The organism is Streptosporangium sp. NPDC001681, from assembly GCF_040298085.1.
Classification (GTDB): Bacteria; Actinomycetota; Actinomycetes; order Streptosporangiales; family Streptosporangiaceae; genus Streptosporangium.
This window is the reverse complement of sequence record NZ_JBEOZN010000065.1, coordinates 1-52,982: the sequence shown is the minus strand read 5'-3', so window position 1 is coordinate 52,982 and position 52,982 is coordinate 1. Positions and strand designations below refer to the sequence as shown.

Annotated in this window: 59 protein-coding genes, 2 tRNA genes and 1 pseudogene; 29 read left to right on the top strand and 33 right to left on the bottom strand. The window is 67.6% G+C overall.

What is annotated here, in order from left to right; translation table 11 throughout:
* Both ABT130_RS27150 and ABT130_RS27145 read right to left on the bottom strand, forming a co-directional pair.
* Nucleotides 1-89 (bottom strand) — tRNA-Ser (locus tag ABT130_RS27150).
* A gap of 271 nt (nt 90-360) precedes the next feature.
* Entirely contained in the window at nt 361-924 is a 564-nt protein-coding gene (locus ABT130_RS27145) for a YceI family protein (RefSeq protein WP_350914098.1), read from the bottom strand.
* Nucleotides 925-1,026: 102 nt separating this feature from the next.
* Between ABT130_RS27145 and ABT130_RS27140 the strand changes: the two genes are divergently transcribed.
* The gene (locus tag ABT130_RS27140) at nt 1,027-1,518 is read left to right on the top strand and encodes a MarR family winged helix-turn-helix transcriptional regulator (protein ID WP_350959833.1); all 492 of its coding nucleotides are present in this window, start codon (nt 1,027-1,029) and stop codon (nt 1,516-1,518) included.
* A 174-nt stretch (nt 1,519-1,692) separates the two neighbouring features.
* On the opposite strand, the gene ABT130_RS27135 is transcribed toward ABT130_RS27140, so the two are convergent.
* The gene (locus ABT130_RS27135) at nt 1,693-2,208 is read right to left on the bottom strand and encodes a SigE family RNA polymerase sigma factor (protein WP_451935712.1); all 516 of its coding nucleotides are present in this window, start codon (nt 2,206-2,208) and stop codon (nt 1,693-1,695) included.
* 297 nt (nt 2,209-2,505) lie between these two features.
* On the opposite strand from ABT130_RS27135, the gene ABT130_RS27130 reads away from it, so the two are divergent.
* Nucleotides 2,506-3,456, top strand: coding sequence for a hypothetical protein (locus tag ABT130_RS27130; protein WP_350914093.1), 951 nt, complete (start codon nt 2,506-2,508; stop codon nt 3,454-3,456).
* A 5-nt stretch (nt 3,457-3,461) separates the two neighbouring features.
* On the top strand, nt 3,462-4,301 hold the full coding sequence (locus ABT130_RS27125; RefSeq protein ID WP_350914091.1) for a MauE/DoxX family redox-associated membrane protein: 840 nt from the start codon (nt 3,462-3,464) through the stop codon (nt 4,299-4,301).
* A 213-nt stretch (nt 4,302-4,514) separates the two neighbouring features.
* On the opposite strand, the gene ABT130_RS27120 is transcribed toward ABT130_RS27125, so the two are convergent.
* The gene (locus ABT130_RS27120; protein ID WP_245651820.1) at nt 4,515-5,687 is read right to left on the bottom strand and encodes a DUF8462 domain-containing protein; all 1,173 of its coding nucleotides are present in this window, start codon (nt 5,685-5,687) and stop codon (nt 4,515-4,517) included.
* Between the two features lie 384 nt (nt 5,688-6,071).
* The gene (rplK, locus tag ABT130_RS27115; protein WP_350914089.1) at nt 6,072-6,497 is read right to left on the bottom strand and encodes a 50S ribosomal protein L11; all 426 of its coding nucleotides are present in this window, start codon (nt 6,495-6,497) and stop codon (nt 6,072-6,074) included.
* Between the two features lie 53 nt (nt 6,498-6,550).
* Between rplK and ABT130_RS27110 the strand changes: the two genes are divergently transcribed.
* The 3 genes from ABT130_RS27110 to ABT130_RS27100 all read left to right on the top strand — a co-directional run bounded on the left by ABT130_RS27110 (nt 6,551) and on the right by ABT130_RS27100 (nt 9,671).
* Nucleotides 6,551-7,453, top strand: a complete 903-nt coding sequence (locus ABT130_RS27110) for a MerR family transcriptional regulator (protein WP_350959831.1) — start codon at nt 6,551-6,553, stop codon at nt 7,451-7,453.
* Nucleotides 7,454-7,509: 56 nt separating this feature from the next.
* Entirely contained in the window at nt 7,510-8,298 is a 789-nt protein-coding gene (locus tag ABT130_RS27105; protein WP_350959828.1) for a M15 family metallopeptidase, read from the top strand.
* 356 nt (nt 8,299-8,654) lie between these two features.
* Nucleotides 8,655-9,671, top strand: coding sequence for a TerC/Alx family metal homeostasis membrane protein (locus ABT130_RS27100; protein WP_350959825.1), 1,017 nt, complete (start codon nt 8,655-8,657; stop codon nt 9,669-9,671).
* Nucleotides 9,672-9,772: 101 nt separating this feature from the next.
* Here ABT130_RS27100 and ABT130_RS47820 read toward each other — a convergent pair whose 3' ends face one another.
* Entirely contained in the window at nt 9,773-10,894 is a 1,122-nt protein-coding gene (locus ABT130_RS47820) for a DUF4328 domain-containing protein (RefSeq protein ID WP_451935475.1), read from the bottom strand.
* Nucleotides 10,895-11,115: 221 nt separating this feature from the next.
* Here ABT130_RS47820 and ABT130_RS27085 point away from each other — a divergent pair, with 221 nt between their 5' ends.
* Complete coding sequence (locus tag ABT130_RS27085; RefSeq protein ID WP_350959823.1) at nt 11,116-11,979, top strand: NUDIX hydrolase; 864 nt, start codon at nt 11,116-11,118, stop codon at nt 11,977-11,979.
* A 19-nt stretch (nt 11,980-11,998) separates the two neighbouring features.
* Here the strand turns inward: ABT130_RS27085 and ABT130_RS27080 are convergent, their stop codons facing one another.
* The 3 genes from ABT130_RS27080 to ABT130_RS27070 are packed head-to-tail and all read right to left on the bottom strand — an operon-like array spanning nt 11,999 to nt 13,430.
* Nucleotides 11,999-12,802: a PrsW family glutamic-type intramembrane protease gene (locus tag ABT130_RS27080; RefSeq protein WP_350914077.1), complete on the bottom strand. Its 804-nt coding sequence runs from the start codon at nt 12,800-12,802 to the stop codon at nt 11,999-12,001.
* Nucleotides 12,803-12,854: 52 nt separating this feature from the next.
* Nucleotides 12,855-13,277 carry a cadmium resistance transporter gene (locus tag ABT130_RS27075; RefSeq protein WP_350959844.1) on the bottom strand — a complete coding sequence of 141 codons (423 nt, stop codon included), beginning with the start codon at nt 13,275-13,277 and terminating at the stop codon, nt 12,855-12,857.
* A 15-nt stretch (nt 13,278-13,292) separates the two neighbouring features.
* A complete protein-coding gene (locus tag ABT130_RS27070) occupies nt 13,293-13,430 on the bottom strand; it encodes a hypothetical protein (protein ID WP_350959820.1) in 138 nt (45 codons plus the stop codon).
* A gap of 111 nt (nt 13,431-13,541) precedes the next feature.
* On the opposite strand from ABT130_RS27070, the gene ABT130_RS27065 reads away from it, so the two are divergent.
* The 5 genes from ABT130_RS27065 (at nt 13,542) to ABT130_RS27045 (ending at nt 16,685) form a co-directional block, all read left to right on the top strand.
* Nucleotides 13,542-14,228, top strand: coding sequence for a hypothetical protein (locus tag ABT130_RS27065; RefSeq protein ID WP_350959817.1), 687 nt, complete (start codon nt 13,542-13,544; stop codon nt 14,226-14,228).
* 144 nt (nt 14,229-14,372) lie between these two features.
* Complete coding sequence (locus ABT130_RS27060) at nt 14,373-14,894, top strand: hypothetical protein (protein ID WP_350959815.1); 522 nt, start codon at nt 14,373-14,375, stop codon at nt 14,892-14,894.
* Between the two features lie 3 nt (nt 14,895-14,897).
* The gene (locus tag ABT130_RS27055; protein WP_326646349.1) at nt 14,898-15,284 is read left to right on the top strand and encodes a hypothetical protein; all 387 of its coding nucleotides are present in this window, start codon (nt 14,898-14,900) and stop codon (nt 15,282-15,284) included.
* 117 nt (nt 15,285-15,401) lie between these two features.
* Entirely contained in the window at nt 15,402-15,638 is a 237-nt protein-coding gene (locus ABT130_RS27050; RefSeq protein WP_030921016.1) for a hypothetical protein, read from the top strand.
* 498 nt (nt 15,639-16,136) lie between these two features.
* The gene (locus ABT130_RS27045; protein ID WP_350914070.1) at nt 16,137-16,685 is read left to right on the top strand and encodes a hypothetical protein; all 549 of its coding nucleotides are present in this window, start codon (nt 16,137-16,139) and stop codon (nt 16,683-16,685) included.
* Nucleotides 16,686-16,795: 110 nt separating this feature from the next.
* On the opposite strand, the gene ABT130_RS27040 is transcribed toward ABT130_RS27045, so the two are convergent.
* Nucleotides 16,796-17,485 carry a hypothetical protein gene (locus ABT130_RS27040; RefSeq protein ID WP_350914068.1) on the bottom strand — a complete coding sequence of 230 codons (690 nt, stop codon included), beginning with the start codon at nt 17,483-17,485 and terminating at the stop codon, nt 16,796-16,798.
* 488 nt (nt 17,486-17,973) lie between these two features.
* The gene (locus tag ABT130_RS27035; RefSeq protein WP_350959812.1) at nt 17,974-18,636 is read right to left on the bottom strand and encodes a flavoprotein; all 663 of its coding nucleotides are present in this window, start codon (nt 18,634-18,636) and stop codon (nt 17,974-17,976) included.
* Nucleotides 18,637-18,820: 184 nt separating this feature from the next.
* On the opposite strand from ABT130_RS27035, the gene ABT130_RS27030 reads away from it, so the two are divergent.
* The 3 genes from ABT130_RS27030 to ABT130_RS27020 all read left to right on the top strand — a co-directional run bounded on the left by ABT130_RS27030 (nt 18,821) and on the right by ABT130_RS27020 (nt 20,661).
* Nucleotides 18,821-19,420: a hypothetical protein gene (locus ABT130_RS27030; RefSeq protein WP_350959810.1), complete on the top strand. Its 600-nt coding sequence runs from the start codon at nt 18,821-18,823 to the stop codon at nt 19,418-19,420.
* 169 nt (nt 19,421-19,589) lie between these two features.
* Nucleotides 19,590-20,009 (top strand): protein-tyrosine phosphatase family protein, encoded by a 420-nt coding sequence (locus ABT130_RS27025; RefSeq protein ID WP_350959841.1) that lies wholly within the window; start codon nt 19,590-19,592, stop codon nt 20,007-20,009.
* A gap of 250 nt (nt 20,010-20,259) precedes the next feature.
* Nucleotides 20,260-20,661, top strand: coding sequence for a VOC family protein (locus ABT130_RS27020; protein ID WP_350959807.1), 402 nt, complete (start codon nt 20,260-20,262; stop codon nt 20,659-20,661).
* A 127-nt stretch (nt 20,662-20,788) separates the two neighbouring features.
* Here ABT130_RS27020 and ABT130_RS27015 read toward each other — a convergent pair whose 3' ends face one another.
* Nucleotides 20,789-21,268 carry an OsmC family protein gene (locus ABT130_RS27015; RefSeq protein WP_350959805.1) on the bottom strand — a complete coding sequence of 160 codons (480 nt, stop codon included), beginning with the start codon at nt 21,266-21,268 and terminating at the stop codon, nt 20,789-20,791.
* Between the two features lie 303 nt (nt 21,269-21,571).
* Here ABT130_RS27015 and ABT130_RS27010 point away from each other — a divergent pair, with 303 nt between their 5' ends.
* Together ABT130_RS27010 and ABT130_RS27005 are read left to right on the top strand one after the other, a co-directional pair.
* Nucleotides 21,572-22,093, top strand: a complete 522-nt coding sequence (locus ABT130_RS27010) for a DUF302 domain-containing protein (protein ID WP_350959802.1) — start codon at nt 21,572-21,574, stop codon at nt 22,091-22,093.
* A gap of 142 nt (nt 22,094-22,235) precedes the next feature.
* Nucleotides 22,236-22,400 (top strand): hypothetical protein, encoded by a 165-nt coding sequence (locus tag ABT130_RS27005; protein ID WP_350959800.1) that lies wholly within the window; start codon nt 22,236-22,238, stop codon nt 22,398-22,400.
* Between the two features lie 4 nt (nt 22,401-22,404).
* Here ABT130_RS27005 and ABT130_RS27000 read toward each other — a convergent pair whose 3' ends face one another.
* Nucleotides 22,405-23,523 (bottom strand): DUF5685 family protein, encoded by a 1,119-nt coding sequence (locus ABT130_RS27000; RefSeq protein ID WP_350959797.1) that lies wholly within the window; start codon nt 23,521-23,523, stop codon nt 22,405-22,407.
* A 240-nt stretch (nt 23,524-23,763) separates the two neighbouring features.
* Between ABT130_RS27000 and ABT130_RS26995 the strand changes: the two genes are divergently transcribed.
* Both ABT130_RS26995 and cutA read left to right on the top strand, forming a co-directional pair.
* The gene (locus ABT130_RS26995; RefSeq protein WP_350959795.1) at nt 23,764-24,834 is read left to right on the top strand and encodes a hypothetical protein; all 1,071 of its coding nucleotides are present in this window, start codon (nt 23,764-23,766) and stop codon (nt 24,832-24,834) included.
* A gap of 264 nt (nt 24,835-25,098) precedes the next feature.
* Entirely contained in the window at nt 25,099-25,443 is a 345-nt protein-coding gene (gene cutA, locus ABT130_RS26990; RefSeq protein ID WP_350914052.1) for a divalent-cation tolerance protein CutA, read from the top strand.
* Between the two features lie 76 nt (nt 25,444-25,519).
* Here cutA and ABT130_RS26985 read toward each other — a convergent pair whose 3' ends face one another.
* Together ABT130_RS26985 and ABT130_RS26980 are read right to left on the bottom strand one after the other, a co-directional pair.
* Nucleotides 25,520-26,185, bottom strand: coding sequence for a DUF6882 domain-containing protein (locus ABT130_RS26985; RefSeq protein ID WP_350959793.1), 666 nt, complete (start codon nt 26,183-26,185; stop codon nt 25,520-25,522).
* 301 nt (nt 26,186-26,486) lie between these two features.
* Nucleotides 26,487-26,657 carry a hypothetical protein gene (locus tag ABT130_RS26980; protein ID WP_350959790.1) on the bottom strand — a complete coding sequence of 57 codons (171 nt, stop codon included), beginning with the start codon at nt 26,655-26,657 and terminating at the stop codon, nt 26,487-26,489.
* 677 nt (nt 26,658-27,334) lie between these two features.
* On the opposite strand from ABT130_RS26980, the gene ABT130_RS26975 reads away from it, so the two are divergent.
* Nucleotides 27,335-28,309 (top strand): leucine-rich repeat domain-containing protein, encoded by a 975-nt coding sequence (locus ABT130_RS26975; protein ID WP_350959787.1) that lies wholly within the window; start codon nt 27,335-27,337, stop codon nt 28,307-28,309.
* Nucleotides 28,310-28,580: 271 nt separating this feature from the next.
* A complete protein-coding gene (locus ABT130_RS26970; protein WP_350959784.1) occupies nt 28,581-29,180 on the top strand; it encodes a hypothetical protein in 600 nt (199 codons plus the stop codon).
* Between the two features lie 110 nt (nt 29,181-29,290).
* Here ABT130_RS26970 and ABT130_RS26965 read toward each other — a convergent pair whose 3' ends face one another.
* The gene (locus tag ABT130_RS26965) at nt 29,291-29,695 is read right to left on the bottom strand and encodes a hypothetical protein (protein WP_350959782.1); all 405 of its coding nucleotides are present in this window, start codon (nt 29,693-29,695) and stop codon (nt 29,291-29,293) included.
* Between ABT130_RS26965 and ABT130_RS26960 the strand changes: the two genes are divergently transcribed.
* Both ABT130_RS26960 and ABT130_RS26955 read left to right on the top strand, forming a co-directional pair.
* Nucleotides 29,694-30,203: a transposase gene (locus ABT130_RS26960; RefSeq protein WP_350959779.1), complete on the top strand. Its 510-nt coding sequence runs from the start codon at nt 29,694-29,696 to the stop codon at nt 30,201-30,203. The two genes, ABT130_RS26965 and ABT130_RS26960, sit on opposite strands and share 2 nt — an antisense overlap.
* 15 nt (nt 30,204-30,218) lie before the next feature.
* On the top strand, nt 30,219-31,013 hold the full coding sequence (locus tag ABT130_RS26955; protein WP_350959777.1) for a phosphatase PAP2 family protein: 795 nt from the start codon (nt 30,219-30,221) through the stop codon (nt 31,011-31,013).
* A gap of 143 nt (nt 31,014-31,156) precedes the next feature.
* Here ABT130_RS26955 and ABT130_RS26950 read toward each other — a convergent pair whose 3' ends face one another.
* Entirely contained in the window at nt 31,157-31,432 is a 276-nt protein-coding gene (locus ABT130_RS26950) for a nucleoside/nucleotide kinase family protein (protein WP_350959775.1), read from the bottom strand.
* 41 nt (nt 31,433-31,473) lie between these two features.
* Between ABT130_RS26950 and ABT130_RS26945 the strand changes: the two genes are divergently transcribed.
* The gene (locus tag ABT130_RS26945; protein WP_350959772.1) at nt 31,474-31,857 is read left to right on the top strand and encodes a DUF1801 domain-containing protein; all 384 of its coding nucleotides are present in this window, start codon (nt 31,474-31,476) and stop codon (nt 31,855-31,857) included.
* Nucleotides 31,858-32,190: 333 nt separating this feature from the next.
* Here ABT130_RS26945 and ABT130_RS26940 read toward each other — a convergent pair whose 3' ends face one another.
* The 9 genes from ABT130_RS26940 to ABT130_RS26900 all read right to left on the bottom strand — a co-directional run bounded on the left by ABT130_RS26940 (nt 32,191) and on the right by ABT130_RS26900 (nt 40,815).
* Nucleotides 32,191-32,637 (bottom strand): cytidine deaminase, encoded by a 447-nt coding sequence (locus ABT130_RS26940; RefSeq protein ID WP_350959769.1) that lies wholly within the window; start codon nt 32,635-32,637, stop codon nt 32,191-32,193.
* Nucleotides 32,638-32,951: 314 nt separating this feature from the next.
* Nucleotides 32,952-33,332, bottom strand: a complete 381-nt coding sequence (locus ABT130_RS26935; RefSeq protein WP_350959767.1) for a hypothetical protein — start codon at nt 33,330-33,332, stop codon at nt 32,952-32,954.
* Nucleotides 33,333-33,652: 320 nt separating this feature from the next.
* Entirely contained in the window at nt 33,653-34,222 is a 570-nt protein-coding gene (locus ABT130_RS26930) for a hypothetical protein (protein ID WP_350959764.1), read from the bottom strand.
* 23 nt (nt 34,223-34,245) lie between these two features.
* Nucleotides 34,246-34,713: an SRPBCC family protein gene (locus tag ABT130_RS26925; RefSeq protein WP_350959762.1), complete on the bottom strand. Its 468-nt coding sequence runs from the start codon at nt 34,711-34,713 to the stop codon at nt 34,246-34,248.
* Between the two features lie 310 nt (nt 34,714-35,023).
* Nucleotides 35,024-35,950: a hypothetical protein gene (locus ABT130_RS26920; protein WP_350959759.1), complete on the bottom strand. Its 927-nt coding sequence runs from the start codon at nt 35,948-35,950 to the stop codon at nt 35,024-35,026.
* A gap of 449 nt (nt 35,951-36,399) precedes the next feature.
* A complete protein-coding gene (locus ABT130_RS26915) occupies nt 36,400-37,230 on the bottom strand; it encodes an alpha/beta fold hydrolase (RefSeq protein ID WP_350959757.1) in 831 nt (276 codons plus the stop codon).
* A gap of 368 nt (nt 37,231-37,598) precedes the next feature.
* Nucleotides 37,599-38,078, bottom strand: a complete 480-nt coding sequence (locus ABT130_RS26910) for a hypothetical protein (RefSeq protein ID WP_350959754.1) — start codon at nt 38,076-38,078, stop codon at nt 37,599-37,601.
* 195 nt (nt 38,079-38,273) lie between these two features.
* Nucleotides 38,274-38,362 (bottom strand) — tRNA-Ser (locus ABT130_RS26905).
* 119 nt (nt 38,363-38,481) lie between these two features.
* On the bottom strand, nt 38,482-40,815 hold the full coding sequence (locus ABT130_RS26900) for a nucleotide-binding protein (RefSeq protein WP_350959751.1): 2,334 nt from the start codon (nt 40,813-40,815) through the stop codon (nt 38,482-38,484).
* A 115-nt stretch (nt 40,816-40,930) separates the two neighbouring features.
* Between ABT130_RS26900 and ABT130_RS26895 the strand changes: the two genes are divergently transcribed.
* Complete coding sequence (locus ABT130_RS26895; RefSeq protein WP_350959748.1) at nt 40,931-41,887, top strand: NAD(P)H-quinone oxidoreductase; 957 nt, start codon at nt 40,931-40,933, stop codon at nt 41,885-41,887.
* 5 nt (nt 41,888-41,892) lie between these two features.
* On the top strand, nt 41,893-42,411 hold the full coding sequence (locus tag ABT130_RS26890; RefSeq protein ID WP_350914018.1) for a bacterial proteasome activator family protein: 519 nt from the start codon (nt 41,893-41,895) through the stop codon (nt 42,409-42,411).
* A 4-nt stretch (nt 42,412-42,415) separates the two neighbouring features.
* Here ABT130_RS26890 and ABT130_RS26885 read toward each other — a convergent pair whose 3' ends face one another.
* Nucleotides 42,416-43,216 (bottom strand): HAD family hydrolase, encoded by an 801-nt coding sequence (locus ABT130_RS26885; protein WP_350914016.1) that lies wholly within the window; start codon nt 43,214-43,216, stop codon nt 42,416-42,418.
* Between the two features lie 237 nt (nt 43,217-43,453).
* On the opposite strand from ABT130_RS26885, the gene ABT130_RS26880 reads away from it, so the two are divergent.
* Nucleotides 43,454-43,657 (top strand): cold-shock protein, encoded by a 204-nt coding sequence (locus ABT130_RS26880; RefSeq protein WP_012886943.1) that lies wholly within the window; start codon nt 43,454-43,456, stop codon nt 43,655-43,657.
* A 210-nt stretch (nt 43,658-43,867) separates the two neighbouring features.
* On the opposite strand, the gene ABT130_RS26875 is transcribed toward ABT130_RS26880, so the two are convergent.
* Entirely contained in the window at nt 43,868-44,551 is a 684-nt protein-coding gene (locus tag ABT130_RS26875; RefSeq protein ID WP_350959838.1) for an FAD-dependent monooxygenase, read from the bottom strand.
* On the opposite strand from ABT130_RS26875, the gene ABT130_RS26870 reads away from it, so the two are divergent.
* A complete protein-coding gene (locus ABT130_RS26870; RefSeq protein ID WP_350959836.1) occupies nt 44,517-44,597 on the top strand; it encodes a TetR/AcrR family transcriptional regulator in 81 nt (26 codons plus the stop codon). The two genes, ABT130_RS26875 and ABT130_RS26870, sit on opposite strands and share 35 nt — an antisense overlap.
* A 90-nt stretch (nt 44,598-44,687) precedes the next feature.
* Here the strand turns inward: ABT130_RS26870 and serS are convergent, their stop codons facing one another.
* From serS to ABT130_RS26855, 3 genes are all read right to left on the bottom strand, one after another.
* Nucleotides 44,688-45,950 (bottom strand): serine--tRNA ligase, encoded by a 1,263-nt coding sequence (gene serS / locus ABT130_RS26865; RefSeq protein ID WP_350914010.1) that lies wholly within the window; start codon nt 45,948-45,950, stop codon nt 44,688-44,690.
* 62 nt (nt 45,951-46,012) lie between these two features.
* On the bottom strand, nt 46,013-46,933 hold the full coding sequence (pheA, locus tag ABT130_RS26860; RefSeq protein ID WP_350959745.1) for a prephenate dehydratase: 921 nt from the start codon (nt 46,931-46,933) through the stop codon (nt 46,013-46,015).
* Between the two features lie 159 nt (nt 46,934-47,092).
* Nucleotides 47,093-48,493, bottom strand: a complete 1,401-nt coding sequence (locus tag ABT130_RS26855) for a glycosyltransferase 87 family protein (RefSeq protein ID WP_350959742.1) — start codon at nt 48,491-48,493, stop codon at nt 47,093-47,095.
* 264 nt (nt 48,494-48,757) lie between these two features.
* Here ABT130_RS26855 and ABT130_RS26850 point away from each other — a divergent pair, with 264 nt between their 5' ends.
* Nucleotides 48,758-51,055 (top strand): hypothetical protein, encoded by a 2,298-nt coding sequence (locus tag ABT130_RS26850; RefSeq protein ID WP_350959739.1) that lies wholly within the window; start codon nt 48,758-48,760, stop codon nt 51,053-51,055.
* On the opposite strand, the gene mptB is transcribed toward ABT130_RS26850, so the two are convergent.
* Nucleotides 50,937-52,412, bottom strand: a complete 1,476-nt coding sequence (mptB, locus tag ABT130_RS26845) for a polyprenol phosphomannose-dependent alpha 1,6 mannosyltransferase MptB (RefSeq protein ID WP_350959736.1) — start codon at nt 52,410-52,412, stop codon at nt 50,937-50,939. The genes ABT130_RS26850 and mptB overlap by 119 nt on opposite strands.
* A gap of 257 nt (nt 52,413-52,669) precedes the next feature.
* Nucleotides 52,670-52,982: pseudogene (locus tag ABT130_RS26840) on the bottom strand (glycosyltransferase family 2 protein); the annotation flags it as partial.

The window sequence follows — 52,982 nt, the reverse complement described above, 5'->3', positions numbered from 1 at the left end:
GGAGGCTCGGGGATTTGAACCCCGGATGGGCGGTAAACCCAAACCGCATTAGCAGTGCGGCGCCATAGACCTGACTAGGCGAAGCCTCCTGGTAACCGTTCGGCTCAGGACAGAGTACCGGCCATCCGGCGAGGCGGCAAAGCGGTTGGTGATCACGTCGCGGGCAAGGGTTGGGCGAGAGTTGTCCACAGGCGGTGGATAACTTTCGCCGCCCCTGTGGACAAACCAGGGAGTCCCCAGCTGGGCTCGGCGGGAATCCTGTGGATTCCCGCTTTATGAGACGCTATATCTCAACAGGCGGACGCACTGAGGCCCCTCGCCGCCCGAAGGGACGGGAGGGGTCCCGAGTGGTGACGGAGATCAGGCGGCCGGGTTGGCCTCGCCCTCGATCTCAATCTTGATCTTCTTGCCGACCAGGACGCCGCCGGTCTCCAGCGCCTGGTTCCAGGTCAGGCCGAACTCCTCGCGGTCGATCTCGGTCGTGATCGAGAAGCCCCAGACGTCCTGGCCCCACGGGTTGGTACCGGCGCCGCCGTACTCGACGGTGAGCTCGACCGGCTTGGTGACATCGCGGATGGTGAGGTCGCCGACGAGGGTGAACTCGTCACCGGAGTGGCCGACGACACGGGTGCTGCGGAAGGTCAGCGTGGGGAACTTCTCGACGGAGAGGAAGTCGTCGCTGCGCAGGTGGCCGTCGCGGTCCGCGACGCCGGTGTTGATGCTTTCGGTCTTGATCGAGAGCTCCGCGGAGGAGTCCAGGGGGTTCTCGGCGATGGTGACGGTGCCGGAGAAGTCGCCGAAGTGACCGCGGACCTTGCTCACCATCATGTGCTTGACGACGAAGCCGATCCGGGTGTGGGCGACGTCCAGAGCGAAGGTTCCGGCGGCCGGGATCTGAAGGTTCTCCCAGGTCCGAGTGGTCATGCTGTGCTCCCGATGAGAAGGTTGCTGAGTAGATGATTGCAGCAACAGATTTCTACACGAGGAATATTCCTCTCGTCAACTACCTTCGGATAGAGTGTGAACGTGATCCCCTTTGATGACTCCCGGCTGACGGCGATGGGCCTCCTGGCAGAGGTCTACACCGGCATCTCGGCCAAGGCGCATGAGTCCTTTGCGGCCGCGGGGCTCTCAGAGATCGACTTTGAGACGTTGATCAGGTTGGCGCGCTCACCGGGGCGACGGCTGCGGATGAGCGACCTGGCGGCGCAGACGAGCCTGTCCACCAGCGGGATGACCCGGGTCGTCGACCGGCTGGAGCGCGAGGGACTGGCCATGAGGCAGGCGTGCGCCACCGACAGGCGGGCCTCCTACGCGGTCATCACCGAGGCCGGCGCCGACCGGCTCAGCGGCATCCTCCCCCGGCACCTGATCGACATCGACACCTGGTTCACCGGCCTGCTCTCTCCCGAGCAGCTCAGCGCCTTCCTCGACACCCTCAGAATCATTCGCGACGCCGTACGGCCGTGTGCCACCGCGGGAGCGGAAGCCGAGTCCGTCCCGTCTTGCCATGACTAGAACCGCGGGATTCTGCCCCTCACCGGGCAGGTTGCCCGAATCGGATGTCCCGGGAAAGGCTCCGGTCGACGTGCGGGAATACCGGTTCAGGAGCCGTTCCGCAGAACCTGCTGCAGCGAGGACTCGCAAGGAGAACGTGGCGAGACCCGCCTGACCGCGGTGGGCAAAAAGAGGCTAGACCCGATGCTCCAACTTCCGCGGTTCGGAGAGCGTGAGATCGCCGCGGAGCTTGGCCATCCCCCGGGAGACCGTGCTCTTGACGGTCCCGACGCTGATGCCCAAGGTCTTGGCGATCTCCGACTCGGTCATGTCCTCGTAGTAGCGCAGGACGACGGCGGTCCGCATCCGGGTGGGCAGCCGGTCGAGGGCCTGCTCGACCCGCTCGGGCAGGTGGGGGCCACCCGCGAGCATCGGCTCGGGAAGTTCCTCGGACGGATACTCCTCCAGCTTGCGCCGCCGCCACCAGGAGATGTTGATGTTGACCATCGTCCGGCGCACGTAGCGGTCCAGGGCGGCGTGGTCCTGGATGCGATCCCAGGCGAGGTAGGTCTTGACCAGTGCCACCTGCAGCAGGTCCTCGGCGTCGCTCGGATTCCCGGTGAGCTGGTAGGCGGCACGCAGTAACGCCTGGCCGCGAGCAACGACATACTCGCGGAACTCCTCGTCGGTCCCGCCGGCCACCGTGATCACCAGCCTGTGCTCCAGGTGCGTATGGTGGTCAGAATCGCAGCCCGAACCCATACTGCGGCTGAACCGAAATCTATGTTTCATCCCATCAACGGTAAAGATCGGCTTCGATGGGCGACGGAGCACGCAAGAGATACTAGATAGCGGTTTGTCATCGAGTGGACACCAATGCGTTCTACCGAGGAGGGGAACTGTAGTACCTGGTTGGAGACCTGCCGTGATTATTGGTGGAGCGGACAGCGGGATTCCGCGAAGCGTGTGACGCTGACTGCGACACCTCGCAGAACCTGGGGAGCGACGATGCCCTATCTCAGCGCCGATCGCCGCCGCGCGCTGGCGGCAGCCGCGCTTGGCCGGGCGGCGCAGGAGCCTGGCCCACTCCCCGTCGAAGGCGAGTCCTTCCACTCGGTCAGCGGTGCGATCCTCGACGTCAGCCCGCACCTGATCGTCATCGACACCCCGGACGGCCACGAGGAGCGGCTCGTCATCGCGCCGTGGGCGACCGCCTGGCGGGGCGAGGCCGTCACTCCGGCCGACCTTCCCGTGGGCTCCAATGTGATCATCAGAGCGCTGCGGGCCGGCCGGGTCGTGGACCGGATCTGGGCGGACATCACCAGGATCACCGGTGTGATCCAGTCGATCGACTCGGAGGGCAAGGACCACTCCGTGGAGCTGTACTGCGGACCGCACCGTGGGCGGCGCACGATCGTCATCCCCTACCGCGCCTCGGGGCGCCTGCGGGTCAGGCATCCGCAGTTCGAACCCGGCTACCTGTTCGACGCCATCGGGGTCCGCGAGGACGGCGTGGCACAGGCTCGACTGCCCGCGACCTCGCAGCCGCCCTACCGGTGGAGGGCCGTGCCGACGCCTCCGCCCGGCTACAGCGGCATGCAGTCGCGGATCTCGGGCACGGCCACCTGGTCGGACACCTTCGACTGCGGGGAGCAGGGGGTGGCCTACCCCATGTTGGAGCGGTCCGATACGGCGTGCGACGACGCCGGGGTGTCCTGCACCGGGCTGCCGTACCTGTCGCTGGGTTCGATGCTCAACGTACGCAACGTGTGCGCCGGGCGGACCTCGGTCCTGCCGATCGTGGCGTGCGGCTGTCTGGCCGGCCGGTTCTGCGACCGGTGCCTGGAGTGCGGCACCTCGCCTCGCGGCCGGATTCTGGAGCTGTCACCGAGTTCCTTCGTGGAGCTCGGTGGAGACCTGACCGCCGGATGCTTCAACGCCAGACTTGGAATGGGGTGACACGGATGCTGACGACGATCGCCGCCGAACAACTGCCGGTCCTGCTCCTGCTGCTGGTCGCAGGTACGGTCGCGAAGGTCTGGACCGTCGCGCGCGAGGCCGAGCCCGGCATGCTGAGCAGGCTGGGGCCTGCCGTGCTGGTGCCCGAACGCTGGCGTAAGCACATGATGCTGATCTGCGCGCTCGGCGAGCTGTTCCTGGCGTGCGGCCTGCTGGTGAGTGGCCAACCGTTCTTCCGGTGGGCGGTCGTCGCGTTCTTCGCGGTGTCCACCTATGTCCTGTGGGAACTGCGGCGCCGACGTCCGGACGCGGGGTGTGGATGCTTCGGCGAGGTCAGCGCGGTACCGGTGGGACGGCGATCGCTGGGCCGCACCATGGTGCTGACGGCAATGTCCGCGGGGCTGCTCCTGACTCCGGAGGTCTCCGGCTGGGAGGCGATCGCCGGCATGACGTGGACGCACCTGCCCTACATGATCGCCGGTCTGCTGGTGCTCGCCGCACTCTCGCCGGAGATCGAGGAGGCGGTCGCCAGGCTCCGCTACCGGGCCCCCTGTGAGCAGCGCCGCTTCGACCCGGCCACCGCGCTCGGCCGACTGCGGTCGAGCACGGTCTGGCGCTCGCACACCGGCCGGCTGACCAGCACGGAGCCGGTCGACAGCTGGCGGGAACTGTGCTGGCGGTTCTTCGTCTATCCGGGACAGAGCCACACGGGCGAGCCCGTCGACGTGGTCTTCGCGGTCTACCTGAGTGGACGCCATCCGGCGGTGCGGGTCGCCATGGTCGGCTCCGACGGGCGTCCGGTGGAGACCACGCCTCTTCCGGAATCTCTGCCGGTATCGGCCTGATGCTAGAGGGCACTAGATTCCTCTAGCCCTGTCCCCGGGGTCCGTTGCCCATCGTGGTCAGGCGGCCCCCGTGAGACACCACCTGACCGGACCTCGGCACAGCAAGATCCGCAGGGCAGCACGATTGAGCTCTATATGGCTATCTAGCTTCCCCACTAGAGAGCCATATAGAGAGCTAGGAGCTCCCTCACACTATATCGAACAAATGTTCGCTCAGACCGGTTGGGATCGCAGGAACTTTCCGAAGTGCGGCACGGTGAACGCGATCAGCCCTCGCTCCGCGCTGTAGATCAGGCCTTTCTTGATGAGGCTGTCGCGGGCCGGAGAGAGGCTCGACGGTTTACGGCCGAGCCCTTCGGCCACCTCGGCGGTGGCGACGGGCTCGTCACCGATGGCGGCCATGGCGTGCATGTAGTCGCGCTCGGCGGGAGTGGCCCGCTCGTAGCGGCTGCCGAAGAAGCCGACCGCGAGCTCCTCCTCGGCCTCCGGCGCGGAGACCCTGATGTCGTCGGCGGTGATCGGGCTGCGCAGCGCCAGGTCCCAGGCGACCTTGCCGTACGCCTGGACGAAGTAGGGGTAGCCGTCTGCCGCCACGTAGAGGGCGTCGAGGGCGTCCTGGGTGAACTCCACGCCCTCACTCTCCGCCGGGGCGATGAGCGCCAGGTCGGCCGCGTCGCGGTCAAGACGGTCGATCCTGGCATAGCGGAAGAGCCGCTCGGAGTAGCTCTTGCTGGCCGACAGCACGCTGGGTAGATGTGGCAGCCCCGCGCCCACCACGATCAGCGGGCCGCCGCTCTGGGAGAGCTCGTGACAGGCCGCACAGAGCGCCGAGACGTCGGGAGCCTGCACATCCTGCATCTCGTCGATGAACAGCGCGATGCCGACGCCCAGATCGGTGGCGACCCCGGCGGCGTCGACGAACAGCTCGGTGAGGTCGATCTCCAGATCCCCGGAGTCGGCGCGCCCCCGCCCCGCGGGCACGTCGATCGCGGGCGACCAGTGCGAGGTGCCCTTGGCCGCGGACGGGTCGCGCATCGCGAACGCCTTGAGCACGCCGAGGAACTCCTCGATGCGCTCGGGCGCCCGGTGCCTGGGGGCCAGCTCGCGGACCGCCATGTGCAGGGCGGCGGCCACCGGACGCCGGATCGACTGGTCGGGTCTGGCCTCGATCTTCCCGGTGCCCCACAGCCGCTGCATGGCCATCGACTTGAAGGTGTTGAGCAGGACGGTCTTACCGACACCGCGCAGCCCGGTGACCACCATGCTGCGCTCGGGGCGCCCTCGGGCCACCCGCTCAAGGACGATCTCGAACTGCTGTAGCTCACGGTCGCGACCGGCGAGCTCTGGGGGGCGCTGTCCGGCACCTGGAGCGTAGGGATTGCGCACGGGGTCCACGCTCTCGGACTTTATGACGGGATATAGCGGTCGGCTTAGATTTCCGTAGAAAGAGCTACGGCGTGTCGCACCGCGCTCCACCGGCACCCGAGGAAACGGAGCGTGTGTCGCGAGCATCGCCATGGCACACCCCTTCACCTGGGCGGACATCAGCCCGAACCCGTGTTCGATCCAGTGCCCATGACTGTAGCGCGGGTTCGAACACAGGCGCGATACGTTTCGATGAAAAGCCTTCCCAAGGAACCCGGGTTCCCGTACCAAGCCGCCACAAATCCGGGTGTAAGCCACGCGAGCGCCCCCGTCACGGGTATCCGGTCTCAGCGAACGGCCGACGGGCCCGACTCCCGCCAGGAGGCGCTCACCGCCCATGAGCGTTCAGTCGCGAACGGTCAGGCCCATCGAGCGCGCGGTGCCGGCGACGATCTTCTCGGCCTGGTCCAGGTCCGCGGTGTTGAGATCGGGCATCTTGCTCCTGGCGACCTCCCGCAGCTGCGCGCGGGTGATCGTGCCCGCCGCCTGATGCCCCGGGCGGGGGCTGCCGCCGTCCAGGCCGATCGTCCGGCGAATCAGCGAGGCCGTGGTGGGCATCTTGATCGCCAGTTCGAACGAGCGGTCCTCGAACACGGTGACGACGACGGGGATCACGAATCCCCGCCGATCCTGCGTGGCGGCGTTGTACCGGCGGCAGAACTCCATGAGGTTCAGCCCCAGCGGGCCGAGGTCCTTGCCCACCGCGGCGGGGCCGGCCTCACCGGCCGGAAGTTGGAGCTTGGCGATCCTGTTGACCTTCTTCTTCGACATGTCCGGCAAGCTAAAGTCTCCTGTAACTGGAGACTCAACGGAATAACGACCACATGAGCTACACGATCGGACAGCTCGCCAGACTCTCCGGTCTGCCGGTGAAAACGATCCGCTTCTACTCCGACATCGGGGTGCTTCCCGAACGCGGCCGCACCCGGAGCGGCTACCGCCTCTACAACGACGAGGACCGTGGCCGGCTGGAGCTCGTCAGGGCGCTACGCGAGATCGGCGTCGACCTGGCGACCATCAGGTCACTCGGCGACCGCGACCTGGGCGAGGTGCTCTCCCTGCATCTCCGTACGGTCGAGGCGCAGATCAGGTCACTGCAGCGGACCCGTGCGGTACTCAGGGCCACGCTGGAGCGGGACGAGGTGTCCGACGACGATCTGCGCCGGCTCAACGCCCTCGGGCGGCTCGGTGCGGCGGAAACGGCCGCACTGGTGAACGAGTTCGTCGACGAGGTCTCCGGTGAGAACCCCGCCAGGCAGAAGTGGCTCGCCGGCCTGCGCCCGGCCATGGTGCCCGACCTGCCCGACGACCCGGGTATCGAACAGCTCGACGCCTGGCTGGAGCTGACCGAACTGCTCTCCGACGACGACTTCCGCGCCTCCCTCCGCGAGATGGGCGGCGAGTTCTGGGAGAAGGCCGGCGAGCTCGATCCGACCACCTGGCACGAGGCCAACACCCTGATCGTGGAGAGAGCGCTGGCCGCGGTGCGCGACGGCGTGGCCCCCGAGTCGGAGGCCGCCGCACCCGTCGTGGCCGGGATCCTCGCGCTCATGGCCGACGCGCAGGGGCGCACCCCGGAGTCGGTCGTCCGGGACTACACCGAGCACGACCCGCGCGCCGAGCGATACTGGGAGCTGGTGTCCGTGGTCAACGGCACCCCCTGGCCGCCGGAGTCCGTGATCGCCCATGACTGGATCGCCGTCGCACTCGCCCGTCACCTCGGGTAATTGATCAATTACAATGAACTATTGTCGCTTTTGTCCGTTTCGATGGGAGGCAGCACGTGGCAAGTTCCAAATTCACGATCCGCACCCGGGCGGCGCTCGCGATGACCGTCGGCTGCCTGGCGGTCGCCTCCTGCGGCACGGCCATCTCCCAGCCCACATCGGCCCAGTCCACGTCGGCCTCGCGACCGACGTCGTCGGCTCCCGAGCCGACCGCCGCGACGACGACACCGACGACGACACCGGAGCCCGGCACCGCGACACCGACCCCGACAGGCCCGCCGAAGTTCTCCGCGAAGATCTCCCCTGTCACCCGCCGTCTGCTCGAACACTCCTGGCGGCCGGGCTGCCCGGTCCAGCTCAGCGACCTGCGGCTGATCACGATGACCTACTGGGGCTTCGACGACAAGCCGCACACCGGCGAGCTGGTGGTGAACAAGAGCGTGGCCGACGACATCGTCTCGATCTTCCGGCGCCTGTACGACTGGCGCTGGCCGATCAACAAGATGGAGCTCGTCGACGTCTACAAGGGCGACGACTTCGACTCGATCGAGGCCAACAACACCTCGGCCTTCAACTGCCGCCCGGCGACGGGATCGAGTAGCTGGTCCAAGCACGCCTACGGTCTGGCCATCGACATCAACCCGCGCGAGAACCCGTACGTTTCGTCGAACGGCTCGGTGGCGCACAGCAACGCCCGCAGGTTCGCCAAGCGCCCGGTGCAGGCCCCCGGCGTGATCAACCCGGGCGACCGGGTGGTCAAGGCCTTCCAGGCGAAGGGCTGGGAGTGGGGCGGCTACTGGTCAGGCATCAAGGACTACCAGCACTTCAGCAAGGGCGGCGGCTGAGGCCCGGGCCCTGGTTCGACGTCTCGTCCCCCCGTTCCCGCCGCCGTGATCGCCCGGCCGGTGCAGGTGGGGCCGCTCCGCCGGGTCTCCCCACGCTCGGGGGCCGTGTTGCCGATCGGGGTGTCGGACGGCGGGTGCTCCCCTCCCCGTTGATTCCACCATCCGTGCGGATCAGGCCCCGACGGCAACCCGGGGTAGAAGCCTGTCCAACAACTGCCCTACTCTGGGACGACGAGGGGAGTACTTCCCAAGAGCCGACCCGGTCAGTACGGACGTTTCATAATGTCCCCGGGCGGCCACCTGCTGCGTGCGGGTGAAGGAGACCTCGAACGGCCAAGCACGTTCGAGGAGGCTTCATGCCCACCGAGGCATTCCTGTCAGCAGTCAGTCTTGAAACGATCGGTTCGCCACAACTGTGGATCGTCACCGTGGCCGCCCTGCTGCTGCTGCTCGCCGTGGACTTCATGCTGACGCGGCGACCGCACGAGGTACGGATGCGCGAGGCGGTGGGCTGGTCGGTCTTCTACCTGGCACTGCCCCTGGCCTTCGGCGTCTACCTGTGGGGGGTCTTCGGGTCCGGTGTGGCGGTGGAGTTCTTCACCGGCTACGTGGTGGAGAAGTCCCTGTCGGTGGACAACCTGTTCGTGTTCATGCTGCTGCTGTCCGCCTTCGCGGTCCCGGTCGCCTTGGCCCAGCGGGTCCTGCTGTACGGCATCATCGGGGCGCTGGTACTGCGGGCGATCTTCATCGCCCTGGGGGCGGCCGTCCTGCAGAGCGGTACCTGGGCGTTCCTGCTGTTCGGCGGGATACTGATCGTCACCGCCGTGAAGATCATGAAGGACGCGCTGAGCGGGAAGGAGCAGCAGGTCGACATCTCCTCCATGCGCACGGTCCGGCTGCTACGGCGCTTCATGCCGGTCACCGACGACTATCGCGGTTCCCACCTGGTCGTTCGTGAGGGCGGCCGCCGCGCCCTGACCCCGCTGGCGCTGGCCATCGTGGCCGTCTTCGCCACCGACATCGTCTTCGCCGTCGACTCGGTGCCCGCGGTGTACGGCGTGACCGAGGACCCCTACCTCGTCTTCGCCACCAACGCCTTCGCCCTCCTGGGCCTTCGCGCGCTCTACTTCGTCCTCCTGGGCGTCCTGGCGAAACTGCGGCATCTGAACCACGGACTCGGCATCATCCTGGCCTTCATCGGGATCAAGCTCGTCCTGCACTGGGCGCACGGCGTCTGGACATGGGTCCCGGAAATCCCCACTCCGGTCTCGCTGGGGGTCATCGTCGCGGTCCTGGCCACCGTCACGGCCACAAGCCTGTACGCCAACCGCCTCGACGCGAGGGTCGCCTCCGCACCCGCCGAACGCGGGTAGCCGGGCGAAACAGGCTCGGGCGCGACGACACCCGGGCGAGGAGACGACCACGGGGCCGCGCGGCGGACGTCCGGGCCTGACCGGTCATCGGCCGGCCAGGCTCAGCCGTACGCGGGCGAGACGCGGGGCTGGAGCAGATCCCAGCGGTTGCCGTACAGGTCCCGAAAGGCGGCGACCGTGCCGTAGGGCTCGTGCCGTGGGGCCTCCTCGAAGGTGACGCCCGCCGACAGCATCCGCTCGTGGTCGCGGGCGAAGTCGTCCGTGTGGAGGAACAGGCCGACCCTGCCGCCGGTCTGGTCGCCGACGCGGGCCTCCTGCTCGGGGCCGTCGGCGCGCGCGAGCAGGAGCGCCGTCTCCCGCGCGCCTCGCGGGCGGACGGTCACCCAGCGTCCGCCCTCACCCCGGGGCGTGTCCTCCAGGAGCTCGAAGCCGAGGACATCGACGTAGAAGGCGATGGCCTCGTCATAGTCACGCACGACGAGCGTGGTGAGCCCGAGGTGCGGCTTCCCGAGCGGTCCTGCCCTTTCCTGGAGCCATACCGGCCCTCCTGTGCGGGCGGTCTCCTGAAGATCGGTGATCGTCAGGACGACCCGGATGGCCAGGAGGCCCGCGGCGATCGGCAGCGCGATGCCGACGATCAGGGCGAGGTCTGCCAGACCGCTTTCCAGGCCGCTTTCCACGCCCTCCATGTCCGTCCCCGCCAGCCCCACGGACGCCAGCGTCGCGTACGGCCACAGCACCCACGTCAGCCACCATGCCCAGACCAGACCCGAGCGGCGGACCCTGAAGAGGTCGCTCCCCGGTCGCAGGCCACCTGGCCGGGAAGTGGCCAGAATGTCGTCGACGATCCCCTTGGGAGCGAACAGGTTGACGATGGGGAGGATCCAGCCGAGCACCAGGTACGGCGCGGCGTACACGTGAAAGACCCCTGGAGAGATCGCGTACGAGTTGGCGCGAGCACGGAACAGCCAGCATACGAAGGCGATTCCCGCCAGCAGGCAGAGCATCGGAAAAAGAAGGACGACCGGGGAGAGGAGGAGCGTGTACAGGGCCTCCCACTCGTAGACCAGTCGCCAGAGCCGGTCCCCCTCGTAGAGGATCCGCAGCCCCGACAGGCCCACGGACACGATGGAGACCAGCGCGATCAGGGTGATGGCAACGGTCGCGAACGTACGAATCGGGCGCAACGGGCGAATGTGCACGGAGAACGCGCTCGACTTCATGCGGGTCCTTTAACGAGGGGAAAGATACGCGCAAGTATGGCTGATCTGATATAGCCGATATAGAGGTATTTCTGGCCGTCAGCGGAAGGCTTCTCCGCTTCCCCGAGGTGCGCCGCGGTCTCTCACCCGCGAGCGTTGGTCCGCGACAGGTCGCCGGGAGCATGGGCGGGAAGGTCGACCCGGTCCGGTGCCGCCGGACCGGGCTGATGCATCATTGGTCCATGGCGGCCAGGGATGGGGACGGTTGGGCCCAGTGTGAGCGCGGGCACCGGCACTGGGGCGTGTACGGGGCGGCCGGGCTGCTCGCCGTCCACCACGACGCCACCGGGAAGCCGTACATCCTGATGCAGAAGCGCTCCGTCTGGAGCCACCACGGTGGCACCTGGGGACTGCCGGGCGGTGCCCGCGACAGTCACGAGGACACCGTCACGACCGCCCTGCGCGAGGCGTTCGAGGAGGCCACGCTGGACGGCACCGGCCTGCGGATCCAGGGTGTCTACCTCGACGACCACGGCGGCTGGTCCTTCGAGACGGTGATCACCGAGGCCGCGGAGCTGCTGAGGGCGGTTCCGGGCAACAGTGAGAGCGCCGACCTGCGCTGGCTTCCCGCCGAGGAGGTCACCGCCAAGAAACTTCACCCCGGCTTCGCCGAGACCTGGCCGGTGATCGGTCTCGCGCTCGCCCCCTCCCTCGTCGTCCTCGACATCGCCAACATCGTGGGCGCCCGCGCCGAGCACGGCTGGTGGAGGGACCGCGCCGGTGCGGCGGCCAGGCTGCTCACCGAGGTCGGCACGCACGCCGCCGGTGGACTGTGGACCGCGCCCGGCCAGATCCCGACCCTGGCGCGCTGGTTCCCCCGGGTGACCGCGGTCGTCGAGGGAGCCGCCCGCGACGCCCCTCCGGTGTCCGGCGTCTCCGTGATCGCCGCCCCCGGAAGTGGGGACGACGCCGTCGTCCAGGCCGTAAGGGACGCCCGCCCGTGGGAGCGCGTCCTGGTCGTCACCGCCGACCGGGGACTGCGCGAGCGGGTCACGGAACTGGGCGCCGAGGTCGTCGGCCCCCGGTGGTTGCTCTCCCAGTTGTGACGTTTCACGTGGAACATCCTCAAGGCTCGGGGTCTGGGGCGGCCTGTGGTTTCAGGTCGCGGGTGGCCCGGTGGAACAGCCAGTAGCTCGCCGCGGCGACGACGAGGAAGAACAGGCGGGCGGGCTGGGGTATGTCCAGAATGAGCAGGCCGTCGCTGAGCGAGTGGAGCAGGGCCGCCGTCATGAAGGCGGCGATGATGGGGATGGTGACGACGGCACGGCCTCTGACCTGCCAGGCCCCGAAGGCCACCGCGCACACCAGGCCGGTCCAGACGAGGTGGCTGAAGGGGGTGCTGAGGCCGCGTAGCAGGAGAATCGTGCCCGCGCCGACGGCACCGCCGTGGTTGGCGACGCTCTTCCAGGCGTAGGCCATCGACTCCATGATCGTGAATCCGGTCGCACAGGACAGGCCGAGCGCGACTCCCGCGGCCTTGGTGAGGTGGCGCCCGGTTAGGGCGACCGCGAGAGGTGGGACGAGCTTCGCGGGTTCCTCGATCCAGCCGACCCGCAGGATCGAGGTGCTGTTCTTCTGGGAGATGAAAAGCGAGTCGAAATAACCGCCGAGCAGCAGGGCGACGCCCCCGCCGAACAGGAACATCCCCATCAGCGTCATGGCCGGCACGCTGGTGGCGATGTGGATACGGTCGTGGATGGCGAGCAGGAGCGCGATGGGCCCGGCTGCGGCCCCGTAGAAGAAGGCTGCGGGCATGACCGCCTGATTGCCGGCCGTCTGCATCATGGCGATGAGCGAGAAGGACAGAACAATCATGGCGATCCACGCCTTGAACCATCGATGCCGGTAGAAGCGCAAACGGTCTCGCATAATGATTAATTCCCCGATACACCTGCCCCAAATTCGGGCGAATTGTCCATATTTATCTAAATATCGACTCCGCCACAATGACCACACCCACAATCATGAACACCACGGGCACCAGCCACCTGCCCGACCGCTCCACCAGCTTGATGATCTTCCTGTGCGACCCGAGCCAGGAGGCCACCACGCACCAGACCGCGACAAGCAGTGCGAACACAGCCACCGTGACGGCGCTGGATGCCGGACCGATCGTGCGGAACAGCGGGGTGTAGACGGAGATGTTGTCGGCCCCGTTGGCGACGGTCACCCCCGCGATCGAGAGCAGGCCGGAGGCGACCCGCGACGCCTCACCATCACCACCCCTTCCTGCTCTGACCAGCCCCCACACCCCCATGCCGAACGGCACCAGGCCGAGCAGCCCCACCCAGCGGTCCGGCAGCACCGCGAGCCCGAGGGCCACCGCGGCCGAGACGGCCACCAGGGCGGCGATGCCCGCCTACTGACCGGCGACGATCTGCCATGGGCGCGGAACGCCACCCGCCCGGGATGCCAGGAACAGCACGGTCAACAGGATGATGTCGTCCACATTGGTGCCGGCGAAGACGGCGACGGCCGTACCGATCGCTTGAATCACGGGCGCGTTATGTCCCCTTCTTCGCAATGCGCGCGGCGACCGTGGCCAGCCGCGAGCTACGGGCATTATGATCACGTTCATCCACTCTTGTCGGCCCTCCGGAGACCGCACGTGGGCTATCCGCCTCCGCCGCAGTACGGCCAGCCGCCGCGGGGCGAGACGGGGCGCGGGCTGACCGTGCTGGTCGTCATGGCCCTCGGTGTGGTCATCGGGGCCGTCATCACCGTGTTCATGGTGCTCAATCCGCCCTCCTCGCCACCGGTCGCGGCTCCGACGCCCGATGCCGAGCACTCGGAGGCCTCGGTCCGCCAGGCCGCCCAGCCGGCGCTCGACGCGTACAGCAGCGGCTCCTACGGTGATTTCTGGGACCTGTGGACCACCGGGGCGCAGGGGTTGATCACCCGGGAGGAGTACGTGAGGCTGTTCGGCCTCTGCCCGCCGCTCGTGGCGAACTCTCCGTTCACCGTCGCCGAGGTCGCGATCACCGGCGACACCGCCATGGTTCAGGCCAGCCGGCTCGGCGACACGACGGAGTTCGGCTTCGTCTTCGAGAGCGACTCGTGGCGGTACGAGCCGTCGCCCGAGGAGCGGTCGGAGTACCAGAAGCCGGTCGACCAGATAGCCGAGCAACGGCGGGCCGCGGGATTCTGCGGCACCGTCACCCCCACCTCAGGCCCGTCCGATCCCGCCACCGGCCCCTCCGACCCGGCTTCCGCCCCCTCCGATCCCGTTCCCGGCTCGTCCGATCCCGCGCCAAGTTCGTCCGCTTCCCCCCGGCTATCAGGTTTCCTTGAATAATGAATTTTGGACCTGCACATATGCGCATGTGTGGATACGCTCGGTTGTGTAGGGATACGCGTGGCCCTGGGGATGCCCGAGGCCGGTGATCTCCCCACCAGGGCTGAGACGCGACCTCGGGGGGCGGAAAGGCAGGTGACGCGGATGACAACCGGCACCCGACCGGGAATCCCGCTCGTACCCGCCATCGAAGTCATCCAGAAGTGCTGCCATAATCCGCAATTCACAGCTACTGTCGAACTTATGGCCCACTCCATGCCGGCAAGGCAAGACGGCACAGGATCGGAAAAACCATCAGCGAATGATCACGATGGCGCCAGACATGAATCGGATTCGGTTCCGCTCTGGCTGGCACATCTTCAGCTTAGAGAAGGACAGAAGACCATCAGCGCATCAGCTCCCGAAACCTCTATCACTATAGAGCTGGATAAAGCGGATTATGAGGCACTCTCTCGTAAGGCGCGGCTGACCGGAAACCGCGTCGTCGACGTGATCCACACGGCGGTCCAGCGAGAGATCGGCAACAAACCCCACGTGATCACCCTGATGCACCGCTGGAACCTGCACCGAGAAGACCTCAACATGGCGGCCGAATCCCTCGGGGTCGACCAGCTCTCCGAGGCGGAGTGGGGCCAGATCGGCATTCGCCCGTTCAGGAGGCGTTGAGCCGTGCTTCCCGGTCGAGTGCTCGACGTGAGCGCACTGGTCGACATCGCGGTGGCGAAGACCGAATACTCCAGAAGCATCGCCGCCATGTGCCTTTTCCGTGGCGGTGGGATATGCGTCCCGGCGACCAGCCTCGCGGCGGTCCTGTCCATCTCCCCGATCTCGACCCAGGTGGAGCTGTTCGAACTCGTCACGACCCCCGGCGTGAAGATCGATGACTTCACACACGGGAAGGTCGGAGACATCGCGGAGATCCTCGACGGATCGCGCGACATCACGGCCGGACACGTCATCTGGTGTGCCCGCGCCACCCGATGGCCCATCCTCACGGACCGCGGGGCCGAGCTCGTCCAGTACGACCAGAACCTCGAAATCGATCCGCTGCCGTAGCCCCCGGAGCGGGAGCGCCGTCCCGGGCAGGCCGCCATAACCATCCGGTTGAAACCGATGCCAAATATCATTGTGCGCGCGATCGATTTTCGGAGCCGGGGCTTTCACACTGGGAGGGTGACGTTCCAGACGAGGCGCATCAAGCTCGACATTCCCGACGGACCGGAATACGACCAGGTACGCGATATGCACGGTCACTCGGTCACGGTGTTCGCGTCCACGGAGATCAACGGTGAACGCTCCCTGAAAATCGGCAGCCGAACGTTGCGGCTGAGGAAGGTGGGCGTGGACGAGGACGGCGAGGAGCCGATGGACATCTACCGGGCCGAGTCCATTTCGGACCCCTCGTACTGAGGACCCCTCGCGCCGAGCATCCGTCGCGCCGAGCGCACCCGCTCGCGCTCGGCGCGGGCGCCCATGCGCCCGCCCGTCGATCACACCCCGGACCCACGGATCCGTAACGGGGATGCCGGCGATTCGGCTGGGACCTCACCCGTCCCGGCCCGCCGACCTGTTCGGGTCGGCCACCTGACCCGAGGCCCTCGACGCCCTCGAAAGGTCCAGGCTCGGCGAACCACCTGTCCGCCAGGTCCGCGGGACCGAGCGCACCGGCCCGGTGGCTCCCAACCAATCCACGAGGACACGGACGCCTTCCCGGGCCGACCTGGAAGATCTCCGGCGCCGGAGGATTAGGAAATCATCACGTTTTCAGGATTCTGCCCTGATCCTCCCTTGCTCGGTTGCGTGAATATCCGCCTTGCGGTGCTTCCTAAGGGAGTACTTTTCGACAGAGACGTTGCCACAACTGCCCGGTATGGCAGGCCGGATATCAAACCCCCAAGTGAGGTAGCGATGCTGTCTTCCTTTGACCCGGAATATGCCCCCGTTGGTGATGTAGGGACCGCGCTGCTCTACGTCGACTCGCTTCTCACCCGTATCCGCGAGGGCGTCTCTCAGGCCGATCCCAAGCAGCGAGAGCTGATCGACGAGTTCTTCGGATCCTTCTCCAGCAAAGACGCCAGTGACGTGCTCGACGGTGCCTGCACGCTCGTCTACCTGTACATGGAGTGGCTGCGCCAGGCCCACGAGGAGCAGGACCGTGACGTGGTCGAATCCGTGGTTCCCTACGTCATCGGCAGCATGCGCAAGATGACGGTAAGCGTCAGACCCGAGGCCATCCCCGCCATGGCGGGCATGCTGACCGCCAGCGCCATCGGCCTGAGCCCGACGCTCTGGCGCAAGCAGTACGGGCCCTGGACCGAAGCCGAGATGAACGCTCTGGAAGCGACCCTCGTCCTGCTGGCCGACTACATCAACCATCTAACCAATGACGAAACCACGGCAATTCGCATGATCGCCGACATTATGGAATCCATGGAGCAAGCGGACGATATGGGATAAATCTTTTATGTGTGGTTCCACTGAACGCGGATCGGCGCCGATGGCCGTCAGATGAGCCGACCAGGGGCGCCCTTCTCACGCCCGTTCATGGCAGGACCCGCAGGTGACCTTCATCCGGACTGTTCCGGACCGTCCAGATGGAGAAAGAGCTCGTGCGCCGAATCGATGCTCGCACGCAACGCCTGCTCCAGTTCGTCGGCCTCCCCCGTGAGATGTCCGATCTCCGGCATGCTCAGAGCGTCGGCACCGGACTCGGCGAGCAGTTCCTCATAACGGGGCAGCCGCTCCACCAGCGCCTCGATCTGGTCGCGGGCCCGGTAGGCACGTTCGGCGTCGGCGACGTGAGCCGCGTACCGTTCGAGCGCCTCCACCTTCGCGATGACGGCGCCCTCGCTGCCGGCGAGCGCTCGCTCCAGCGGTTTCACAGCGGCTGCCACCTCCCGGGTGACCCCGCCACGCATGAGATCGCGATGCTCTCCACGGAGGGAGGAGAGCTTGGCCAGTAGGCGCGCGATCTCCCATTCCTGCGGCGGCAGCATGACGGCGTTCCGCGCGACGTCGAGCAGTCCCTCGGTGTTGACCCGCGATCGCAGGACGGAACCGACCGCCGCCCGTGTCCGGGCGAGCAGGCGCCTCGCGTCGGCGTCGAAGTCGTCGAAGAGGAAATAGGAATCCCGGTGGCGGTGCGCGAGACCGTACAGTTCCCGCTCCGGAGTAACGCTCTCCTCGGCCTCCCCCGCGGCCCTGATCGCGGCGGAAAGAAACCACACGAGCACGATGAACAGCGGGATTCCGGCCATGGCTCCCCATCCAAAGGAAAGCGCCACCAAAAGGCCGACCGCGGCAAGCATGCCGCCAACGGCCAGGGGGGCCGCGGATTTTTTCTGTGGTTCTTCCGGTGGCCTCCAACCTGCTCGTATGCGCGCCAGCAGCGATGGATTCGCACGGAGCAGACCCGCGATCTCCGGGGACAGGCCGGGATCGACCACCACACCGAACCGCTCTCTTCCCAAACCCTCCAGATCATCACCTCTTTTTGATGATCATTCTAGGGGAAGCCCCGTCGTATATGAGTGGACCGCTCGAAGAATGCCTGAAGCGGACCGGGGATCACAAAAATCAATGGCGGTTCGCACCGCGCATACCGCGGCCCGCGACGATCGCGGGTACGTGATGGCCCAGGAATCGACGCGGCACACGGCGCCGGATCCCCGGGCGTGATCGTTCTCAGGCGGCGATCCACGGTCGGCCGCCCTCCGGAACCGCCGCTTCCGTGGTCTCGCACACTTCACTCGCGACGGCGCCGCCCGGCTTCTTCGAGGGCTACGAGGGCTTCGAGGGCAAGTGCCCAGGGATGGCTCTCCGCTTCCCCGCCTCCGGCGGCGGCCATGTCCGGCTCGGACCTACCGGAGCCGAGCAGGACCGGGACGCCCTCGGCCCGAAGGCTTTCGACGCTCCGGCGGAACGGCTCGCGGGAGGCGAGGCCGCCGTTGACGAAGGGCAGTACGACCACGGGGATACCGAGCCCGGGGGCTTCGGCGAGGAGGCCGAGGGCGTAGGTGTCGGCGATCCCCTGGGCGAACTTGTTGATCGTGTTGTACGTCGCGGGAGCGACGATGATCGCATCGGCCCTCGGCGGCTTGGGCTCGTCCGGCTTGCGGTAGCGGCTACGGACGGGGCGGCCGGTCTGCCGTTCCAGGGCGGGGACGTCGATGAAGTCCAGTGCGGACGGGGTGGCGACGATCTGGACGGCCCAGCCCGCGTCCTGGGCTAGGGCGACGAGACGTCCCACGTCACCGGCGCCGCCCGCGGCACACACGATGACGTAGAGGACCTTGCCGGACTGGCTCACTGGTGCACCATCCTCTTGCCGGTAGCCGAAAAACCACTGACGCACCCGAGGTGCCGCCGGGTCACCGCCCAGCTCGCTCGACCAGATGAGGTCCAGCATGAGTTCTCATGCGCCGACTCCAAATATGGAAACCTGCATCAGCTTCTCGGCCCAGTAGGGACCGAGCCCGCAGCCCCGCTCAGGCCGCGTCGCCGGCAGCATGGCACACCGCCCGGCGACCGACATGAAATGATTCCAGCCCTTGATCTCGTATTGGGCTTTTGCTCGGCTCCTGGAGAGACAGATGCGGATATGGCCCTGGTGGTCGGCGGCTGCGCTGGCGGCCTTCTTCCCCTCTGTCATGGCGCGGATCGGCAGCGATCTCATCGCGAGCACCGGCCTCTTCTACTACGACATGCACGTCGGGGACGGGATCGGAATCTACCCGCTGGCCCAGGGCCTCGGCATCGGGCACTTCGGCTCCGCGGGCATCGACGTCATGCGGGTGCTGTGGGACATCGAAGTGGTCATGCTGGCCTTCGCCCTGCCCGTCCTGATGGTGGCGGTCGCGGCCCTGCTCCGGCGACGCCTGCACGGCCGGACCACCCGGGTCGTGGTCGTTGTGCTGAGCGTCCTCGCAGTGATCAACATCGCCGCCAACATCGTCGGCCCCTGGTCAGACCTGACCCAGTGCCCACCGACCGACCTCACCGACCTCACCGAGAGCTACTCCTGCCACCGGAACGGCACGGGAGTCGGCATCCCGCCGTTCATCTACGGCCCCGCGTACGCCTTCGCCGCGTACTTCCTGGCCGTCACCCGTCATCACGCGCGCACTGAGGCGCCGGGACTCGGGCGGGTGAGCCGCCCCAGCGTTCCAGACGGCGACCTTCCCCGCTCATGAGCTCGGGATCCTGCGTGACATTCCCGATGCCGCGGCTCGGCGGGGCGTACATGCCGCTGGGACACGACCGAACTGCGACCTGCCTGGCCGAGGAAGTGCGCCGGTACGGCGAGCGCTTCCGGTCAGCACACTGACCGGGCGAGAAAGCTAGGCTCGTGCCGTGATCGCTATGTGGGAGCCCACGATGGCGGGCGTGCTGCGACTGCCCTCCGGTCGGCTCGTCCGCGGCCGGGGGTTGCGCCGGCCGCTCCCCGAAGGTCCCGCGCCCACCTTCGCGCTCTACCTGCTGGGCCATGAGCCGCCCCCCGTCACCTGGGAGACCCGGTGGCTCCGCTGGCCCGACTTCTGGTTGCCGTCCGACCGTACGGCGGCCGGCGACGCGTTACGCGAGGCATGGGTACGTGCCGAAGCCGAGCGCGTCGAGATCGCCTGCGGTGGTGGATACGGCCGGACCGGCACCGCACTGGCCTGCCTCGCCGTACTGGACGGGGTACCGGGCCACGAAGCGGTCGCCTACGTCCGGCAGCATTACGCCCGCCGCGCCGTCGAGACACCATGGCAACGCCGCTTCGTCTCCCGCTTCCGATAGGCGGCCCACCCACCCGGCATCTCGCCGGAGAGGTTCTCGGCCGCCCCTGACCAGCCCGGTACCACGTGCACATGAGGCTCAACGGGAACCGGGCCACCCGCGGTCGGGTCACCTCGCCATGGAGGACGAACTACTGCCGGGAGCCGCCGACAGTCCGCCCCACGAGCAGCGAACCGACCCGAGTTGCTCGTCTCCGGACGCCCAGCAACGATCAAACGGAGCAGGAGGCAACATTCCGAAAGGGGAGAACATGATCGGCAACCTGCAGTGCGTGGTGTTGGACTGCCCCGACGCCCTTGCTCTGGCGCGCTTCTACCAGTCACTCCTCGGCGGCACACTCAACCGGCCCGATCCCCGATGGAGGCTCGACGACGCCTGGGCGACCCTGCACACCGGCTCAGGTCTCGTCCTCGCGTTCCAGGGCGTGGACGAGTACCGGCCACCGCGCTGGCCGGACCCGGCCCACCCGCAGCAGTTCCATCTGGACATCGACGTCGCGGACCTCGACCAAGCCCAGCAGCAGGTCCTTCAACTCGGCGCCACATTGCTGGACACCGGCGACGGCACCCGCGGCTGGCGCATCTACGCCGACCCGGCCGGCCACCCCTTCTGCCTGCTCCGTGGCCGGCCTGGCAGCGTGCATCCAGCTTGATCTTCCTGTCCGCCCGCTCCCTGAGCCTGATGAAGCCGCCTGAGCAGCCCCGCTCCCGAATCCTGGTGCTGCTCCGCGTAAGTTCGCGGAGAGGTGCCGGTCGGCCCGTCAAGGTCCAGAACCACGCTTATCCCTCCTGGACCCGAATTACCGGCATGGGGGTGATGGGGAAGTTCACCGAGCGGGCGATGAAGCACACCGCGTGTACGTCGTCGTGCAGCGAGCGGGCCTTCTCCACCATCGACACGTCGGCGACCGTCACCTCGGGACGCAGGACAACCTCGGTGATCCGGCCTCCGCCACCGCTCTCGTCCATCGTCATAACCCCATGGGCATGGTCCTCGTATTCGGTGACGATGACCCCGCCGACGGTACAGAGGTGGAGGTACCACAGCATGTGGCACTGAGCGACGGAGGCCACGAGCAACTCCTCGGGGTTCCAGCGCGCGGGGTCGCCGCGGAAGGCGGGATCCGAGGAGGCGGCGATCGCGGCCTTATTGTCCGCCGACACTTCGTGATCACGACTGAAGGACCGGTAACCGCCCGTGCCTGCTCCGAGGTTGCCCGTCCACTCGACCTTGACGTCGTAGGTATGCGTGGTCGCCATAGGTTCAGAGCTTAGAAGACTCGGAAAGCACGCTCTCTGCTCATGGGCATGCGCAAAGGCGCTCGGCGTCATGATCCGGTGTACGGTCTCGCCCGAATCGGGGGAGAAGCGCGGTCGCAGTGGCGGTTCGTGTCACTTCAAAACGGCACGGTCGGGTTGGTTTTGATGGTTTGTCCTGGACAGCCGATTCTTGTTGTCGCTGATACGACATCCGGCGAGCCTGCTGGTCTCAGAACGCTCGACATGGACAACCTGTTACTCGGGTCCGCAGGTAGCGGGCAGAGCCCGAGGAGATGATCCGCTGTGACCTCGATAGACACTCGCGTCGTCATCCACCAGGTGCGCCGGCTCGACGTCCCGCTCCCGCAACGCTACGACGAAGCCGTACGCCGCTACGAAGAGCTGACACCGGTCGCCGACATCGCCCGGTTCGAGCAACTCCCCAACTGGGAGGCTGCCCTTGAACTCGCCGCGACCAACGCGCCACACGGCTTCATGATCTACTGGAAATCTGACGTTACCGCCATGATGGCCGGATCGCCGTCCGGCTGGAAATGCACCGAGTACCTGATGGGCAACCACACCATCGCCGAGCGCATGTTCCACCACGACCCGTCGGTCATGCTCCATGCCCCCCTGCGCACCGTCATCTACGCCGACGCCGAGGAACGCACCCGGCTGGCCGTCGACCAGCCCAGCACGCTGTTCTCCACCTACGACAATCCCGCCATCGCCGAAGTCGGCCGGCACCTCGACCGACTGCTCGCCGAACTCTTCACGGCCATGGGGGCGACGCCGCCCGCTGAGCTGAAGCCGACGCGGTGAGCAGGCTGCGCCAGGACCAGGGGCACGACGACCGGCACGCAGCGACGGACTCGTAACGCGTAGGTCGACAGGCCCGATGAGATCGGACAGTCAGCTCAGTATCCGGCGCAGCTCTTGGGCCGAGTCCGCGAGTGTTGACGTCGTGTTCGACGCGGAGCAGCAGGTTGGCCGTATGCGCCGAGCCGATCTCGGTTGCCTGTGCCACGATCCCGGTGAACGGCGTGTTCTGGCGGATGCGGTCACAGGCGATGACCTGTCGATCGACCGACAGCACGCCGGCATGAGCCGACCACCCAAAAATGAATGAAGCACTAGCAGTTACAGTCGCAGTTGCAGTTGCAGCAGTCGGAACAGCCGGAGCAACAGTCGGAGCAACCCGAGCACGCATCGCAGCACTGCCCGCAGGCGTCGCAGCCGCCGGCGTCGCAGCGCTCACCGCACGATTTGTAGCGGTCCTCGTCCCACGGCGGCCGGTACAACCCGCAGGTGCAGCAGGCCGCCGACAGGCACAGCAGCGACAACAGCCCGCCGGGATCCGGCTTCAGCCGCGGATCACGCGGGGGCGCCTCGGGACTCTCCTGCTCGGCCTCGCCGAAGATCCGGCCGGTGGCGCGGCCGGTCTCCCTGACCAGTAGCGCGTTGACCAGAGGGCGTCGCTCCAGGTCCAGCTCGGCCACCGCGAGGCGCAATCCGTGCACGGCGTCGTCGCAGTGCCGCCGCGCGACGGCCAGGTCGGTACCCGAGGCGACGAGCGGGTTGTAGGCACCGCGGTCGCGGTCGCGGGCCAGGTCCTCGACGGCGTCCAGCAGGTGCGCCAGACGGCCGAAGTAGCGCCCGGCCTCCTCCAGCGTCTCCCGGTTGTGCGGCTTGCCGGCCAGTACGGCGGTGTGCCCGAAGGCGGCGGCGACCGCGGCCTCGGTGGGGGCGGTGAGCTGGAGCAGGCTCGGGTTCGGCAGGCGCTCCAGCCGGGTCTGCTCCTCGACCGCGGCGAGGAGCGGGGCGGGATCGAATCCGAGGGCGGAGGCCGTACCCGATCCGGCGGCCGACCAGCGGGCGGCCACCCGCCCCGCGCCGGCCGCCACCAACCGGCGGGCGTAGATGCCGTCGCCGTCCTCGACGTGGTCCCTGACCTTGCCCGCGGCCAGGATCAGCGAGACCGAGGCCGCCAGCCGTACCCCCTCGGCCTCGACGACGTCGGCGCCCTTGAACCCGCGCAGAGCGCAGGCCGCCGCACGCCGGTGCGGGGAGGAGGCCGGTGCCTGCGCCTCGGTGAGCACGGACACCAGCAGACCGTCGTAGTTGGTCACCAGCCGGGAGGCGTGCCCGTGCTCATCCCTGAGGGCCAGGCAGAGCCCGCACAGGTGCGCCATCCACTCCTTGAACAGCCCACCGCACATCCCGTGCCGGCATGGGCGAACAATCCCAAACATAGGCCCCTTCCCTGAATGTCCATCATCCAGCCTGCCAGCCGCCACTTGCCACACACTTGCAACGCGGCGGTTGCAGCGATCTCTCACCCAAATACCAGCGGCTCCCCGGATGATGATCTCGTTCACAAACCCGAAGGAACGAGATCATGAGAAGAGCACCGACCCTCCTGCTCACGGTGGCGGCCGGGGCAGTCAATGGCTAAGGTTCCGAATGTGCGTGGGCTCGGGTTGCTTCTTGCGATGTCAGGCATGGTCATGGCGGGTTGCGGCGGAACGGATGACCCGGCCCCGGCCACCCCGGGTGCCAGGCCCCCAGCCTCCCCGGCCACCGGCATCGAGGAGTCCGGTGGACTGCGCGAGATGATGAAAGCGTTGTCAGCCGGCGGACCGGCCGCCGAATACCTGGAGTACGGGGAGATGACGCACTGGCGCGAGCTGGGCGTGGTCACCGCGAGCGGCCCGGAGAAGAAGGAGGGACGCTGGTTGCCGGCGATCGGCTTCGGCTTCGGCGCGCTCGGCAGCAGCGCACGGCTGCTCCCCGAGAAGACCGGAATCGACGTCTACGGAGCCGTCCGGGCCGTCTCCTTGGGTAACCCGCCGAATACCGCGATCCGTATCGAAGGCAGGCAGGACGCAGCGACCATCCGTACCAAGCTGACCGCCCTGGGGGCGAAGCCGCGCACGATCGGTGGACAGCAGGGGCTGACGCTGGCCGCCGACGGCGCGATCGACCCGGACAGCGTGCTGACCAGCGAGCTCGGCCTGCTCAACCGGCTCAACCAGGTGGTGGTGACCGATTCGGTGCTGGTGTCCGGAGCCTCGGCCGATCCGGTGGCAAGTGCCCTGGGCGGCGGCCCCTCCCTGGCAGCCGACCCCGATCACGCCGCGATCGCCGGGTGTCTGGGCGACGTGGTCGCCGCCGTGGTCACGGCACCGCCTGCGCCGACGGCCGTGGCGCTGTACGGCGTGGGCCTGCGCCGCCCCGCGGCCACGACCGACCAGGCGGTCAACGTCGTGTGCGTGCTGCCCCGTGGGACCAAGGTGAAGGAGACCTTCACCGGGAAGTTCACCACGAAGGCCGTGACGCAGTCCGGCATGCCGCTGTCCGACCTCGTCGAGGACATCGCGCACGACGAGGTCGGCTCCGGGGACGGTACGGTGCTGCGGGCCACACTGAAGATCAAGCAGGACGGGCCGGTGACCCTGGTGCTGAAGATGCTGGCCACGGGCGAGCTGCCCAGGCTGTTCGACCCGTCGGCAGCCCTCGATCCCTCGGACCTCGTGGGCGACTCCCTGAAGTCACCCTCCTGACCTGCTGATTTTCCGATTCGAGGTTCGAGGGCGGCCCCGGGATGCGGATCATCCGACGCCGGTCGGATGTCCGTGCCGAGTCCGGCGAACCCGTCCTCGGCGAGGCTCGGTGCCGCCACCGGACCCCTGATGTCCTCGCCGAGGATGATCACGTCGCCGTGACGCGTGCTTGCCACCGATCCAGCTGCATCGACGACATTCAGGACTCCTGACCGCGGAGTGCCGCTCTTGATCCCCATGGGGATGATTCGGCAGGGTGTTGGCATGGTCGAGAATGCTTCGGACTGTGTCGAGGTTCGTGTCACCACCAGCAGCCGCGAGGAGGCGGAGCGGATCTGTTCGGCGGTGGTGGGCCGGCGACTGGCCGCAGACTGCCAGATCATCGCGCCGATCGAGTCCGTCTACTGGTGGGAGGGCGAGATCCAGCGCTCCGAGGAGTTACTGCTGCTGATGAAGACCACCGTGGAGCGGTTCGAGGACCTCGCCCGCCAGGTGCGGGAGTCGCACTCCTACAAGGTGCCGCAGATCGTCGCGGTCCCCCTGACGGTCGGCAACACCGACTACCTCGACTGGGTCAGACGGGAGACGTCCCCGGCCTCCGGCGAGTAGAGGTTTCGTACCGACCGCCCGGGGGCTGGATGGCCGCCGCCTGCGCCGACGTTGACATCGGCAAGCCGGTACGAGCTCAGCCGGACTTAAGCGTGCTCTGCATGTCACTGATCCGCCCCTGGCCATCGAACTCCACGCGCAGGTCTGATCCGCCAGAGTGCTGACCGGCAATGACCGTCGCCGTTGTTTCAACATGCCAGCCCTGCTGAGTCAGGAAGCTCTCGACCAGCGTTCGATGGTCGAGTTCGTACGTCGAAATGGCCTGGGCCAGGACAGAGACGACGCGTTCGGGCTGTGCGGGCATCAGCACCGAATCCGGTACGGCCTCCAGGAGGAGGAAAGCGGCCCCGCCCTGGTAGGGGCCACGGTAGTAGCAGAGCCCGGTCAGAGTTGCCGACAGCAGGGCGAGCAGGTGCCCGTCGACCTGGTCGAGAGGCAGCGTCGCCTTGGTCAATTCCGGGATGTGCTGCTGCCGCCCGTACTCCTGCAACCAGTTGGCGGCGCGCAGAAGATTGGGCGGGAGATTGCTCTGCGTGTTGGCCCACGCCCAGAGCCAGGTCTGATCGCGGTAGCCTTCCGTCCCCAGAAACTGGATCGGGAATCTGAAGTCCTCGCCGAACGTGATGGTTCCCGCACCGGTATCCACAGCCCAATGGCGGTCGCCAAGCAGATCGATCAGGGCGAACTGGCGTGCCAGGGAAGAGGCGACAGAACGTGAGAGATGCTGGAGCAGGTTATTCAAAAGTAAACCTTTTCGGTGATACGGCGAAGAGCGACACCATTGCCAGATCGTGAATGACAAGCCCTTCTCGGGTCACGGTCATCCTGGTGCGACACTCCGGCTTGGCCATAACGAAACGATGCGGCGGCGTCCGTAGAACTGTGGCTTCCAGGTCCCCCGCCTTGAAGGCCGAAGCCCCATTCCTTCCTCAAGGAATGGGGCTTCGGTGTGTGACCAAAGGTGTTCTCAACTGCGTCCTGTCATCTTCCGGACGACGAGAGGACACTCATCACTGCCGCCTAGGCAACCATTCTGATGAGAATCAGAACGGGCCGTCGGAGCACATCATCCGCTTACCGTCGATGGTGCACGGGTACCAATCAAGGTCGCGTGGCTGGGCCTGAGCGACACCCGTGGTCGCGGAGCCAACGATCATCAACGCCACCGTCGTGGTAGCGGCGACGGCGGCCACTCGCCTGACAAGGGTCCTCATGATTCTCCCTCCAACAATTCGTACTCCAGGATCAAATCAAGAGCCGCTGGAAACCCACTTGTAAGTCAATGGTGCGATCCGCGGCAGACCGGGGCCCGTACCGCTCCGGAGGAGCAACTTCGCGGTACGGGTACGGCGCGCCACGCGAGGCTCGGCGATCGCTGGTGCCCGCCCAACGCTGCTCCAGGCAGGCCCAGGCCGTTCTACCGGCGTCGTTACCTCGGCGGACGCCCTGCCGCCTGCGTCCGGCGATCCCGCCCAGATCCGGCCTCACCAGATCGCTCCGGCCTGGCACCGCGCGTCGCCTCACGCCCCGCTCCAGGCGGATGTGTCACCTGACCTCGGCATGTCGGCGCCGGGAATGAACCTGAGTCTTTTGTCCTGGATCGACGCTCATGGACCTGGACATCGCGATGGTGAGAGCGACAGGCCAAAGCGGCGGTCTGCTGCCTGGCCCGACCTGCCTCCGCGCCGGCCGCTAGGCAGGCGGTCGCGGAGGCCGAGGAATTCCGGAACGCGATCACCCACCAGGCCCCACTGATCTACAAGTTGGTCTCCAGTCTCGGTCTTTAGCCTCGTCAACAGTGCTCCTGACGGAAGCGGCACCGAGGGAACGGGCCGAAGAACGGCGGGACAGGAGAACCAGCCCAGGCACGAGCGATGATGAAAGGAAGATCATGACGTGGTCCGAGACGGGACAGGCGATTGCCGTCGCACGGATCCGCAAACGCCTACAGAACGGATCGACCAGCCTCCACCTGTCCAATCTCGGCCTGGAGGCGTTGCCCGAGTTGCTCGGCGACTTCACTCACCTGACCAAGCTCGACCTGAGTTACAACCGGCTGAGCGTCCTGCCCGAGTCATTGAGGAACCTCACCGCTCTGACCACGCTCAACCTGTCACACCTCCGCCTGGAGAGGTTTCCTGAGTGGCTGGGGAACCTCCCTGCTCTCACCACGCTCAGCCTGCGCGGTAACCAGACGGCCGTCCTGCCCGAGTCGCTGAGGAACCTCACCGCCCTGACCACGCTCGATCTGTCCTTTCGCGGCCCGGAGGCGTTGCCGGAATGGCTGGGAAATCTCTCCGCGCTGACCAAACTCGACCTACGCCACAACCGGATGACCGCCTTACCCGAGACACTGGGGAAACTCACCAATCTCACCCAACTCGACCTACGCAACAACGAACTGACAGCCCTACCCGAGACACTGGGAAACCTCACCGCACTGACCAAACTCGACCTACACAAAAACTGGCTGACAGCCTTACCCGAGTCACTGGGAAACCTCACCGCACTGACCAAACTCAACCTGCGCCACAACCGGCTGACCGCCCTGCCCGAGTCGTTGGGGAAACTCATCAATCTCCCCCGGCTTAACCTGTACAACAATCAACTGGCAGCCCTCCCCGATTCCCTGGGGAACCTCACCGCACTGACCGAGCTCAACCTGCGCCGCAACCGGCTGACCGCCCTGCCCGAGTCGTTGGGAAACCTTACGGCCCTACTCCGGCTCGACCTGCGCGATAACCTGCTGGCTGCTTTACCCGAGTCGTTAGGGAACCTCACCGGCCTGACCGAGCTCGACCTGCGTGGCAACCGGCTGACCGACCTGCCCGAATGGCAGGAAAGATTTACCGGCCACACCAGATGAGACTCTGCGGCCTCACCCGTCCGCGTGCTCTGGCCGGAACGTCGCAGTGTGGCCGCTCAGAGGCATCGACGCCGGCCCCGGAAACACCCTGGCCTCTGGCGATGCACTCGGCCGGATCCATTCGGCCCAGTTCAGGCCCGGCTCTGAGCGGATCTCATGCGACCTGTCCGACCACCTGGATTTGCAACTCAATATGCAACCGTGGAGTTCCGTGCCATAATCTTGCCCTGGCCATTACGCATAATGTCTATGCAGTTGAAAGGGCATCGAGATGAAAGCCCGTATCTGGTGGTGTCTGGCAGCGGTGGCCGTCTTCCTGCCGACCATGTTCATCTCCAACTGCGGATGGGTCAGCGAATCCACCGGCCACTGCGGGCAAGACATGTTCGACCGAAGCGGTATAGGCCTACCGCATCTTGCGCTGATCCTGGACATCAAGATCATATGGCTGATAAAGATGCTTTTTACGGTGGACGCCTTTATATTGGTGTTCGCGATTTTGCCGATCCTGGTCGGCCTGGCGGCAGCGGTGAGAAATCGCTGGAGTGGGCGGATCAGTCTTCTGGTAGCCGGAGTAATCGCAACCCTGGGGACGGTCAACGTTTTGTGTACGGCCCTCTCCAACTGGGTTTTCGCGTCCGGTGAGATCTCCGTCATCTTCGGCGAGCGTGACGACCCTCCCACCCAGGGCCCGTGGTCCCCGCCTTCTTCCGTCTGGCTGGGCCTCGCCTACCTTCTCGGCGCCGTTCTCCTGGTCATCGCGTTCAAACATGGACGGTCGGAGCCTCCACAAGCAGGAGAAGTCAAGGACAGCTCAGTCCCAGAGCCCTCAAGTGCGGCAAACGAGGCACCCCACATGTCATCCCGCTGACGTCGTGATCGATCGCCCGGCGGGCTCCTCGCACCTCAGGGGCAGGTCGGCCACCATGGTCGAGGTGGCATAGGACGACTCTTCCGGCGGCGGTCACGAACCGACGAGGTTCAACGGCGCCTACCGCCTCCGCCGAACAGGTAACCGATGAAATCGCCGATTCGGCGTAGCACGCTGCGACTCCGGCCGGAGTCGGAGGTCTTGCCCTGGCTCTGCCAGCGGTACTGGCCGCGTTGGGCCTCATCACTCTCGCACTTGCGGCGGTCGACGATCCGGTGGGTGCCGTCAGCCTGACGTGAGCTCGTGTCCACGCACTGAGCGGTCGACCGGTTGTCGCCACTGGCTACGGGCTTCTTCCAAAAGGTGATCCCCACCAGGGCGATCAGAACAACGATCACGGCTGTGACGAGTATCGCGGGGATCCGGCGGCAGCCTTGCGGCTCCTCGCGTGGTGGATCGTCTGCGGGGTCGGAAAGCCTTCTGGGCACATACGACTCGTGCTCCGACGCGGTCATGTCCATTCCTGTCACGCGGACGCGGGATCGGGGACCACACGGCCCACGACAGGCCTACCGGCCCTGTGACATCCAGCCTGACGATGGCTGCTTGCAACTCGCTTGGACATGGATGCAGAGGCGGAACGCACCGACTACCACGTGGGCGCCGGTCGGGCGGACCCCGGTGGTGGCCACGACCGGAGCCCGCCGCCCGGTCATGATGATCTCCGCGGTCAGTCCCCGCGGCGAGCTGCGCTTCCAGCTGTTCGACCACGGGCCGGACGCCGATGCCTTCATCGGATTCTGCGGGCGCCTGCTCGCCGATGCCGACCACCCGATGTTCCTGATCGTCGACAACTCCCGCGTGCACCGGGCCAAGAAGGTCAAGCAGTTCGTCGATGCGGACAAGGGTCGGCTGTCGCCGTTCTTCCTGCCGCCGTATTCGCCCGAGCCCAATCCGGACGAGTGGGTAGCGCCCCTGCCGGAGGCTCTTTCAGCTGACATGATCCATGCCGAAACGGGGTGAGTTAGTGTCACCCGCGTGAGCCTGCTTGAGGTGGCCGCCAGCCGGTTATCGCGCTTGGTTGCATGGGCCCGGTCAGCCGCACTGGCCGGGAGGACGGGTGGGCGCCCCGCACCCCTCGTCGAAGTGGCTGGTCTGCTGCTCGTGATCCTGCTCTTCTCACGGCTTCATGCCGCCGCCGGGAAGGACGTCGCAGCCGCCACCGCCAACGCTCTGGCCCTGCAATCCATAGAGCGGGCCTTCCACCTGGACATCGCGCTGAGGGCGAACCAGTGGCTGACCGAGAATCCATCCCTCATCCAACCGGCGGTGTACTACTACCGCCTGTACTACCTCGCGATCATCGGTGTGCTTGTGTGGGTCTTCGTCCGGCACGCCGATGTCTACATCAAGGTCCGCCGAACCCTCGTCGCGATGGCCGTCCTCGTGCTGCCCGTTTTCTGGGCGCTGCCCATGTCGCCCCCACGGTTCGCTCTACCTGGCGTCGTCGACATCATTGCCGGGCACGACATCCTGGGCGGCCATGCCTCACGAGAGATCGAGAACGGCCAGAACCTGTATTCGGCGATGCCCAGCATGCATGTGGGGTGGTCGTTGTGGTGCGCGTATGCCGTGTGGTGCGCGCTGCGGGCCTCCCATCCGCGAACGGCTTTGCTGTCGTGGCTCTTTCCGCTGGGTATGGCGGTAGTCGTGCTCATCACGGGGAACCACTACGTCCTCGACATCGCCGGAAGCGCCGTGTTGCTGGCCGTCTCCATCGCTGTCGTATCAGCGTGGGGCCACCTCGCCGAACGCCGGCGTGCTCGGGATTGAACGCCTGCGGACAGCTGCGGGGGAACCGGCACTGCCCGGATGCCTGCTCACCTCGATCAGGCGGATCTCGCCGTGCTCCGGGCCGGTGTGGCCGCCGATGCGCTCATCGGTGTCTTGCCCAACTGGTCGACCTCAACAGGCGATCAGCCTTGCATGATCTGCGGTCGGCTGAAGACCGTGTTGTCGATGACCACGTCCGCCAAGCGCAGCGGGCCGACCTCGGCGACATAGAGACGCTCGGCCAGCAGGTAGCACCCGCGATGGAGGTCCTCCGCTTCAGAGTTCGAAGCAGCGACAGGGCCTCTGAACAGGGCGGAAGCATCTCCCCGACCCTTAATCATCCCGTGCATGTCTCCGAGACAGAACGCGCCAGGATCGTCCCTGGTTGCTGTCAGCGCTGCCGCCAACGGTCGCTGCATGCGGAACTATGCTCTTTGACGTTGTATGGGAGGAGCGGCAGGTGCAAAACAAATCTGGCGAGGTTGACCGCTTCATGACGGCCCTCGATCACCCGTTGAAGGCGGGTGTTGAACAGCTGAGATCAGCGATTTTGGCGTCGAACACGGATATTTCTGAGCATGTGAAATGGAACGCCCCGAGCTTCCGCTATGACGGAGAGGACCGGGTGACCTTCCGGCTCCGGCCGGGTGATCGGCTGCAACTCATCTTCCACCGCGGGGCGAAGGTCCGAGCCGACAGCGCCGAGTTCGCCTTTCAAGATCCCACTGGTCTCATGACGTGGCTCGCACCTGACCGGGGTGTCGTCACGTTCCCAGATCTGGAAGCCGTCCAGTCCCAGCAGGTGGCGGTGGTGTCCTTAGTGAACCAATGGGTTCGGGCGTAGAGGCGGGAAATGTTCAAGGCTCGGGCCGGAAAAGCGCCCCTGACCTGGGCCTTCGCTCTGAGAACAGGTGACGGGGATCGAACCCGTGCTGTCAGCTTGAGAAGTGCGGGGAGTACGGCAGGTGGCGCGGCCGAACTGGGCCTCGAACCTGAACGCTGAGACCATGCACGTGGTGGAAAGCGCAGCAGGGGCAAGCCGGGTCGGGGCTGTGTCAGTATCGCGTTGTGCGGGGTGGAAGGGCAGTGACGGGGGCTGGGGACCCGCTCGTCGGTGACCCACCGTGCTGTGCAGGGGTTCGCTACCGCGTTCCAGCTGAGGTGGCTCGTTTTCCTGTCAGGAAAAGTGGGCCTCAGGGCCCGGCCAGGCCCCATCATCGGTGAACTGCGATCCCCAGTAGAACGGGTTCACGTCACGAAGAGTGCGAACGCTCCATCCCGTCACGGCGAACTCGTCGGGCACGCCGACCTGGACGTCAGGCCCCCACAAGGCCAAGCGTTCCTGACAGATGCCACACGGAGGAAGGACGAGGACGCGCTCACGTCCTGGGTCCCGATACACGCACACGGAGGCGGTGACCTTCTTGTCGAGCGTGTAGGCCTGGCAGATGGCACCGGTCTCATGACACAGAGACACGCCGCCATTGAGGTTGTCCAGGCCGACGCTGGTGAGGATTTGCCCATCATCCAAGTAGACGGCTGCCGCACCACCTTGCTCGTCAGAAGGCCATCGCCGATCCAGCTGCGCGACAGCCGCGTCGACAAGTTTTTGATCAAGCTGCATGACAGCATCTTGACACATCAAGCAACCTGGCAGAGCGAGGACAAAGGTAGTCATACCGTACAGCCCTTTGGCTCCCACGTTGGCTCCCAGAAATAGGCCTCTGGCAGTTTGGTCACCTCGCTCATGGTCCCGCGTGGCGCGCACGCCCCCCGCCGGCTCTTCCCGTCGCCGTCGTCCCACCTACCGGGGAGCGGGCCAAAGCCAGGGTGCCGAGGTGAATCGCCCCACCGGACGAACGACCTTGACGCCCTGGCTCCCGGTCTGCTCGGCTTGCCCTGGGATGACGGCGGCAGGAAGATCCGGCACCCAACCACCTACAAACCCGGCTCATGCTCTTGGCGATCCCCCTGGAGCCGAAGTGTCCCCGTCGGAGGCACTTCACCACGACGTCGCTCAGCCAGTATGCAGACGCCGGCTCCGATGAGAAGCGCTGTTCCGGCATTGATCAGAACATCCATGGCGGCGATGTTGAGGCCAAATTCATACCCGTAGAGAGCGCGAAATACCATCCAAAAGCCGATGACCAGGGAAGTCATCGCAACTACTCGAAGCACTGAGGGCCACGAGTTTTTGCGAACGCGGTAGACAAGCGTGATCAGAAGGGGGAGGAGAATAACCGACAAGTAGAGCGGCCAGGGATCATGCATGAGGAATCTCGCCACATAGTCAAGAGGAGTCGGTTCGAAGCCGGACATAGCACATGATCGTAAAGCACGATGTTCCACGAGCGATAGGTGCTCGCGAACAATGGCATAGAGCCGCGGTGGCGCGGCCTGAGTACGGCGGGAGGAACCATACCTGATCTGGGCTTTTCTATGTTGCGAGAGTGGCGGAGCCTAGGAAATTCGAGCTCCTGACATCCTGCTTACAAATCGGCCCGATCTCGGGCTGTGCAGGCCGTGAGCTGGGCGGAGGGTCCCCGCGAGTGGCCGTGACCACCACCTGTCGACCACCCTTAAATGGCCCGCTAATGGCCCAACGTGCAGCCTGGCCGATCTACATGGTGGTCCCCCGGTCAGGCGCACATCCAGCAGTAGAGCAACTGATCATGCTTCTTCGCGCGGCGAGACAGCCCGACCAGTTCCTGGGCTACCGACTGGAGATACTCCATGTCGACCGAGCTAAAGTGCGAGAACTCCTCGATCTGCGCCCAGCGCTCCACCAGCGCCGGCAGCAATGCATCGTTGGCCTCAGCAAGCAGGTCACGCACATTCACCGAGAGCTCTTCGATGCCCGGCCCATCCAAGTAGGGTGAGTCCTCCGGCAGGGCGTCCCATTCCTCATCGCTCTGCGGGGCGCCTTCCAGCGGGGGATACAGAGCTACCATGCCGACCAGCTCCGTGGAGAGATCGACGTCGCCAATGAGTGCAACCAGCTTGTTTAAGGTTCCCCATGGGTCGATCCACTTGGTCTCCACCGCGTCGAACCCAGCAACCCCGTGAGGCTCTTCGATCGTGCGGGAAGCCTCTGGCCGAATAAGTGCCGCCTCACGATCGGCAGCGCGGTAGTACTCGAAAAAGAGACCCATATGAACCATCCTGTTCAGGTAGCGAGGGGCAATGCTGACATCAAGACCGACGGACAAGCCAGGAGATTACCGGGAGATCCTCACTCGGCCGTGAGAGTGGCTTCGGCAACCTGCTTGATGTACTGATTCCGAACCCGGATCAACCTGGGCATGTAGTTACGGAGAGCCAGCATTTCAGCGATCCTCCCGAGAGGACCGAGAGGCGCGGCGAATTCAATGACGTCGCTCATTACCGTACCGCCGTGGTCGTAAGGCTGGAAATAGTGAGCGTGGTACCAGTGTTTGAAAGGGCCTGACACCTGCTCATCGACGAAATAGTCAGGGCGATCGTAAGCGCTGATCGTAGACGTCATCCGCCAACGGATGCCGAAGTGTCGTGCCCGCCACGTAACGGTATCGCCCGGCGTCAAGCTACCAGCGGTCACACCTCCGACTGCTTTCTCGGAAGATCCCGCCATTGAGGCTGCGTGAACATCCACGTCCAGCGAGATGCCGAAGACTCGTTCCGGTGGCGCCATAACATGCGTGACAATCTCAAAGCTTGGCATGCGTCAAGCCTAAGGCAGCGTACTCCAGTGGAATATTCCAGACTGCTTCCTGCCATACCTGACTAGATGTCGTGCGGGAAACATAAACCGCATTAGCAGCTCGGGAGGTCGGCGTTCAGAACAGTCCCACCTGGACCAACGCCCCTGACTGGTCTTCCTGGAACGCGCTGGTGCGGCGGTGAACTGCAACCCGAGCGGGCTCGTGACCTGCGCGGATACGCGCACCCTCTCCCGGCCACCTACGAACTCTGCTCTTGCCCCTGCTGATGAGGAACCTGCGGGTATCGCCCAAGGCACGGCTCACCAGCCGTCACTGCCAGGCCCGCTCCACGGCCAGCAGGCGTGCGGCCTCCGTCTCGGTCGCGTCCCGGACCGTCAGCAGTTCGCCGTCCTCGTCGAGCACGGTCACGATCGCGGAGACCAGCACCTCGTCGCGGGAGCCGTCCTCACTCTCGATCCGCCGGTCGACGCCGAGGACGCCAGGCTCGTTCTCCCTCACCGGCTGCCAGAGCCGGGCCCGGCAGGTCGCGCCGGTGTTGGCTCTCAAAGGGCTCCGAGGATCTTCCGCGTGCCGCCTGAGGATCGTGAAGGTGGGTGCAGCGTCGGGATTGAGCTGCCTGGCGATCCGGGCACGGGTCCTCCTGAGGGCGGCGGCCTCCCAGTCCTCGTCGGGGCCGTCGGCCGTGTCGGGCTCTGGCAGGTCGGGCTGACGGCGCAGGGCCGGCCAGTCCGTGGCGGGAACGTATGCGGACGGCCGGGGCGCCGCCGTCGTCCTCTCCGGCCGGGCATGCAGGACGGGGTCGAAGACGTCCCGGATCGGCCAGAACCGTAGCAGCACATGCTCGGTCTGCGGATCCTCATAGAACTCGTGTCCTCTGCCCCAGACGGACGGGACCCGGTAGGTGCGCAAGCCGTACAGGAAGTACGAAGGCCCCAGCAGCAGCCGGTCGGGCCACGCCTCGCTTCCCACACTGACGATTCCCGAACCGGTGAGGTAGGCGTTCTCCCAGGTCAGCACCCAAGGAGCGTCAGCCGCCGGTGGTTCGGCGTCCCAGATCTCCACGCGTACATCAGCTTTACCGTGAGTGATGTCGCATTCGATGTCCAGGTGGTTCGACACCCTCAGGTATGGATGGGAGATCGCGGAATCGTCCAGATGCGGCCCAAAGTCTCCCACATAGAAATGTCCGTACTCGACGTCGTCCTCATAGTTGATCCTCCGCAGCACCTCTGCCACCGGTCGTCCTCCCGACGAGTGCAAGCCCATAGGAGGACCGACGGTAAACCTCAGGACCGACAGACCTGAGAGACTTTCGGGACCGGAGCATGACTACTAACAGCCCGGGCCCGGTTCAAGACGTAGGGGGGCTGGGTTGGAGACCTGCAGCCCTGAGGGGCGCCTGGGTCGAGTCTGAGCGACACCCGGCTTGTTGGCCTGTCTCGCGGTGGAGGCGAGTTGCGGCTGCCGGGGATTTGAACCTCGAACCCACGGATTAAAAGACCGACCTTGCGCTGTTCCAGACAGTTCAATGCAGATCAGAGGGTATGTGCGGCCCATCCTGAACAACTTTGAACGACCCTGTATTGCAACCCGAAGTGCAACCCTGGCCCGTCGATCGCCCCCAGGCATCTACGGCGGCCAAGCACAGCATGGCGATCGTAGGGAGCCGCGTCGGAGAATCTGAGCTACCCGTTCAAATCTTCCTGTGAGTTCGGCGGCAGGCTCAGCACCTCGTCGACCGCTTGGCTGATGATTTCGGGTTGCTCGAACGGAATCTGGTGACTGGCCCGTTCGGCGACCATCATCCGCCCATACGGGGACTGGTCGGCCAGAGCGTGATGGTCGGCGTTGAGATGCTCTAGATGCGCTTTGGGCATCCGCGGCCGCCGGCCTGCCGTGATCACGCGGATGGGCGCGGGCGGCAATCCGCTCTCCTGACGCGCCTGGGCGACCTCGCGCATGACGTTCTGCATCCCGGTCAGGGTGACGGCCAATTCGCGTAGCGGCTGCGCGTTGGTGCCGCCGAATATCGCACGCAGGCGCAGTAGCCGTGGGGCAAGAAGGAACGACAGGTCCCGTACGAGCGCTGAGCCTGGCGGGGTTCCGCTGGCGGTTGGATCCACGAAGACCAGTCCCGCCACGTCACTGGGATAGCGGGTGGCATAGAACTGGGTGACGAGCCCGCCGTAGGACCAGCCTACGAACACCGCTGGCAGTTCAAGATGCAGGGCGTGAAGAAGTCGGCGCAGGTCGTCGGCCATCTCGGTGACGGTACGGGCCTGCGATCCGCCGGAGCGGCCAACGCCGGCCCGGTCGTAGGTCACCACGGTGGCCCGCTCGGCTAACGTGCGCTCCAGATCCTCTCCCCAGCCGCCTATGCCCTGGCCTGAGCCGCCGCAGTCGAGAACCACGGTAGGACCTTTCCCGCGGACCTGTGCGCAGAGCGCGTGATCGCCTACATCGACCATCATCGGCGTCGGGACATCGTTGTTTCCAGGTCTCTCACCCCATTCCATGACGTCAATTTAGATTGACAATCATATTGATGTCAACTGAGGTTGACGCATGACCGAAGGCCTCAGCATGGGCAGGCATGATCGCACTCGTGCGATTGCCGCGGATGGGTCGTAGCTGGTCAACGCCTCTGACGATCAGACGGTGCGATCATGGAGCACTCGCATAGGTCGGCTTCCTCATCGCCCTTACGAGGTGGTGATGCCTTGCGGCGGTGCGGCCTGGTGCGGTGCGTTGACAGGTACGGCGGGGCCGACGATCGGCGGGCGGGCCGATGCCCGCCGCCGTTCGGGACCGGCGCCCACGCCGCACGCCCGGACGGCGGGCGGTGGGAGGGTCGTGCGGCGGCGCGCCGCGCCGCCGCCTTGAGTCAGACGCTGGCGGCGGTCCACCCCCTGTCGAGTTTGGCCAGCAGAAGCCTGGCGCCGGGCCGGTGGCCTCCCCCTTCGGAGGGATCATCCATGACGCGGTGGAGCACATCCGCGGCGCTACGGACACGACTTGTGATGCCTTCGATCAGGGCGACGGATCCGGACGAGGGATCTTCGTAGGTCTCGAAACCCGGCTCAGGCTGGAAGCAACCCCACCAGTCCAGCAGCGTGTTGAGAGCCTCCTGCCGGGGCGGACCTGGTCGGTCGCTGATGACCCGTAGGAACACGCTCGTAGCCGGGACTGCGGCCGGGTAGAGAGTGCCGGCGTGATCGTTGCTGACCGTAGACCGCAGATCGGCCAGCGCGCGGACGGCTTGTCCGGCGGAGGCGGAGTGCGCCAACACCTCCACCGCGGCTTGAGCATCCTCGGGACGGTACCAACACGTGCCGGGTATCCGGCTCCAGTCCACCATCTCCACCGTCGCTCCTCGAAGGCGTCCCGCAGCGATTCTTCCAACGCGACCTGCGCGGATGCGACCAACATCATTCCGCGTATATTCCGCGAACACCGACTCAGGGCCGCTCAGAGCGGCATACGGCTGCACACCCCGGAAACGATCAACGGCGCCTCACCAAGGCTAAGTGCCTGGCCAGACGCCGTTTGTGATGCTCAGCGGAGAGCGTGGGATTCGAACCCACGAGACCGGTCACCCGGCCTAGCGGTTTTCAAGACCGCCGCCATCGTCCACTAGGCGAGCTCTCCTGGTGACACGTCCCAAGAACGTGTCAGATTGCACACTAGTCTCTCATTGGCCCGGACGTGCCCGAGACCCGGCAGGCGCTGAACAACAAAGCGGAACATCAGCCTGCCGGGCCGGCGGGTCAGGGTTGGGGACCGGCGAAGCCGTCGCCGACCGAGGCGGCCAGGCGGAGGTAGGACTCGCGGGTGGCGGGCTGGAGCCGCTCCAGGTCGATCTCCGCGCCCTCCTCCAGATGCGTGTCGTAGGGGACCCGGATGACCGCGCGGCAGCGGGCCGCGAAGTGGGCTTCCAGGCGGTCGAGGTCGACGGTCGACTTCGACCTCGGGCGGACGCTGCACAGCACCACGGTGGCGGAGCGGACCAGCTCCTCGTAGTGGTGGGCCTCCAGCCAGTCCAGGGTCGCCGAGGCGGCGCGGGCGCCGTCCACGGAGGGTGAGCTGACCAGGACGAGCTGGTCGGCCAGCCCGAGCACGCCGGACATCGCCGAGTGGAGCAGGCCGGTGCCGCAGTCGGTGATGCAGATCGAGTAGAAGTTCTCCAGGACCTGGGCGACCGACTGGTAGTCGGACGCACTGAACGCCTCGGACACCGACGGATCACGATCGGAGGCGAGGATCTCCAGGCGTGAGGGGGCCTGCGAGGTGAAGGCCCTGATGTCGACGTACCTCTTGATCTGCTGGCGCTCGTTGAGCAGGTCGCGAACCGTCGCGGAGGTTTCGAGCTCGACCTTGTCCGACAGGGTGCCCCGGTCGGGGTTGGCGTCGACCGCGATGACCCGGTCTCCGCGTACCTGAGCGAGGGTGGCGCCGAGGCCGACCGTGGTGGTGGTCTTGCCGACACCGCCCTTGAGACTGAGCACGGCGACGCGGTGGTGGCCGGTGGCCACCGGGGTGCGCGCGCGGCCGACCAGCTCGCGACGGCGGCGGACCTCGGGGGACTCGCCCGGCTTGATCAGTCCTGCGGACGCCTTGTAGACCAGCTTCCGCCAGCCCCCGGCGGGCGCGTTGCGGCGCCCGCGGAGCAGCGACTCCGGATCCAGGCTGTCGGCCGATGGCCGGGGGGCCGTGCCCGGAGGGTGCTGCCTGGCCGGCGTGCCGAAGGCGGCCGCCGGAGCCGTCTGACGGCGGCGTGCCTGGTACGGCTCCCGCACCGGTTCGGCCGCGTCCCTGCCGGGTGCGAAGGGGTTCTCCCGTTCCATCCGCTCCTGGGCCGAGGTGGCCTCCCACCCGGAGACGGCACCGCGTTCCTGGGATGGGCCGCTCTCCCGGCCGGGTGCGAAGAAGTTCTCCCGTTCCGTGCGTTCCTGGCCGGCGGAGGAGTCCGAGAAGCCGAAGGCACCCGTACCGGAGGAACGTTCCGATGACGGTGACGCGGCCGGCTCCGGCCGGTCGGTGCCAAAGGCGTCGGGTGCCCGGAACGGCTCGGCCTGCTCGGGCTCGTGGGAGGGCGGAGAGACGGGGGCCGGAGCGGGGGCGAAGCGCTCGGATGATTCCTTCGCCGTCGGTGTCGTCGTGGATTCGCCACCGGTGGGGAACCGGTCGGTTTCCACCGAACCGAAGGTGAACCGGTCGGCGGTGGGAGCGGGCAGGTCACCACCGGCATCGGCCGCGGGCCTGTCGGCCCCGGCGCTCTCCACGGAGAAGTCTCCACTGCCGAAGGAGAAGGCCGTGCCGCCCGGGTTGGACTGCGCGCGGTCCTGGCCGCCACCGCCGAAGCCTTCACCGCCGAAGCTCTCACTGCCGAAGCCGCCGCTGCCGAAGCCGCCGCTGCCGAAGGAGAACCGGCCAGGGTCGGTGCCGCCGAACTCGTCGCTGCCGAAGGTGAACCGCTGGGTGTCCGAGGAGGCCGACGCGGCCGGCTCAGGCTCGGCGGTCCCGGCGGACAAGGCGGATGAGGCGGATGAAGTGGCCGAGGTTGGTGAAGTGGCCGAAGGAGACGACGGGGCGGGATCGGAGGACTCCGCCTGGCGCTGGGGTTGCTCGAACAGGCCGCGGGACGGCTCGTGCGCGGGCGCCGCGAACGGGGTGCGGATGTGCGGCTCGGTGAAGTCCCCCGGAGCGCTGTCGCCGGGCTCCTGGCGCGGCAGGGGCTTGAGCGGCGCGAGAAAGCCGTCGTTGTCCTGCTTGCCGGATGCCGGGGCGGGCACGGTGAAGGAGCTCACCGTGTCGGAGGCCTCCATCCAGTCGGCCGCGTCGGCGTCCTCGACCGGCGGTTCGGCCGTCGGCGAGCTCGTGGCCGGGTGGGCCGAGTCGACGGCCGCGCGGAACAGCGGCGAGGACGCCGTGTCGGGCTCGGCCGGGACCAGACTCCAGGGGTCCTTCGGGTACGGCGAGACGACGGTGTCGTCCACCGTGGTGGCCTGCACCGCCAGGGCCGGCGCCTCCTCCTGCTCTTTGATGGCGTCAAGCCACGCGAGCTGTTCCTCGAGAGATTCCTCACGATCGTGTCTTGCCACCGTGTTCCCCCTCGGGATGGGCATAAAAGGGCAGCAAACACATAGCAGGTTAACGCCCTGTGTTCTTGTCAACGCGAGCAACCACCAAGTTGGCTTGGCGGATACCTTTGCTCACATGCGCGCCATCGTGATCGATAAACCAGGCGGACCGGAAGTTCTGACGTGGCGGGAGGTTCCCGACCCGTTACCCGAGCGCGGCGAAATCATCATCGACGTGGCGGCCTCCGCGGTCAACAGGGCCGACGTGCTGCAGCGGCTGGGTTTCTACAATCCGCCCGCCGGCGCCTCTCCGTACCCGGGACTCGAGTGTTCCGGTGTGGTCGCCGAGGTGGGGCCGGACGCCGTGGGATTCGCGCCGGGTGACCGGGTGTGCGCGCTGCTCAGCGGCGGCGGGTACGCGGAGAAGGTCGCCGTGCCCTGGCAGCAGGTCATGCGGGTGCCCGACGGCGTCGACCTCGTCGAGGCGGCCGGGCTGCCCGAGGTGGCCTGCACCGTCTGGTCCAACGTCTTCATGACCGCGCGCCTGCGGAAGGGCGAGACCCTTCTCGTGCACGGCGGCGCCAGCGGGATCGGCACGATGGCCATCCAGCTGGCGAAGGCGTTCGGCTCGCGGGTGGTCGTCACCGCCGGGTCGCCCGAGAAGATCGCCCGCTGTCTGGAACTGGGCGCCGACGAGGGGATCGACTACCGGCGGGAGGACTTCTCGGAGAAGGTCGAGGCCGATGTGATCCTCGACATCATGGGGGGCAGGTACCTGCCGGGGAACGTCAGGGTGCTCAGGACGGGCGGGCGGCTGGTCGTGATCGGCCTGCAGGGCGGCACGAAGGGCGAGCTGGACCTGGGAGCCCTGCTGGCGAAGCGGGCCTCGGTGCACGGCACCACCCTGCGCGCCCGGCCCGTCGACGAGAAGGGGGTCATCGTCCGCGGGGTGGTGGAGAACGTCTGGCCCCTGGTCGACGCCGGGGCGATCCGGCCCGTGGTGCACGCCCGGGTGCCGCTGAGCGACGCGGCCGAGGCTCACCGGATCCTGGAGTCCGGAGAACACACCGGGAAAATCCTGCTAGTAGGTTGAAGACTATGAACGCTGAGGAGAGCACTCCGCACATCGTTGTCGTGGGCCCCCATGGCTCTCAGGAAGATGAGACCTCCGAGGGACGATCGGTCGCCGACCTGGTCGAGCAGCCCGCCAAGGTGATGCGTATCGGCAGCATGATCCGTCAGCTCCTGGAGGAGGTCCGGGCGGCTCCGCTGGACGAGGCCAGCCGCAAACGGCTCAAGGAGATCCACCAGAGCTCCATCAAGGAGCTGGAGGACGGTCTGGCGCCGGAACTGGTCGAAGAGCTGGAACGGCTGTCGCTGCCGTTCACCGAGGACGTCAACGGCGCCCCGCCGAGCGACGCGGAGCTCCGGGTCGCCCACGCCCAGTTGGTCGGCTGGCTTGAGGGGTTGTTCCACGGCATACAGACCACGCTCTTCGCCCAGCAGATGGCGGCCCGCGCCCAGCTGGAGAACATGCGCAGGGCCCTGCCCGGCGGCATCTCCCTCCAGCAGCAACAGCAGGAGGGGCACGGCGCCAACCCCGGCCCCTACCTGTAGGGCCTCAGGGGCTGTAGAGCCGTTCGAGGACTCCGGCGACCCCGTCGTCGTTGTTGGCCGCGGTCACGTGATCGACCGCGGCCAACACCTCCGGATGGGCATTGGCGACGGCGTACGAGACGCCCGCCCAGCGGAGCATCGGAAGATCGTTTGGCATGTCGCCGAAGGCGATCACTTCGTGTGGCCCGATGTCGCGCGTCATGGCGAGATGGGCCAGCGCCGAGGCCTTCGTGACGCCGTGCGCGCTCATCTCGATCAGTGCCCGGCCGCTGGAGTGAGTGGGGGTGACCAGATCGCCGACCAGCCCGCAGACCGCCGCGTGGAGGATGTCGGGATCCATCGTGGGGTGGAGTGCCAGCAGTTTGGCGCAGGGCCGCGAGGTGAGCGTGGTCGTCCCCACCCGGAGTCCGGCGACCGCCCTGCTGTCCCACCCGCCGAGACGGAAGTCCGATTCGTGGGCGAATCCACCCTCGTATTCCACTGAGAAGGCGAGGTCGGGAACCTTTTCCCTGAGCCGTCTCACCACCTCTTCAAGCACGTCCGGGTGGATGAGGTGGGATTTGACGATCTGTTCGGTGTGCAGGTCGTAGACGAGGGCTCCGTTGGCGCATATGGCCAGCCCGCGATGGCGCACGGCTCCGGCGACCGTGTGCATCCAGCGGGGCGGCCTGCCGGTCACGAAGACCAGCGCCGCCCCGGCGTTCTCCACAAGCGCAAAAGCGGCGGCTGTACGGGGGGAGACGGTGCCGTCCGAACGCAGAGCGGTGCCGTCGAGGTCGGTGGCGACCAGCCTGGGGCTTCGCATAACAAGTCCCAGTCTGCACTGTGATGGCCGGGGTGTCGGCCCCCAGCATCCCGTCCCAGGAATCTTCCTGATGGCGGGAACACGCATGCGCCGGATAGTGTTAGATGTGATGGCGTTGTATTAGCTGAATCCCGTTGTGAAAACCAGTTTGACTGAGCCACCCCGGGGCCCGCTGTACGACACATGGGGTTCATGAGGTGTGAATCCCAAAGTTTCAAATCCTGAGGGAGAGCTTTAATGGCTCAGGGAACCGTCAAGTGGTTCAACGCTGAAAAGGGCTTCGGCTTCATCGCACCGGATGGCGGTGCACCGGACGTGTTCGTGCACTTCTCCGAGATCCAGGGCAACGGCTACCGTAGCCTCGAAGACGGCCAGCGGGTCGAGTTCGAGATCACCCAGGGCCAGAAGGGCCCGCAGGCCTCGCAGGTCCGCGCCGTCTGACGCATAGACCTCTTGGTTGAACCTGTTTGACCGGAAGGCGGGGTTCGCTCCTGGCGAACCCCGCCTTCCGCATTTCCGGGACATCCCAACTCGCGGCCGGGCGATCATTCGGCCGTCCGGGTGGCCGCCCGTGCGGCCCCACCGCCTCCGCCCGCGAACACCGGCCCCCGCGCCGCCCCCGCCCTCGTCGGCGGCCGGAAGGCGAGAGCCTCATCGGTGGACAAGACCCGAGAGCCGCCAGGCGAGACGCCGGCGGAAGGCCGGGCTGATCGCCAGGGCCCGCAGGACCAGGTTCCTGATCGGCCGCAGGCTCCCGTGCATGTTGGCCAGTCTGGAGAGCCGGCCGGCGAAGGTGACGGGGCGACGGTCGGCGGTGTAGCGGTCCAGATCCACCCGTCCGCCGCTGAGAGCGATTGTGAGGGCTTCGGCCAGGGCGGTGGCGCCGGGGATGTCGATGTCCACTCCCTGCCCTCCTGCGGGACTGTGGACGTGCGCGGCGTCGCCGGCGAGCAGGACCCGCCCGGCACGGAAGGTGCGGGCCACCCGGTGGTGGACGCGGAAGCGCGTCCCCCAGACGACCTCGCCGACCACCGCCCGCCCCCTTCGCGCGCCCCGGGTGTCCAGCAACCCCTGGACGAAGGCCACGTCGGGGTCGCGGGGTGCCTCGTCCACCGTGGAGACGATCCGGTGGGTGCCGTCGGGCAGTGGTGCGACCACGACCAGCCCGGCGGGTGCGAAGTAGAGGACCACCTCGTCGTCCGGCACCCCGCCGGTGAGCCGCACGTCGGCCAGGCTGAACGACTCCGCGTACTGCCCGCCCTCGAACTCGATGCCCGCCTGTTCGCGGACCGTGCTGTGCATGCCGTCGGTAGTCGCCATGTCCCGCGAGGAGATCGTCGCCTGGCTCGGCCCCACCGTGCAGCGCTACCTCACGGACTGACCGCCCTGGTCGGTTGGAGGGCCGCGGGGCGGTCTGCGCCATGAACGCGTGAAGACCCCGCCGTACCTACGACGGGGCCTTCGAAGACGGCTACTTGACGGGTTCGAGCACGTCGAGGCCGACGTACGGGCGCAGGGCCTTGGGCAGCACGACGGAGCCGTCGGCCTGCTGGTGGTTCTCCAGGATCGCGACGATCCAGCGGGTGGTGGCCAGCGTGCCGTTCAGGGTGGCCACGTGCTGGGGCTTGCCACCGGAGTCACGGAAACGCACCCCGAGGCGGCGGGCCTGGAAGTCGGTGCAGTTGGAGGTCGAGGTGAGCTCGCGGTAGCGGCCCTGGCTCGGCACCCACGCCTCGCAGTCGAACTTCCGGGCGGCCGAGGTGCCCAGGTCTCCGGCCGCGGTGTCGATCACCCGGTAGGGCAGCTCGACCTTGGCCAGCATCTCCTTCTCCCAGTCGAGCAGGCGCAGGTGCTCGGCGTGCGCCTCCTCCGGCCGGACGTAGGAGAACATCTCCACCTTGTCGAACTGGTGGACCCGGATGATGCCCCGGGTGTCCTTGCCGTACGAGCCGGCCTCGCGGCGGAAGCACGAGGACCATCCCGCGTAGCGGTACGGCAGCGCGGAGCCGTCCAGGATCTCGTCGCCGTGGTAGGCCGCCATCGGCACCTCGCTCGTGCCGACCAGGAACAGGTCGTCGCCGGGCAGGTGGTAGACCTCGCCGGCGTGGGCGCCGAGGAAGCCGGTGCCCTTCATCGACTCCGGCTTGACCAGCACGGGTGTGATCATCGGGACGAAGCCCGCCTCGATCGCCTGCTGCATGGCCATGTTGAGCAGCCCGAGCTGGAGCCGCGCGCCGACGCCCCGCAGGAAGAAGAACCGCGAGCCCGACACCTTCGCGCCGCGCTCCATGTCGATGGCGCCGAGCAGCTCGCCGAGCTCCAGGTGGTCTCTGGGCTCGAAGTCGAAGGACGGCTTCTCGCCGATCTCCTCCAGGACGACGTAGTCGTCCTCGCCGCCCTCCGGAGCGCCCTCCTCCACCAGGTTGGGCACCGTGTAGATCAGCTCATCGAGCTCGGCGGCGAGCTTCTCCGCCTCGGCCTCGGCTGACTTGACCTGCGAGGAGAGATCCTTCGCCCGCTCCAGCAGGCTCGCCTTCTCCTCCCCCGAGGCGCGGGAGACCGACTTGCCGACGGTCTTCTGCTCGGCGCGGAGCGTCTCGAAACGGCTCAGCGCACCACGTCGGCGCTCATCAAGGTCGAGCAGCGTGTCGACGACAGAGTCGTCCTCACCGCGGGCACGCTGCGACGCCCGTAGCCGGTCCGGATCCTCACGAAGGGTACGCAGGTCAATCACAGTCACAGGCTACCGAGGTACGGCTCGCGTCCGCGCCCGGTTTGCTCCGTAGCGGCCGGCGATCAGCTCTGGCCGGTACGGATCCTGTCGAGCCAGGCGGCGGCCTCGGCGAAGTCGTCGTTGTTCGTACCGCGCTTGATCTGCGGTGCGAAGGCGTCGGCGCGCGGGTAGCTGCCCAGGAAGCGCACCTTGGCGGAGATCCGGTGCAGACCGGAGATCGCCTCGCCGACCCGGGCGTCGGCGACGTGGCCCTCGAAGTCGAAGTGGAAGAAATAACGGCCGATGCCGTCGCCGGTGGGCCGCGACTCGATGCGGGACAGGTTGACGCCGCGGACGGAGAACTCGGTCAGCATCTCCAGCAGCGCGCCCGGATGGTCGTCGGCCAGGAAGACCACCAGGGAGGTGCGATCGGCACCGGTCGGCTCGGGCAGCGGGCCGGGACGGGTCACCCGGACGAACCGGGTCACGGTGTCGGTGCGGTCACCGATCCCGGTCGCGAGCTGGACGAGGCCGTAGTGCTCACCGGCGATGCGCGCGGCGATGGCCGCGTCGTACGGCGAGCCGGGGATCGCGACCTCCTGCGCCGCCGCCGCCGTCGACGGGGCGGCGACCACCACGGCGTCGGGCAGCTCTCGAGCTGTGAAGTTGCGGCACTGGGTGATGGCCGCCGGGTGGGTGAAGACCCTCTTGATGTGTCCCATCTCGGTGCCGGGGCGCGCCAGGAGCGAGAACTCGACGGGCAGCAGCAGCTCCGCGGTGATGAGCAGCGGCTCCCCCTGGGCGAGCTCGTCAAGGGTCGTGGTGATGGCGCCTTCGAGTGAGTTCTCCAGCGGGACGACCGCTCCGTCCGCCTCGCCACGCCGGACCGACTCGAGGGCCGCGGTGATGTTCGGGCTCGGCAGACGCTCGGCCTCCGGCGCCAGGATGCGCAGGGCCTCTTCGGTGAAGGTTCCCTCCGGTCCCAGGTAAGCGAATTTCGGCATGACCTCAGGTTATCCGGCGACTGTCGAAAAATGTGCCCAAGATCGCACCTCCGGGCCGTTTGGTCCTCCCCAAGACCACCCGAGGTCGCTCCGCATTAAGCTGCTTCGCCCTACAAGTCACATCAAACTTGGTCATTTCACACCACGGATCACCCCGTATCAGCGGAGCGCCTGGAATGCCGCTCTCCGCCTGGGCAGCCACACCCCCAGCAGCCAGACCAGGAAAAGCGCGCCCAGCCCGAACCCGTTCTGCACGATCTTGCCGAGCACGGGGCTGAGCACCGGGATCTCCGCCGCCTTGATCGTCACCCCCCACCAGGGGATCGGCAGCACGTAGTAGAGCCAGACCCCGGCGGCCACCCGGACCCTGACCGGGTCGCGCCCGTCGCCGGCCAGCGCCCCGAGCACCACGACCACCCAGGCCAGGTGGTGGATCCAGGCGACCGGGGAGAGCAGCACCGCCATCAGCCCGACCAGGGCGACCCCGGCCATCGGGTGCCCGTCGAGCAGCGCCCGGCGAGCGTGGCGGAAGCCGTACCAGGCGACCACCGCGACCAGCGCCACCCAGAGCAGGCTCGTCAGCACGTCGGGCAGGTAGAGCCGGATGAGCATGCCGCGCATCGACTGGTTGGTGGTCGCGGCGTTGGCACCGAGCCGCTCGGGGTCGAGCAGCGCGCGGAACCAGAAGTCGGCGGCGTCCGCCGGGATCACCACGAACGGCAGCAGGGTCAGCAGCGCGGCGGTGAGCGCGGCGACGAGGAAGGTGTCGCGCTGCTCCCGCCTCGCCCCGGGGCCGAAACCGGTGATGAGCAGGTAGATCAGGAAGACGCCGGGGGTGAGCTTGACCGCGGTGGCCAGGCCGATCAGCATGCCGCGCGGCCACACCGGTCGCCTGGCCACGCAGTCGGCCAGGCAGAGCGCGACGAGCAGGATGTCCACCTGGCCGAAGCGGACCTGGTCCCTGATCGGCATCAGGTAGGTGCACGCGATCATCAGGACGGCGAACAGCAGCGGCGCCCACAGCCGGTCCATCCCGCGCAGTCTCTCCAGACCACCCGCCCAGCCCGTCCCACGAGGCCGGGTACGCGCATCCGCCCGTACCAGGTCTCCGGTGGGCGTACCGGGAACGACCACCGGCGAGGCCGGCACCGCGCCCTGGGTGCCCGTCCCGGTGAGCAGGGCGCGGAAGGAGAGCCCGACGGTGACCGCCAGGGTCAGGAAGATCAGTGCCGTCCACGCCCACTGCGCCGCCGGCCACGACATCGCCGCCAGCGGGGTGGCCAGCAGGGCGGCCACCGGCGGGTAGGTGAACGGCAGCAACTGCGGCGCCGGGGTGACGAACCCGTAGACGGACCGGCCCTCCAGCACCGCCTCCCCGCCGGTACGGTACACATCCAGGTCGACCAGGCGCTGGTCGTCCACGTTGCCCAGCCAGTAGAGCACCAGCGGGGCCACCGCCGCGGCGACCAGCAGCAGAGCGGGCAGCCAAGGTAGCCACCTCAACCACGTCAGCCACGTCCACGTGCGCCGTCCGGCCGTGGTCACCTCGCCAGTCCTCACGACCAGGCAGGCTACCGTGGGGCCGGGGAAACGGCCGCCCGACGGATACGGACAGGGGAACGGATGGCTTCGACACCGCGCGGTCGCGGGCTCGCGCGTCCGGCCGCCACCGGGACGCCCGGCGCCGCGACACGGCCGGGGCGGCCCGCGCGGCCGACGCGCCCCCTGCCCACCGGGACTCCGCCCGCCGAGGTCGTCATCCGGTACGGAACACGCGGGTCACGCGGCTCGGAAAAGAATCGGCCAACGGGGTTCTCCAGGACCGTGCTGATCACCATGTCCCTGCTGCTGGCCGGGGTCTGCGGGCTCCTGGGAGCCCTTGGTACCGGTACGGCGAGCGCCTCGGTGGCGAGGGCGCTTCCCGAGCGGGTCGTGGTCATCGGGGTGCCGGGGCTGGAGTGGAGTGACCTGGACCCGGAGCGGACCCCGAACCTGTGGAGGCTCGCGGGCGAGGGCGGGTCCGCCTCCATGTCCACCCGGGCGGTTCCGCCGCCGGACCGGGGGATCACCTGCCCGGTGGCGGGCTGGCTGACGGTCTCCGCGGGCCAGCGGGCGGGTGCCCCGGGCGCGGGCTGCGCGCTGCCGCGCACGCCGGAGGCGACCTCCGACGGCGGGGCGAGCGTGCCCGGCTGGGACGAGCTGTCCGCTTTCAACGCCACCACCTCCTACCGGCCGGTGCTCGGGCAACTGGGTCGGCTCGCGGCCGGAGCGGGCCTGAAGGTGGCCGCCGTCGGGCCGGGGGCCGCGCTCGCCGCCGCCGACACATCAGGAAAAATCGCGAAATACGCGGCGAATATCGAGGAACTCGGCGAGCTGTCCCCGTACGGGCTGATCGTGGTGGAGGCCGACGACCTGGCCAGGGCCTGGATCGGCGGCGGCCTCACTCCGGACGGCGCCCCGGTCTCGATGACCGCTCAGACCAGGCGGGAGGCTGTGGCCAGAGCCGACCGCGTGGTGGGCGCGGTCCTCGACCGCCTGCCCCCGCCACGCGCGGCCGCCACCGCTCCGGCGACGCCCCCCACTCCGACCTCCGAAACCACCCGGGCCCCCGGAACCGCGCAGACTCCGGAAGCCGGGAAGACACCCGGGAGCGGGACCACGGTCCTGCTCGGCGGCCTGGCCGACACCTCGATCGCGCCGCACCTGCACGTGGCGATCGCCCGGGGCCCGTCTCCCGGCGGTGAGCCGTACCCGCGCGGCTACCTCACCGCCACCTCCACCCGCCAGGACGGCCTGGTCGCCAACACCGACCTGACCGCCACCGCGATCGACCTGCTGGGCCTGCGGGCCCCGAACGGGGTCGTCGGCCGCGCCTGGCAGGGCCAGGAGCCGAGCGGGGAGCCGGTCGCGGCGACCGTGCGGAAGCTGGCGGACGACGACCTGGCGAGCCAGGTGCTGCGCGAGGTGCGAGGACCGTTCTTCGCGGTGTTCGTGGCGGTGCAGATCCTGTTCTACCTGCTGGCCGCCGTCGCGATCCGGCGGGGCTGGGGCGGCTCCCGAGCCCTGACCGCCGTCCAGGTCGTCGCCGTGGTCAGCGGGGCGATCGCGGTCTCCACCTTCCTGGCGCAACTCGTCCCCTGGTGGAGCCTGCCCGCCCCGATGGCCGCGGTGATCGTGACGATCCTCGGATTCGCCTGCGTGATCACGGGGGTGGCGTTCGCCGGGCCGTGGCGGACGCACCCGCTGGGCCCGCTGACCGTGGTCGCCGCCATCACCTCGATGGCGCTGCTGGCCGACGTGATGACCGGTTCGGTGCTCCAGGTGAACGCGGTCACCGGCTACGAGCCGGTGACCGGCGGCCGCTTCTACGGTTTCAGCAACATCGCCTTCGCCGTCTACTCCGCCGGTACGATCCTGGCCCTGGCCGGGACGGCCCAGTGGCTGATCTCACGCGGCCGGCGCGGGCTCGCGCTCGCGGTGTGCGTGACGTACGGGGGGCTGGCGGTGTTCGCCGACGGCTGGCCCGCGTGGGGCGCCGACTTCGGCGGGGTCCCGGCGTTCCTGGTGGGGGTCGCCATCCTCGTGATCCTGCTGGCCGGCGGGCGGGTCTCACCGGTCAAGCTGGGCCTGGCCGGTCTGGCGGGTGTCCTGCTGATCGGCACCATCGCGGTCGCCGACTGGCGCAGGCCCGCCGACCAGCGCACCCACCTGGGCGCCTTCGTCCAGCAGGTGCTGGACGGGGAGGCATGGACCGTGGTCGGCCGCAAGTTCGGCGCGATGATCGGGGTCACGGTCGGCAACTGGTCACTGTCCCTGCTCACGCTGGTCGCGCTGGCGTTCCTGTTCCTGGTGCTCGACCGCCCCTCGCGATGGGGGGCCTCGGCCCTGGGCCGGGCCTACGCGCTCTCGCCCGCGCTGCGCGCCGGGCTGATCGGCGCGCTGGCCTGCGCGCTGATCGGCTTCCTGATGAACGACTCGGGCATCGCGATCCCGGCGATGGCGCTCACGGTCGCGGTTCCACTGACGCTCGCCGCCTCCGTGCGCGCCCTGGCGCTCTCGCCGCCCAGCACACCAGGGCGATCGTCAGTGCCAGCAGCGTCCACGGCACCACCCGCTCCCTGAGCAGGGTCTTCATCCAGAGCAGGTCCTCGGGGCGCAGCGCCTCCCTGGCCGGCAGGTAGCCCAGCGACAGCGCGACGACCCTGGCGACCATGAAGCCTTCCAGCACGGGCCAGGACGCCATGGCCAGCAGCGCGAAGGCCAGCCCGTCGTACCAGGGCAGCGCGTACGGCGCGGCGAACAGCCAGGCGACCACCATCACCGCGGCGACCGCGGGCGCGGTGTCGCCGGGCGCGGTCTCCGCGGGCAGTGCCCGCAGCAGCAGCCAGGCCAGGCAGACCATCAGCAGCAGGGAGCCGATCTGGATCCAGGCCGAGTACGCGCCCGGCCCGAAGAGCGACTGGAGCCCCACCTTGACGAGCTGCCAGGGCGTGGCGAGGGAGACCTTCCTGCTGGCGGCGCTCACCTGGTCGAGCACGTGCGGCCCGGCGACGGCGTAGATCGCCACCACGGTGGCCGTCGCGGTCCCCGCCACCACGGCGAGCCTGCCCGGCGAGCGGCGCAGCTCCCACGCCGGGCCGAGGGCGACGAGCCCGGCGTTGAGCTTGACCCCGATGCCCACCCCGAGCAGCAGCCCGGAGGCGGCCCCGCGAACCGTGAGCGCGGCGACCATGCAGGCGATGGCGAGGGTGTCGATGTGCATCCCCGCGCCCAGGTGGTAGATCATCAGCGGGTTGGCCGCCCAGAGCAGTGCCGCCCGCCCGCGCAGTTCCTCGTCCCCCCTGGCGAAACGGTGCAGTAGCAGCGCGGTACCGATGAACGCCGCGGCGTTGACCGCGGCCATCACGAAGACCGTCAGCCGGACCGAGTCGCCGCCCACGAGGCTCGCCAGCGCCTGTACCGCGGTGGCGACCGGGCCGTAGACGCTGGTCACCCCGGCCCACTCCTCCACCGCGCCGGTGACCGGATCGTGGGGCAGCAGGGCGGGGGTGACCGCGTAGGGGTCCTGGCCGAGCGTGACCAGCCTGCCGTACGCGGCGTAGTTGAGATGGTCGGCCGAGCCCGAGGGCGGCAGGAAGGCGAGCAGCCCCGCGGTGGCGCAGCCCGCCATGAGCAGCCATCGCGCCTCCGGCCTCCACCGGGACCTGAGCGCGGCGGCGAGCCCGAGCCCGCCCAGGACGATCGCGACGGCGCCCATGGCGATGACCAGATGGGCGCTCACCGGAACGTCCAGCGAGTACGGCGGCTGCCAGGACGGCCCGGGCAGCCTCGGGACCATGGCGGAGGGCCCCAGCAGCCCGATCAGGACCGTGACCGCCACCGAGAGCCCCATGGCCCCGAACGCGGCGATGTCGAGCCTCCGCGGCATGCCGCCGAGGGGACTCCGCCTCTTGTCGCCGACCGACGCCTCCAAGCTCACCCGCAGATTCCAGCACATCCCACAGGTGCCCGGTGCGGCGGCGGACCGGACGGCCCCGCGAGGAGCGGCGGACGACCTGTTCTCCCGGTGGCCCCGGCCGTCCCCGCATCCCGCGTGTGACCTCGGCCGACCCGCGGCGACTACCCGCACCGCCGACTCTCGCATGGCCTCTGACCTGCAAAGACATCACAGGTCTGGAGGCCGCGAGTCCTCGCCGGACCCGCGAGGGACCGCTCGCCGGGTGAATGTCGCCAGGCTCAGCGGCGGACCAGGAGGGCGCGGGCGACGTCACGGAACTGCCTGGCCCGATGGAGCTGGGCCCGCCAGTCGGTGCCGGTGGCCCGGTGGGCCATCTCCACCTGGACCTCGCGTACCCGAAAGCCCTTTCTGAGCAGATCGATCGTGAGACCGGTCTCCACGCCGAAGCCGTGGGCCAGTGGCCGGGCGGCTTCGAAGGCCGCCCGGGTCAGGCAGCGCTGGCCGTTGAGCGGCTGGACGGGCGTCCAGCCGGTGGCACGCTCGACGCCCTCACGGGCGAGCTTCACGACGAACCCGTGGCCGCCGAGCTTC

What these genes read in the sequence shown, in the direction of transcription:
- ABT130_RS27145 (WP_350914098.1), bottom strand. Translation starts at nt 924, where the DNA reads ATGACCACTCGGACCTGGGAGAACCTTCAGATCCCGGCCGCCGGAACC.
- ABT130_RS27130 (WP_350914093.1), top strand. Translation starts at nt 2,506, where the DNA reads ATGCCCTATCTCAGCGCCGATCGCCGCCGCGCGCTGGCGGCAGCCGCG.
- ABT130_RS27125 (WP_350914091.1), top strand. Translation starts at nt 3,462, where the DNA reads ATGCTGACGACGATCGCCGCCGAACAACTGCCGGTCCTGCTCCTGCTG.
- rplK (WP_350914089.1), bottom strand. Translation starts at nt 6,497, where the DNA reads ATGTCGAAGAAGAAGGTCAACAGGATCGCCAAGCTCCAACTTCCGGCC.
- ABT130_RS27110 (WP_350959831.1), top strand. Translation starts at nt 6,551, where the DNA reads ATGAGCTACACGATCGGACAGCTCGCCAGACTCTCCGGTCTGCCGGTG.
- ABT130_RS27100 (WP_350959825.1), top strand. Translation starts at nt 8,655, where the DNA reads ATGCCCACCGAGGCATTCCTGTCAGCAGTCAGTCTTGAAACGATCGGT.
- ABT130_RS47820 (WP_451935475.1), bottom strand. Translation starts at nt 10,894, where the DNA reads ATGAAGTCGAGCGCGTTCTCCGTGCACATTCGCCCGTTGCGCCCGATT.
- ABT130_RS27085 (WP_350959823.1), top strand. Translation starts at nt 11,116, where the DNA reads ATGGCGGCCAGGGATGGGGACGGTTGGGCCCAGTGTGAGCGCGGGCAC.
- ABT130_RS27080 (WP_350914077.1), bottom strand. Translation starts at nt 12,802, where the DNA reads ATGCGAGACCGTTTGCGCTTCTACCGGCATCGATGGTTCAAGGCGTGG.
- ABT130_RS27060 (WP_350959815.1), top strand. Translation starts at nt 14,373, where the DNA reads ATGACAACCGGCACCCGACCGGGAATCCCGCTCGTACCCGCCATCGAA.
- ABT130_RS27045 (WP_350914070.1), top strand. Translation starts at nt 16,137, where the DNA reads ATGCTGTCTTCCTTTGACCCGGAATATGCCCCCGTTGGTGATGTAGGG.
- ABT130_RS27040 (WP_350914068.1), bottom strand. Translation starts at nt 17,485, where the DNA reads ATGGCCGGAATCCCGCTGTTCATCGTGCTCGTGTGGTTTCTTTCCGCC.
- ABT130_RS27035 (WP_350959812.1), bottom strand. Translation starts at nt 18,636, where the DNA reads ATGCTGGACCTCATCTGGTCGAGCGAGCTGGGCGGTGACCCGGCGGCA.
- ABT130_RS27030 (WP_350959810.1), top strand. Translation starts at nt 18,821, where the DNA reads ATGCGGATATGGCCCTGGTGGTCGGCGGCTGCGCTGGCGGCCTTCTTC.
- ABT130_RS27025 (WP_350959841.1), top strand. Translation starts at nt 19,590, where the DNA reads ATGTGGGAGCCCACGATGGCGGGCGTGCTGCGACTGCCCTCCGGTCGG.
- ABT130_RS27020 (WP_350959807.1), top strand. Translation starts at nt 20,260, where the DNA reads ATGATCGGCAACCTGCAGTGCGTGGTGTTGGACTGCCCCGACGCCCTT.
- ABT130_RS27015 (WP_350959805.1), bottom strand. Translation starts at nt 21,268, where the DNA reads ATGGCGACCACGCATACCTACGACGTCAAGGTCGAGTGGACGGGCAAC.
- ABT130_RS27000 (WP_350959797.1), bottom strand. Translation starts at nt 23,523, where the DNA reads ATGTTTGGGATTGTTCGCCCATGCCGGCACGGGATGTGCGGTGGGCTG.
- ABT130_RS26995 (WP_350959795.1), top strand. Translation starts at nt 23,764, where the DNA reads ATGTCAGGCATGGTCATGGCGGGTTGCGGCGGAACGGATGACCCGGCC.
- cutA (WP_350914052.1), top strand. Translation starts at nt 25,099, where the DNA reads ATGGTCGAGAATGCTTCGGACTGTGTCGAGGTTCGTGTCACCACCAGC.
- ABT130_RS26980 (WP_350959790.1), bottom strand. Translation starts at nt 26,657, where the DNA reads ATGAGGACCCTTGTCAGGCGAGTGGCCGCCGTCGCCGCTACCACGACG.
- ABT130_RS26975 (WP_350959787.1), top strand. Translation starts at nt 27,335, where the DNA reads ATGACGTGGTCCGAGACGGGACAGGCGATTGCCGTCGCACGGATCCGC.
- ABT130_RS26970 (WP_350959784.1), top strand. Translation starts at nt 28,581, where the DNA reads ATGAAAGCCCGTATCTGGTGGTGTCTGGCAGCGGTGGCCGTCTTCCTG.
- ABT130_RS26960 (WP_350959779.1), top strand. Translation starts at nt 29,694, where the DNA reads ATGTCCATTCCTGTCACGCGGACGCGGGATCGGGGACCACACGGCCCA.
- ABT130_RS26965 (WP_350959782.1), bottom strand. Translation starts at nt 29,695, where the DNA reads ATGACCGCGTCGGAGCACGAGTCGTATGTGCCCAGAAGGCTTTCCGAC.
- ABT130_RS26950 (WP_350959775.1), bottom strand. Translation starts at nt 31,432, where the DNA reads ATGCAGCGACCGTTGGCGGCAGCGCTGACAGCAACCAGGGACGATCCT.
- ABT130_RS26940 (WP_350959769.1), bottom strand. Translation starts at nt 32,637, where the DNA reads ATGCAGCTTGATCAAAAACTTGTCGACGCGGCTGTCGCGCAGCTGGAT.
- ABT130_RS26935 (WP_350959767.1), bottom strand. Translation starts at nt 33,332, where the DNA reads ATGTCCGGCTTCGAACCGACTCCTCTTGACTATGTGGCGAGATTCCTC.
- ABT130_RS26925 (WP_350959762.1), bottom strand. Translation starts at nt 34,713, where the DNA reads ATGCCAAGCTTTGAGATTGTCACGCATGTTATGGCGCCACCGGAACGA.
- ABT130_RS26915 (WP_350959757.1), bottom strand. Translation starts at nt 37,230, where the DNA reads ATGGAATGGGGTGAGAGACCTGGAAACAACGATGTCCCGACGCCGATG.
- ABT130_RS26895 (WP_350959748.1), top strand. Translation starts at nt 40,931, where the DNA reads ATGCGCGCCATCGTGATCGATAAACCAGGCGGACCGGAAGTTCTGACG.
- ABT130_RS26890 (WP_350914018.1), top strand. Translation starts at nt 41,893, where the DNA reads ATGAACGCTGAGGAGAGCACTCCGCACATCGTTGTCGTGGGCCCCCAT.
- ABT130_RS26885 (WP_350914016.1), bottom strand. Translation starts at nt 43,216, where the DNA reads ATGCGAAGCCCCAGGCTGGTCGCCACCGACCTCGACGGCACCGCTCTG.
- ABT130_RS26880 (WP_012886943.1), top strand. Translation starts at nt 43,454, where the DNA reads ATGGCTCAGGGAACCGTCAAGTGGTTCAACGCTGAAAAGGGCTTCGGC.
- ABT130_RS26870 (WP_350959836.1), top strand. Translation starts at nt 44,517, where the DNA reads ATGCCGTCGGTAGTCGCCATGTCCCGCGAGGAGATCGTCGCCTGGCTC.
- pheA (WP_350959745.1), bottom strand. Translation starts at nt 46,933, where the DNA reads ATGCCGAAATTCGCTTACCTGGGACCGGAGGGAACCTTCACCGAAGAG.